The sequence below is a fragment of the Methylophaga sp. UBA2496 genome (assembly GCF_002341635.1).
Taxonomy (GTDB): domain Bacteria; phylum Pseudomonadota; class Gammaproteobacteria; order Nitrosococcales; family Methylophagaceae; genus Methylophaga.
Genome location: NZ_DDOK01000004.1, coordinates 115,344 through 173,014, shown reverse-complemented (window position 1 = coordinate 173,014; position 57,671 = coordinate 115,344). Strand labels below are relative to the sequence as shown.

Sequence of the window (57,671 nt, the reverse complement as noted above, 5' to 3'; positions counted from 1 at the left end):
ATGGCACTTATCATGAAAATGCATTATTCACCGGCTGGGAATTTCTTATTGGTGGTAAAAACACAAATATTGCCCCAGAGTTCGCTGAGTTGGAGCCAGGATCACATCACACGGTCTCGATGGGAGGTTCGGTTTATCAGGTTGAAGTGGGCGAATGGAATGGGAGTCCTGTTTATTTGACCTACGATATTACCGAATGGGAAGCACAGGAACATGCTGTATTACGTATGCTTCTCTATGGCCTTTTTCTGGTATTGATCGTGGCAATTGCCATGGGTTTGAGTGCTACACGGGCTATATTGGCACCGGTGCAGAATCTGTCGCGGCGACTCACCGATATTGAGCCGGGACAAACCGGCTTACGTATTGCTGATGATTATGTCGGCACGGAGATCGGTCAGATTGCATCTTCGTTTGATAAATATCAGGAACGTTTGGAGAAATTTGTCGAGAGGGAACGCTCGTTTACTGCTGCGGCTAGTCACGAGCTACGTACGCCGCTGACCGTGATGATGGGCGCCCTGGATGTACTCTCGGCCGATACTCATAGCCCGGCATCGCAGCGAGCGTTGGAACGTATAAACCGAGCCTGTACAGAAATGCTTGCCTTCATCGAAGCGACGCTTCTTTTATCACGCGAAGAAAGCAGCCAGATCTATCAGGACAGCTCAATAGACCTCGCGGCTCTGGTAGAGCAATGTCTGGAAGATTATGCCGGACAGATCGCTGACCAATCATTGTTGATTGAACGTAATTATTTGGGTTCACCACAATTATTTCTGCCCGTTAATCTGGTGCTGATAACCGTTAGCAATCTACTGCGAAATGCTATCGAGCATACTCAGGGAGGAATCATACGGATTCACATTAGCGACAATGAATTTTCGATCAGCGACACGGGTGAAGGTATCCCAGCTGACAAGCTAACTCAGGTGTTTGAACGTAGTTACAGTACCAAGGTTGGTGGAACAGGGCTGGGACTAAATCTCGTCAAAAGGATATGTGATCGATTGCACTGGACTATTAACTTAGATAGCACCCTTGGTCACGGAACAGTAGTCACAGTGGTTTTCCAACAAAAAGAAAAGGAAATCCCTAATCCACTTTAAGGTTTTTTTTCGGCAGGACAGCTTAAGAATCGCGTCCCAGAAGGATCTCAAACTCCAAAAAAATGACCAACCAAAGCCGTCAGTCCCATTGCCAATGCCCCCCAAAACACAACACGTGAGACGGCTTTTGTAACGGATGCTCCCCCAATCATTGCTGATAATGCGCCCAAAATCGCTAATGCTATTAAAGCACTGATGGAAACACTTATTATCAATCGATTACTTGAGACCAAAAGCACCACCATCAAGGGTAATAACGCGCCAACCGTAAAGGTAGCCGCGGATGAAAATGCTGCCTGGACTGGTTTTGCGGTGAAGTCTTCTGATATGCCAAGCTCATCTCGAGTATGAGCAACTAACGCATCTTTATCCATCAGTTGTTTTGCTACTTGTTGAGCAAGCGATTTATCCAGACCGCGATGAATGTAAATCGTGGTCAATTCTTCGTACTCATGAAGCGGATCAGTTGCTAACTCCATGCGTTCACGCTCAATATCGGCTTTTTCAGTATCAGCCTGAGAACTAACTGATACATATTCTCCTGCCGCCATGGACATGGCACCGGCAACCAAGCCTGCTACGCCAGTCATAAAGATGATCTCCGTTGATGCACCTGACGCAGCTACACCCACAATAAGGCTGGCTGTAGAAACAATGCCATCATTTGCCCCCATTACTGCGGCACGAAGCCAACCAACATGTTGCGTTTTATGAGCTTCAGTATGTTTTTTCATTATGATTTTCCGATTTTATTTTCAGGTGTGTGGTTATTAAATCAGCAGACTCTTTACGGATAACGTTATGTTTTAAAGAGGTTATTCAGCGAGATTGTTGATAGGAAAAATCACTACAGTATTCATTTTCTTGCTTTTTAATGTATCTAAATAAACTTAAGTTTCCCTTAAGCATGAAGACTGACAATGCCACTTCCTTTCCTTATCAGAGTGAGCATGTCATAGATGTCAAACCTGGATACCAATCAACTTGAATTTTCAGAAAAATATAATGAACTTCATGCCAAAGCCTACTTTTATAAGCATGCAGATGGTTTAGCAAGAAAATTGTCAAATTGGCGAGATCAGCAGATCGCCAGAAAAGCCTTAAAAATTGCGGGTGATCCACTTAGCGTGCTCGATGTACCTTGTGGAACAGGACGCTTTTGGAAGGTACTGACTGAAAACCCTGAAAGAATTGTCTTCGCCAGCGATAACAGTCAGAAGATGATTGATATCGGGTTACAGTATCGTGAAAAACAACTCTCAAAGAAAGTACATACCTTTAAAGCGTCTGCTTTTTCATTACCGGTAAGTGACGGTTATGTAGATAATATTTTCTGCATCCGTTTATTACACCATATTGGTCAATCCGAAGACCGTCTTAAGCTGTTAAAAGAATTTCATCGTGTCAGCAAATCAACTGTGATTGTTTCATTGTGGGTGGATGGAAATTTTAAAGCATGGCGGCGAAAAAAACTCGAGTCCAACAGGGCAAATCGAGATTATCAAAACCGATTTGTCATTCCAAAAAACATTATTGAAAAAGAATTTACGCAAGCGGGTTTTCGTATAAAAGCCCATCTGGATTTTCTGCCGAAATACGCGATGTGGCGGACTTATATTCTCGAAAAAGACGAGAACCTGTGATGCCAAATAACATGAGTCTATCAGGCTTTGCCGCAGGCCAGAACAGCGATACTTTCGATGCCTTTTGGCGTAATAACTCACCTTGGTTTGAAGCACCCAATATTCGTCGTGGAGGCTGGAGTGGTGTTGTGAAATGTGTGGTTGATAGCTTCGGTCAACCGCAAAAAGTCTTTATCAAAAGACAAGAAAATCATGTGACGAAAACGCTAATGCACCCGATTAAAGGCATTCCAACGTTTTTGCGTGAATACCGCAATATTCAATTACTTAATGCTAAAAACATCCCAACTTTGGATGTTTTATATTTTGAAACAAAAGCATCCAAAGCTGTTCTGGTTACCAAAGCGTTAGAAGGCTATGTCAGCCTGGATAAAATTGATTTTCAGCTGTTACCTTCGTGTGACAGAAAAGCTCTGCTAACAAGCACTGCCAAATTGATCCATCATCTGCACCAATACCACTATCAGCATAATTGTCTCTATCCAAAACATATTATGGTTCGTCAGCTAGCCAACGAATGGGATGTAAAACTTATCGATCTTGAGAAATTAAAATATCGGTTATTTAAAAAACGTGCTGCGATCCATGATTTAACAACCTTTATTCGGCATTTGAATGGTCTATGGAGTGCCAAGGATATAGTGGTGTTTTTCCAAGCTTATTTCGGCCAACCTAAAATATCGCTCCATTCAAAAAAAATTATTCATAAGATGTGCAAAAAAATCCATCGTAAAGCTCAAGCCAAACAACATGTCCAGTCAGTGTTTACCTCTTGATGACGGTAACAAAAACAGATTTGCCCCGTGCGGATGCGTTTTACAATAAACTTCTGATACTGGGTGCAAAGATAATGGTTTCTGCCTGATATCTTGTAATCAACATTATACTTTCAATAAATGGCGCTTTGGCGCCTTTTTCATGTTTATCTGATGAAGGTACTTTTATGAACCGCGTAGCGCTGATTTTTATTCTTTGTGGCTTATTCTTATCTGCAAATACATTCGCTGAAGTGGATACAGAAGTTCGGCCAGACTGGCAGACAATTTTTGATAACCATGCTGCACAAGGCACGATAGTTGTGTTGGATCAGCGCATGGGGAATTCAAAACTAATGGTGTTTAATGAGCCGAGATCTCAACAGCGTTTGCCACCGGCATCGACATTCAAAATTCCCCATGCTTTGTTTGCCCTTGATGCGGGTATCATCAAAGATGAATTTCAGATATTTCCATGGGATGGTGTGGAGCGTAGTTTTGCCCCGCATAATCAGGATCAGGATTTGCGTTCATCAATGCGCAATTCTGCTGTGTGGGTCTATGAGCAATTTGGTGAACAGATCGGTGAGGAAAAGGCGCGTGACTATCTGACCAGAATTGATTATGGCAATGCTGATCCAACTGGAGACACCAGTACTTACTGGATTGATGGTAATTTGCGAATTACCGCTGAAGAGCAGATCCAATTTCTCAACAAGCTTTATTTAAATGAATTGCCGTTTGATGAAGCTGACCAACGATTAGTTAAAGACCTTATGATTGTTGAAGCCGGACGAGAGTGGATACTTCGGGCAAAGACGGGGTGGGAAGGACAAATCGGCTGGTGGGTAGGCTGGGTTGAATGGCCAACCGGACCGGTGTTTTTTGCCTTGAACATTGATACACCAAACCGGCTTGAGGACTTATACAAACGCGAAGCAATCACTCGCAAAGTGCTGCAAATCATCGAAGCATTACCCCGAACTTAATTAAGCAGATAAATAATGTCGCCTGAACATAAAACAGATACTAACCTCAACAGTATCACAGACTTTTTTCTTGAATTAGATGCGCTTAAGCATGTGGAGCGGCGTAGTTTTATTACTGGTGGTAAACGCCGTGAAAACTCGGCAGAACATTCCTGGCATCTGGCAATGGCCTGCTGGTCAATCGCTAGTCATTTTAAGCTTCAGCTCAATATGGAAACGCTATTAAAGCTGGCTCTGGTACATGATTTGGGTGAAATTGATGCGGGCGATACCTTTTTGTATGCCAGGGATCGCAGTGCAGCCCACCATGCCGAACGCACTTGTCTACAAAGGTTAAGCGATCATCCGGGAAACAGCATTAACGGTCTGACTGATTTATGGGAAGAGCAGGAGTTGGGTAACAGCAGGGAGGCAATGTTACTTAAGGTTGTTGATCGAATACTGCCATTTTTATTGAATATTAATAATGATGGCAAACCGTGGAAGGAGCACAAAGTAAGAAAGTCGCAGGTCGCAGGAGCACATGCTTTTATTGCAGAGTTGTTTCCAGAGATTCATCAATGGATAACGCACAATATCGAACAGGCAGTGGCAAAAGGCTGGTTACTCGATCATTGACCAAGCATAATGAAGCAGATATGACTTATTTTTCGCTCACTATTCTCTTGTGAATAACCCATTTTGTTCAATGTGGCGAACGCGTAATGATTGAGTTTTCAGCACAATTCCATCTTCAGCTTTGGATTAAGGGAAACAAAACATGCTGAATGTGATCTACAGCAATTCGATGTCGCAACTGGCTGCACATCTGGCTGAGAGTCAACAACACGAACCCTTGCCACCACTTCAGGCTGAAACCGTGATGGTGCAGAGTAATGAGCTGGCCCGCTGGCTCAATCTGTATCTGGCTTCCAATCAATCGATTGCTGCGCATATTGAATTTCCGTTTCCATCGGCCTGGTTATGGAAGCTTTTCCGCCAGGTTTGGCCGGAAATTCCCCGCGAGTCGCCGTATTCAACCGATGCGATGAGCCTGAAAATCTTCGAACTGCTGCCAACGATCAGAAAACAGCCGGAATTTGAAGCGATCAGTCGTTATCTTGGCGAAACTGATGACGCTCGAAAAATGCTGGATCTGGCACAACGTATTGCCGATAGTTTTGACCAGTATCTGATGTATCGTCCGGACTGGATTGCCCAATGGGAAGCGGGTAAAACCAACAATTGGCAGGGCGCTTTATGGCAGTTGTTGACCCAGAATGATTCTGAACCAATGCACCGGGCGCGGCTGTTACAGAAGATGCAACAGGCGCTGAAAAACAAACAGTTTCCAAGCTCAATCTTACCGCCACGGATTGCCATTTTCGGTCTGACAGCCATGCCACCGATCTATTTGGATTTGCTGGCCGAAATCGCTGAATTTACTGACGTCTCGATTTATTTTCTGTCACCCAGCGAGGGCTATTGGGGCGATTTGCTGAATCAAAAATCTCAGGCCAAACAACGCCTGTTATTTGATGATGAAGATGACTTCGCTGATAATGGCCATCCTTTACTGGCCAGTCTGGGCAAGCTGGGTCAGACCTTCTTTGAACAATTACAGGCCCTTCCGCATGAAGCGGAAATGCTCTACCTGCAACCACAAGCCAGCGATTTACTGAGTCAGCTAAAGCAGGATATTTATCAGCTCGACAGTGATAACCAAAAGTTTACCGTTTCTGCCGATGACGACTCAGTGCAGATCCACAGTTGCCACAGCGCGATGCGTGAAGCGGAAGTGTTACACGATCAATTATTGGATCTGTTTGAAAAACATGCTGATTTGTCTCCGACCGATGTGGTGGTGATGACACCGGATATCGAAAAATATGCGCCGGTGATAGAAGCGGTGTTCAGCAGCCAGCCCGCCGAGCGCTTTATTCCATTCAGCATTGCCAGTCGCGGTGATGCCCAGCAGCAAACGCTTATTTCGGCCTTTACTGATTTGCTGGCTTTGCCACAATCACGATTTGATGCTGAAACCATTATGCGTCTGCTGGAATGTGCCGCTATCCAGCGTCAGTTCCGACTGGATCATACTGATCTCGACACCATCCGTGGCTGGTTACGTGAAACCCATATACGTTGGGGACTGGACGGTCAGGATAAACAAAAACTTGGCCTGGCAGCGTTGGATGCCAATACCTGGCGTGCCGGACTTGACCGCTTATTGCTGGGCTATGCCTTGCCACCGGCAGAACGTGATCAATGGCAGTTATTTAATAACCAACTGCCGATCAGCGGGATCTCCGGTGAACGTGCCCAGTTAATGGCACAACTGAATGCCTTTATTGATCAGCTCAGTCAATTACGCGATGTGTTAAACAGACCGCGTAGTCCAGCTGACTGGCAAATTGTGTTGGCGGATTGGCTTCGCAGGTTGTTTAAAATTGGTGACGAAAACGAACAGCTGCAATTGGATGCCGTTTTAAAAGGCATCAATTCATTGACCGAATCTGCCCAACAGGTCGGCTTTGAACAAACTTTATCGATTGATGTGGTGCGCGACTGGCTGGATTTGCATATTGAATTGCCCGGCGCCGAACATCAGTTTATGGGCCGTGGCCTCACATTCTGCGACATGGTGCCGATGCGCAGTATACCGTTTGACGTGGTTTGCCTGATTGGTATGAATGACAACAGCTATCCACGTCGCCAACCCAAACCAGGTTTTGATTTGCTTTCCAATGATTACCGGCGGGGTGATCGCTCACGTCGCGATGATGATCGTTATCTGTTTCTCGAGGCGATTCTGTCGGCTAACCGGCATCTGTATATCAGCTATGTCGGGGCCAGCATTCATGATAATGCGGTAATTCCACCTTCGGTGTTGGTCAGTGACTTTAACGATGTACTGAGCAGACGCTTTCAGACAGAGCAGGGTGGCGAGATCTGGGAGCAGTTACTCACACGGCATCCATTGCAGGCCCTCAGTCCACGATATTTTTCTGCTGAAGATAACAAACTGTTCAGCTTTAACGCCGATGCCTGTCCGCCACCACAAAAACAGGCTGAAACCGAAAGCTGGTTTACTCATAAACTGCCGGATGCCGATGACAGCTGGCGCTTTGTCAGTCTCAAGCAACTGATACAGTTTTTCAGTCATCCGGCAAAGTTTCTGGCACAACATCGTCTGGGCATTTTTTATGAGAATGAGGATGCCACGCTGGAAATTCGCGAGCCTTTTGCACTGGATGGACTGGAAGCCTGGTCAATGCGTCAGCAAATGCTCGATGGCCGTTTAGCGACAATAGACCAGAGTCAGATTCAGCCAGTAATCAACGCCAGCGGCGTATTACCGCATGGCCATTTTGGTGAACTGCTATTTGAACAGCAGCTTGAAACCGTTGATGCCTTTACTGATAAATTACAGCCATTGAGAACCGCCGAACCGATACCGCCACTGGCATTTGAGTTTGACTGTGAGGATTTTACGCTTACCGGCCAGCTTGAAGGGCTTTCAAAATCAGGACTTTTGCATTACCGGCTGGCGAAAATGAAAGCCAAGGATTTATTAGGGTTGTGGTGTTCACATCTGGTATTGAACTGCTTGCAACCGGAAGGCGTGGCCTTACAAAGTCAGCTGCAATGTGAAGATAATTATCTGATGTTGCAGCCAGTTGAAAATCCACAACAACTTCTGGCTGAGTTATTGGATATTTATTGGCAAGGTTTGCATCAACCCATCCCATTTTTACCAAAAACCAGTCTGGCTTATGCTGCAGCGGAGCTCAATGCTGGCAAGGCGGACTCGGAAAAAGAAGCTTATAAGGCATGGACGTCAGGTTTTACTGCAGGTGAAGATGCTGATCCTTACCATCAATTACTGTTTCAACAGTCGCCATTAACGGATGAGTTCCAGAGTTTGAGCTTGCGGGTTTATCAACCCATTTGGGATGCCATGGAAGGAGACAAACTATGAAGCAGTTTGATCTCGATACCACCCCGTTACATGACGTCAATCTGATTGAAGCCAGTGCTGGTACTGGCAAAACCTTTACGTTGGCCGGATTGTATCTGCGTCTGATTCTGGAACATCAGCTGAATGTCGATCAGATTCTGGTGGTGACCTATACCCGTGCGGCGACTCAGGAGTTACGCGATCGGTTACGCAAAAAACTCAGTGATGAACGCAAGCTGATTCTGGATAAACAACCAGAGCGCACTGCGGATTTAAAACGATTGGATGTAGCGATTCAAAGCTTTGATGAAGCGGCGATTTTTACCATTCACAGTTTTTGTCAGCAGGTATTGAAAGACTTTGCTTTTGAGTCCGGCAGTCCGTTTGAAATGGATTTGATTGGCGATGACCGTGAGTTATTACTTTCTGTTACCGATGATTTCTGGCGTAAAAATGTGGTGCAGGCCGATAACGATTTCAGCGCTTATTTATTAGCCAAAAAACAGACACCGGAAACGCTGCTGCAGTCGATTCGCAATCTGGTAGGCAAACCGTATCTGCAGATTCAGGATTTGCCTGAAGTGGATACTCACGCGGCAAAACAGGCTGCCAGCCAAAGCTTTGAGAATGTTAAACGACTCTGGCAACAACATCGTGATGATTATATTGCGATGCTGAACAATAAAAAGATCCTTAGCGGCAAAAAATATCGTGCCGATTGGGTCAAATCCTGGGTTCAAATGCTGGAAAACCTGCTCAATGAAACCAGTTTGCCTTCCATGGTGTTTGAGCAGTTTGACCGGTTTACCGTTAGTCGACTTGAAGAGGCTTTGGTTGACGGACAGGATTTACCCTATGCCGAGTTCTGGCAGGCTTGCCAGGATTTTCATCAGGCCTTTAGCGATTATCAGAATCAAAATGCACTGGCGCTGCAACATTTAAGATTGCAGTTGCTGACGTTTATCCGTGAGCATTTACCCCAGCAGAAAACCCAGCAGCAAGTGCAGTCTTATGATGATCTGTTAATTAATCTGTCGCAGGCTTTGCAGGGTCCACAAGGAGAGTGGCTGGTCACCAGATTGCGGGAACAGTTCAAAGCCGCGTTGATTGATGAGTTTCAGGATACCGATCCGGTGCAATACGATAATTTCCGCCGGGTATTTGCTGCCAGCGGTTTGCCGGTGTTTTTTGTTGGCGATCCCAAACAGGCGATTTACAGTTTCCGTGGCGCAGATATTTTCACCTATCTGCAGGCTAAACAGGATGCTCAGCAAACTTACACATTAGGCAAAAACTGGCGCTCATATATCTCGCTGGTTGAAGCAGTGAATAGCCTGTTTATGCAAAAGCCAGCGCCTTTTATCTACCAACAAATTCCGTTTGTCGAAGTGGATGCCTCACGTAATGAACAGCCAGCATTGCAAGTGGATGAAGGCGACCAAGCAGCTTTGCAGTTCTGTTATGTAGACAGTGATAAACCACTGACCAAAGAGGCGATGACTTCAGTCGCCGTTGAACACACGACCAATGAAATAGCCCGCTTATTAAATCTGGCTGCCAATAACAAAGCCCGGTTGCAGGATGAAGACACGAAACAAACCCGACCGTTAACCGGTGGTGATATTGCCGTGTTAGTGCCTAATCACCGGCAAGCCCAGTTAATTCAACAGGCCTTGCGATTACGGGGCATTAACAGTGTGCAGCAGGGCAAGGAAAATGTGTTTGCCTCCAAACAGGCGGCGGATATTTTTTGTTTATTGCTGGCGTTGGCGCAACCGGATCATCAGCAACGTCTCAGCACGTTATTAGCCGGACCCTTATTTCAATATTCTGCTGACGCGCTGTATGCCATTCAGCAGGACGAATTACGTTGGAATGAATTAATGGATCAGTTGCAGCTGTTGCAGCAACGTTGGCAGCAATCCGGTTTTATGGCGATGTTCCGTGCTTTATTGCAGCTTGATAATGGTCTGCAACGTTTGCTTAAACAGGCAGATGGTGAACGGCAATTGACCAACTTCCTGCATCTGGCCGAACTGATTCAGGCAGAGTCCGCCCGGCAGAATCATCATATCGAGTCAGTGATTCAGTGGTTTGCCAGACAGCAGGAAGCCAGTGCAGCAGAAGATGAAACCGCACAGTTACGTTTGGAAAGTGATGCGGCGCTGGTCAAAATCATGACCATTCATTCGAGTAAAGGACTGGAATATCCCATCGTGTTCTGTCCGTTCAGCTGGACTGCCAGAACCGCCAAAAACAAAACCGATATTGTGGAATTTCATGATCCGAAAAATCAGTATCAACCCAGTGTCGCATTGGCTGACCCTCTATTATCTGAAGCCCAGTTAGTTGCTGAAGAGGAACAGCAGGCAGAGTCTCTGCGCCTGTTGTATGTGGCCTTAACACGTGCCAGAGAGCGCTGCATTATTGTCTGGGGCAATGTTAAGGAGATACAGCAATCCGCGTTGTATCAGCTATTACACTCAGAAAACGCTGCCGGTATGCGAGAGGATTTACAGTCTTTATCAGCCAGAAGTGCAGGCAACATTGCCATGACCGATTATCAGCCGCAAACACCGCTGGTTTATCAGGGCGATCAATCCACAACAACGGTTTATCAAGCCAGAAGTTTTGAAGGCATGATCCATAAACCGTGGCGCATTGGCAGTTTTTCATTATTAAGCCGCGGTCATGTTTCTGAACAACCGGACTATGATGCCGAACTGGTCACAGCTGATATTGAAACGCTTAGTAAACGGAATGTGAAAGATCGTTTTGCCTTTGAGCGTGGCCGGCAGGCGGGTAATTTCCTGCATAAATGTCTGGAAAATATTGAGTTCGATACGGCAAACCCTCAGCAGATATCACAAACCGTTGAAAGATTATTGCCCCAGTTTGGCCTTGATATCCAATGGACAGAGGTTGTCAGTCAATGGCTGCAGGACGTATTGAAAACCCCACTGGATGCTGACAATAAGCTGCGCCTGTGTGATTTACCAGCCAGCCAGCGCATTAATGAAATGGCGTTTTATTTTCCGGTGGCCGGCTTGACTATGCCAGCGCTGAAAAAAGTCCTGCAGCAAACCGCCAGGGATTCGGTCTGGCAGAAACTGGCAAACGATCTGACTTTTCAGGATCTGACCGGTTTTATGAAAGGCTTTATTGATTTGGTGTTTGAGTCTGAAGGTCGCTTTTATATTGCCGATTACAAATCCAATCATTTGGGAGCTGACCCATCTCAATATCAAGGTGAAGCATTGCAAAATGCCATGCTCAGTCACAGTTATCCGTTGCAGTATCTGATTTACAGTCTGGCGCTGCACCGGCATTTAAAACAGCGTCTGCCGGATTATGATCCGGAGCTGCATTTTGGTGGTGTGTATTACCTGTTTTTACGCGGTATGCAACCGGAGTGGTCACAAACCGGGGTGTATTTTGATCGGCTGGATCGGCAGTTACTGGAAGCACTGGATAAGCTGATGGCAGGTGACGTATGAGTGCGTTGAAACTGCTGCGGGAAGCAGGCTTTTCTGAGCTCGCTTACCAGTTTGCGGCTTATATTTGTCGTCAACAGCAAACAGAAGATCCATTGGTGACTTTAACCGCAGGATTGCTCAGCGAAACTATCAGCGAAGGTCATGTGTGCCTGAATCTGCATGACTTTTATTCACTGACTCCGGCTATCCAGGAGGCGTTACCTGAGTCTTCACAATGGTTAAAACAGCTGAAAAACAGTGAGGTGGTGGGGCAGTCGGGGGAATTCAAACCGTTGATTCTGACCGCAGATGGCTTGCTGTATTTATATCGTTACTGGCAGTCTGAGCAGCAGGTGGCCAAGGCAATACAGCAACGACTGACAACAACAGATGTGCTTCCGGAAACAGCAAAGCTGCAGGTATTTATGGCAGATTGGCAGAATAATCTGCCTGATATTGACTGGCAGAAAGTGGCGGTATTAAGTGCTTTGCAACGCCAGTTGTGTGTCATTTCCGGTGGTCCCGGCACCGGTAAAACCACCGTGGTGTTAAAGGTGTTGCAGTGTCTGCAATTACTGGAGTCCACACCGCGTATTGCGTTGGCAGCGCCTACCGGTAAAGCCGCAGCACGTTTGCAGCAGGCCATCAGTCAACATACTGGCGAACAATACGCCGCCAAAACCCTGCATCGTTTACTGGGCATCAGTGCCCGTTTTGACCAAGGACGTTATTCAGCAGAAAGGCCATTACCGGTGGATGTATTGATTGTTGATGAAGCGTCGATGATTGATATCAATCTGATGGCGATTACCTTGAAAGCCTTACCGTTACATGCACGATTGATTTTATTGGGGGACAGCGATCAGTTAGCCTCAGTTGAATCCGGCGCAGTGCTCGCTAACTTATGTGCCGATCAGCCGAGCTTTTCTGCTGAGTTCAGCTCATGGGTAAAACACATCAGCCAGATTGATTTACCCCCTGCAAGCAACATAAATCCTTTGCAGGATAGTCTGGTCAAATTACAGCACAGCTATCGTTTTGCTGCGGGCGGGCAGGTTGGTCAATTAGCTTTGGCCGTCAATCAAGGCGATGCGGCTCAGGTCACGGATTTATTGATCAATCAAGCTCCTTCTGCTTTGCTTGAGCCCACCACAGAACATATCCATACGCAGTTAATAAGTGGCTATCAGTCTTACATCAGTGCGATTGAACAGCGTGCTGATACCGTCAGTTGTATTCAGGCATTTGAACAGTTTCGGGTGTTATGCGCAGTTAAACAGGGAGGCCAGTCGGTTTATGCAGTCAATCAGATGATGATGAATTTGCTGGCGAAACGGGGCTGGCGAACAGCACAGCCGTTTTATCCCGGCAGACCGATTATGATCACGCAGAATCATTATCGGCAGAATCTGTTTAATGGCGATATCGGGCTGATATTGCCCAATGTCGATGGCGAATTGCAGGCTTGTTTCCTGTTTGGTGAGGAATTACGTTGGTTGCCACTCAGCCGCTTACCGGCACATGAAACCGTCTTTGCGATGACGGTACATAAAAGTCAGGGATCAGAATTTGATCATATTGCTTTGTTGTTACCGGAAGAAGATTCAGTCGTATTGAGCCGGGAGCTGGTGTATACCGCGCTCACCAGAGCGCGGCAAACCGTGCAGATTTTGTCGACACAGCCTGTATTACAGCAGGCTGTGCAACGTCGACATCAGCGTGAAAGTGGTTTGGCGAAGTTACTTATGGAAAACAATTAATAGTCTTTTAAGGCTGCTTTAGCCTTGAGTTTTTCTTCATGCAGTTTCAGATCTTCAGTCAGCTCGGGTACGACGTGCTTATTTGCATCGGGACCATCTAACAAAGCACCGGCACGATCCGGTAACACTTTGTGTTCAGTGAAATTACCCAATTTGTCATAGCCTTCCGTCAGATGATCGAACATCTCTTTGTAGGGCGCTGCAATGGAGACAAATAAATTTGCAGTTTTCTCATGATAAGCATGTACTTCTTCCTGATAGGCATCCAGTTCAGCCTGAACCTGCGATAATTGACGTTCATGTGCCTGGGTCAGTTGCTTCAACTGTTCAGGGCTGCCAACAGGCTGGCGGCGCCCCACCAGAAACCCCACAATCCCTGCGATAACAACTGCAACAATGCCGATGGCCCATAATTCAATTGATGTCATGACAAATCCCTAATGATATCTTTGCAAAAAAGCTTATTATTAAACGTTACGGTGAGGCGGATAACCCGCTTTGATAGATACAGCATAGCTTGCATCATAATAGTCCGCAAACAGATAACGTGTTTGCAGGACAATAAAGTTGACCATATTTTGCTGTTGAATATCCCACCCAATAGAGACTGATGATAAGGAGAGCACATGGCGCAACCAATGTTTGTAGGACAGGCTGACCAAGCAGTTTTTTTACTGCCACAAATGGCCAATCGCCACGGACTGGTAGCGGGCGCAACCGGTACCGGTAAAACAGTGACCTTGCAGGGGCTTGCAGAAGGTTTCAGTAATATTGGTGTGCCGGTGTTTGCGGCGGATATCAAAGGTGACCTGTCCGGCATCAGTCAACCCGGTAAAACGCATCCTAAAATCACTGAGCGCGTTAATTTGATGCAGCTGGATGATTTTCAGTTTTCAGGTTTCCCGACAACGTTCTGGGATATGTTTGGAGAGCAGGGTCATCCGGTTCGCACCACCATATCGGATATGGGGCCTTTACTGTTGTCACGGCTGATGAATCTCAATGACACTCAGCAGGGTGTATTAACGCTGATTTTCCGTGTAGCCGATGACAACGGCTGGCTGGTGCTGGATCTGAAAGATTTACGTGCCATGCTGCAGTTTGTTGCAGAAAATGCCAGCGAATTTCAGACGTTATACGGCAATATTTCAGCGGCCAGTGTCGGAGCCATCCAACGTCGTCTTCTGGTACTGGAAGATCAGGGAGCAGACAAACTGTTTGCCGAACCGGTTCTGAATCTGGACGATCTGTTGCAAACCGATGCACAGGGCAAAGGCATCATCAATTTACTTGCTGCTGATAAATTAATGCAGTCTCCGCAGTTATACAGTACGTTTTTACTATGGCTGATGGCTGAGTTATTTGACCAGTTACCGGAAGTGGGTGATCCGGAGAAACCCAAACTGGTGTTGTTTTTCGATGAAGCGCATTTGTTATTTGATGATGCACCAAAGGCCCTGCTGGATAAGATTGAACAGGTCGTGCGTCTGATTCGCTCCAAAGGCGTTGGCGTTTATTTTGTGACCCAGAATCCGACCGATATTCCTGACAGCGTGCTGGGACAATTAGGTAATCGTATTCAACATGCACTTCGGGCTTATACCGCCAAAGATCAGAAAGCGGTTAAAGCCGCCGCTGAAACTTTTCGTGACAATCCAGCCTTTTCGACCACGGAAGTCATCACCGAAATGGGTGTGGGTGAAGCGCTGGTTTCCATGCTGGATGAAAAAGGTCGTCCACAGATTGTGCAGCGAACCATGATTAAACCACCACAGGGACAGATTGGCCCCATCACACCACAACAACGTCAGCAATTAATGCAAAGCTCTTTGGTGGCGGGTGTTTATGAAAAAATGCTGGATCGTGAATCAGCCCATGAAATTCTTGCCGAACGCGCTGAAAAAATGCAAAAGGCAGCACTGGCCGAACAAACTGAAGCGGCAAAAGAATCGGTCAAACCGGCTCGTAAAAGTAATCGCGAGTCAGTATTCGAAGCGTTTGCCAAAAGTGCGATGCGCTCGGTGGGCAGTCAGATTGGCAGACGTTTGGTGCGGGGAATATTCGGGTCGTTATTAAACGGAAAATGATTTTTTTTCAGTTTGGGGCAGTTAATTGGTTAAAAACGATTTTACTTTTTGTAGCGTTTTTTATTTGTAACTTTCGCCATAATTTTTTGGATCTGGGTGAAAGCTTTTCTTCCTGCTGATAAGTTCGGAAAAAAAATATTCGATCTTTCTCGGACCAGTTTCCAACAGAGTGGCGATACAGCGTAATCAGATCGCGATGAATGGCCCTGGTTTTAAACAGTTGCCATTTAAGTTTTTCCAGATCAATAAAACGAACCCGCCATTCACCATTCACGTATTTAACAAAAATATGCTTTGGATAAAGACAGTTATGCTGGAAATGATACTGATGCATCAGCCTTAAATTTTTGGCTACCTGGGTGAGTAAGGCTCGTTTCTGCAGACGATCCAGTTTCCGTGATGCGATATCCAAAGGTTGATAATCATTAAGCGCTTTAGTCACTAAGATGGCTTTCATACCTTGTTGTTCAAAGAACAATGGCTTGAGCGTCGGAATGTTCTTTTTGGTCAACCTCAGGATATTGCGATATTCCTTGGAGAACGTCGCTTCTCCCTTGAAGGGGTGAAGCCATGTTTTACTCAGGTGATTTTCCTGGCGCTTTATAAAAGCATCAACGGCACCGGTATTTGTATTGACAGCTTGCCTGATGACGCCACTCCAGCCACCCCGACGAATATTGGGGGCTTCAAACCAATTAGTGTAAAGATGCCAAAGTGATTCAAAATCAAGTACACCCTCACAGGATTGGTTTTCGGTCAGCCGTTCTGATTTTGCCTGCGTCATCATTATCAATAAGTTGAATAGATGGGGTGAGAATATTCCAAACCTTTATTGTTATTCAAGTTATTTGTAATATTTTTGTCATATTTGAACTTTTATCTCTGAACCATGCAATTATTTATGCAAATTTTTGCCTGAAGTAAGTCTGAACTTGGAAGTTTTTCAGCTACCCGTCCAGCAGCAAAATTTCAGTAAGTTTTCCTTTCCCGTAGAATAGACAATGAAACATAAACAGACCCCTGGACTCTAGATCAAAGGAACCAACATGATTGATCCGAAAAAACTTGATGAAATTGCCGACACCATTACCCGTGCCTTGCCACCCGGCTTGTTGCAGATGCGGGATGATGCCGAAAAGAACATTCGTGCTGCGATGACCTCCACGTTCAATAAACTGGACTTAGTCACCCGTGAAGAATTTGAAGTGCAATCGCAGGTTTTATTGCGTACTCGTGAAAAACTCGAAGCGTTGGAAAAACGTGTCGAAGAGCTGGAGCAGTTAACCAATAAATAAAAGCTTTACCATAACTAAATAAGGAAGTTAGAGAGAGATGAAAAAAACAGCTATTCTGATTCCATCAGCCCTGTTGATGTTAACCATGCCAATGATAGCAACTGTGCAGGCAGATACGTCTTCACAATCAGCGACCACCATCAGTCAAAACCAGCAGCAGAATTTGCAGGGACACTGGGTGGATACGTCCGGTCGTGGTGTTTTAACATTTGATAACGGCATCGCTTTTTTATCACCGACCGGTGAAGCTGATCCGCAAAATACTTATCAGGTGGAATTATCCGGCGATGGTCAGTTAACCATGACTCCGGCTGAAGGCAGCAAAGCCTCAAACAAAACCATCGAGACGCAGGTGGATTGGCAAAAACAAAGCTTCAGTTTCAATAACGGACTTTATAACTTTGTGCGTCCACCACAGATTAGCGAACAGGAACTGGACGGCTACTGGCATGAAGAAGCCGATATGCAGGGCGCAAAACATATTCGTGCCATGGAATATAAAAACAATGCTTCCAGCTATGATTATCACTGGTGGCGCGTGACGCCCGCGTTGGGTACTTTCCAGAAAGGTGTGGATCGTGATGTGTCATTAAAAATGCAGCATGGTTTTGTCTTTACCGATCCTAAATCAAGCAGCCCTTATGTGCATTACGCTATCAAAAAAGACGGCGATACGATTCATTATGTCGATCGTAACGGTGCCACCTGGTCAGAAACCAAAACCGACAGTCTGTATGTCTATGAAGTACCTAAAGGGTATAAAGAGATGAAAGACTGGATGACAGCCCGCTAACTCAGGCGTATATTCCTTCAAATTTTTACCAGAGAGAGCCGTATGTCTACATTCGAAAATGTCACGGTGACCCGTGAAGCCAATATCTATTTCGATGGCAAAGTAACCAGCCGCAAAGTGACATTTGAGGATGGCAGTTATAAGACCCTTGGCATCATGATGCCGGGCGAATATAAATTTGGTACCGAGAAAGCCGAGTTAATGGAAATTCTTGCCGGACAATTGCGCTACCGTCTGGATGGTGACACGGATTGGACGCCGATTACCTACGGTCAGTCATTTAATGTACCGGCCAATTCATCGTTTGATATTGAGATTACTGAGTTAGTCGATTATTGCTGCAGCTATCTCGATTAAGTTTTCACTTAATCTAAGTGATAAAAAACCGCCGTCTGTTATGGACTGGCGGTTTTTTTATGTCGACAGGTCAGTCACCTGTCATCAAATGGTCATCTAACCTTCATTTGCCAGTCATATTTAAACCTTAGCATTCCATTGTGAACCGCAATACTGCGGTGCTTAATATTGCGAAAGGTGATGATATGACGTCTAAAAAAACACCTCAGCCGATTCTCTCGATTGAGAATCTCGGGATTACCTATCCCGGTGGAATCGAAGCATTACGTTCAACCTCAGTTGAGTTTCAACGTGGCGAATTCAATGTGCTGCTCGGGCTCTCCGGTGCCGGAAAATCTTCATTATTACGCGCGCTTAATCATTTAGTGAAGCCCACTTCAGGCAAGGTAACTTCAGCCGAATTCGGTGTGCTGGATAGTCAGCGTACTTTACGTCGACATCGGCGTAAAACGGCCATGGTGTTTCAGCATCATCAACTGATCCTGCGTCACACCGCTTTGCAGAATGTACTGATGGGCCGTCTTGGATATCACTCTTTTTTGCGAAGCCTGTTGCCGATGCCTCACGCTGATTTGGAGCTGGCATTACATTGTCTGGATCGCGTCGGACTAGCCGACAAAGCCTTGTCTCGTGTCGATCAATTATCCGGTGGACAGCAACAACGTGTTGGTATTGCCAGGGCTTTGGCACAGCAGCCAACCATCATTCTGGCGGATGAACCGGTCGCCAGCCTGGATCCTTCTACCTCTGAAAAAGTCCTGTCCCAGTTAAAACAAATCTGTGCTGAAGATGGCATCACCACCATCGTTTCCTTGCATCAGCTGGAATATGCCAAACGCTTTGCAGACCGCATTATCGGCCTGGCGAATGCACAGGTTGTATTTGATGCCGCACCGGATCAATTGGACGACACACAACTGGCATTGATTTATCAGCAACCGTCTACGCTTAAAAACGATAAATCAGCCAAAGACAAACCCCGCTTATCTGCCCAACAAAACTTACCCACTAAAACTGCAACACAACTGGAGATTGCCTGATGAAACTGTTTAAACAATTACTGTTAGCCACATCCATGCTAGTGACAGCTATAGCACCAAGTATGGCTGCAGACGCTGATCCGGATACCCTGAAAGTCGCTTTACTTCCCGATGAAAATGCGTCAGAACTCATCAAGCGTAATCAACCTTTAAAAGATTATCTTGAAACGACGCTGAATAAAAAAGTAGAACTGATAGTCACCACCGATTATTCCTCAATGATTGAAGCCATGCGTTTTGGACGTATTGATTTGGCGTACTTTGGTCCGCTTTCTTATGTCATGGCCAAATCAAAAAGTGATATCGAGCCGTTCGCCGCGATGGTGATTGATGGTGTACCGACGTATCGATCAATCATTATTGCCAATGCCGACTCGGGCATTGAATCTTATGCCGATATCAAGGGTAAAAAAATGGCTTATGGCGATCGTGCTTCAACCTCCAGTCACTTGATACCTAAAACGGTATTAATTGAACAAGGCGGCATCGAAGCCGACACCGATTATGAACAGCATTTTGTCGGTACTCACGATGCGGTTGCCGTGAATGTCGCTAACGGTAATGCCGATGCCGGTGGTTTGTCTGAAGTGATTTTCAACTTCGTGGTGGAACGCAAGCTGATTGATCCGGCCAGGGTAAAAGTGTTGGGACACAGCAAACCTTATCCGCAGTACCCATGGGCAATGCGCTCTAATCTGAATGATGATTTGAAAGCTAACATCAGAGATGCGTTTGTCAGTCTGGATGATGAAGAAGTGCTGAAGAACTTTAAAGCCGAAGGGTTTGCACCGATTACCGACGCTGATTATGACGTGATTCGCGATATGGGCAAATTACTCAATCTTGATTTTTCCACGATGTAAGGACGTTTTATGAGTACGCAAGTCATTACACATCAAGATGCACTGAAACGTTACAGCCAGCGCTGGAAAAAACAAACTCTGCAGGTGATGGCCTTACTGGCCATCATTCTGCTGGCTGCCTGGTATGTGAATGTACTTAACTTTGAATTACTGGCAAATGGTCTGCCAGCGATTGGCACCCTGGCTGGTGAGTCGTTTCCCCCTGACTTTACCAATATCCGTAACTGGTTTTCCCCATTGTTAGATACGCTGGCAATGAGTATTGCCGGAACGGCAATAGCTGTGATGTTTTCGGTTCCGATGGCGTTTCTGGCCGCACGCAATACAGCGCCACATGGTTTGGTATTTCAGCTGTCACGTATTGTGTTAAATGCACTGCGATCGGTGCCTGAACTGATCATGGGGATTATTTTCGTGGCCGCAGTGGGGTTTGGTGCGTTGCCGGGTGTATTGGCATTGGCATTACATTCAATTGGTATGGTCGGTAAATTTTTTGCCGAAGCGATTGAACATGTGGATGAAGCTCCGGTTGAAGCCGCCCGTGCAGCCGGTGCATCGCCGATGCAGGTGTTATATCACGCGATTCTGCCACAGGTGATGCCGCAGTTTGCCGATGTGGCGATTTACCGCTGGGAATATAACTTCCGTGCTTCCACAGTCATGGGCATGGTCGGTGCCGGTGGTATCGGCTTTGAGCTGATGGGCTCATTACGCATCATGCAATATCAGGAAGTATTTGCGATCCTGCTGGTGATTCTGCTGATGGTCACATTAGTTGACGCGTTAAGCGGTGTGTTACGCAAAAAATTCAAGTAAGGGATGACAATGAAACCCAAACTGGTGATTACCCATAAAGTACACGATGAAGTGCTGCAAATGCTGGCGCCGCATTGTGATTTGATAACCAATCAGACGACTTTCAGTTTGTCCCGAAACGATACTATGCAACTGGCACATGATGCTGACGCACTGATGGTGTTTATGCCGGATAGAGTGGATGCAGACTTCCTGAAAGCCTGTCCGAATCTGAAAGTGATTGGTGCGGCATTAAAAGGCTATGACAACTTTGATGTCGATGCCTGCACTGCAAATGATGTCTGGCTGACCTTTGTACCGGATTTGCTGACAGTTCCTACTGCCGAACTGACCATCGGTCTGATGGTTGGCCTGATTCGACATATCCGGGCAGCAGACGAGCATGTTCGAAGCGGCTATTTTAAAGGCTGGCGCCCACAGTTTTACGGACTGGGTGTGGAAGGTTCAACCATTGCCATTATCGGCATGGGTGCCATTGGGCAGGCCATCGCCCAACGGCTTAATGGTTGGGACGCTAAGCTGGTTTATACCGATCAACAAGCTTTAGCTGCTGAAAAGCAGGCTGCATTAAATCTTGAGTTTATGACTCTGGATGAGGCGCTTGCTCAGGCTGATATTGTGATTATGGCATTGCCCTTAAATTCGCAAACTCAGCATCTGATGAATCAGCAGCGTTTACAGCAGATGCAGCCGGGATCGTTTCTGGTGAATCCATGTCGTGGATCGGTGGTTGATGAGGCTGCCATTTTACGATTGCTGGAGAGTGGTCACTTAGCCGGCTATGCCAGTGATGTGTTTGAAATGGAAGATTGGGCCCGTGACGATCGACCCAATGAGATCGATCCCAACTTCTTAGCACATCCCAATACGTTGTTTACGGCACATATCGGTTCGGCGGTAAGTGATGTTCGTCTGGCCATTGAAAAACGTGCTGCTGAAAATATTCTCAGGGTATTGCATGACGGGCAGCCATTGGATCCAGCCAATCAAATACGCATAGAAAGGAAACAATCATGCTCAATCTAGTCTGGCTGAAAAGTTTGATAGCGGTGATTGAACAACACAGTTTTCAGGCGGCTGCTATTGAATTGGGATTGGCGCAACCGACGGTAACTCAGCACATTCAAAAATTGGAAGACATGTTGTCAGTATCATTGATTCAACGTGGCCGAAGCGGATGTCAGCCAACCGAGCACGCATTGCGTCTGTTGCCTTATGCGGAGAGCATGTTACGCCTCCACGATCGGGCTTTGCAAGCGATGCTGACGACACCATCTGTAAAAGTAGGGGCCAGTTCCAACATCGGTATTTATCTGTTGCAACCCTATTTGCAGGATTACCTCAGCAGTCAATCACTGGAGCAGGAAAAACTGGATCTGCTGATTGATGCGAATCCAAGCATTGCCGAAAAACTGGAAAATGCTGAAATTGATATGGCATTGATGGAGTGGTGGTCACCTAAAGCCGGATTTGAATCGCATATCTGGAAAACCGAACCGTTGGTGTTGATTGCACCACCCACACATCCGTTGGCAAAGCTGCCGGTTATCACGAAATCCATGCTGGCAGGGTTGAATTTAATTGGCGGTGAATCCGGCAGTGGCACCGGTCGTTTACTGAAAAACTATCTGCATGAATTTCAGCAGATGCCCAGCATCACGATGCAGTTGGGCAGCACTGAGGCAGTCAAACAGGCGGTCAGAGCCGGTTTAGGCATCTCACTGGTATTTGCTTCTGCGGTAGTGGATGAAGTCAGACATGGAAGTTTAACGGCCATCCCTCTGGAGGATAATACGCTGCAAAAGTCTATTCAGCTGGTCTGGCGTCAACACCCGACCGTTCAGTATAAACGGCCGGGGTTTGTTGAACATTTACTGCAAAACGCGATGGTACAAAATACGCTGAGTTAATCCCAGTCATACACCAGATTCAGCCGATAGTTGGTATCCGTTGTTTCAGCATCTAATGCAGGTTGGCTGTTGTACTGGCTTCTCAGGCTTGCCCGTAACTTCCAGGCTTCGTCATTGGTAATCGGCATTTCAGCACCAAAATTAGTGACCAATAAATAGTTTTGGCCTGGGCTGCTGAAGGATGGATAGTAGGTCAAATCGTGAAACAGATTTAAACGGCTATTGAGGTTATAGTTGGTCTCATAGCCGAGAACACCGGTTGGATCTTTTTCGGTGGTGCCATCAGAGTAACTTTCAAAACGATAACCGACACCCGCAAAGCCTTTGAAGATTAAATCCGGTTCACGAATAAAAAATCGCCCCAGACTGGCTGTGGTAATCGCACGTAAATCCAGCTCTTCAAAATCATCAATCTCAAAATCAGCACTGCCACGGGCAAAATAGTTTTCACTGATATCACGTTCCAGTTTGATTCCGGCCAGTTTTTCATTTTCGGTCTGCTCGTCATCTTCCTTGGCGTAGTTGATTTCCAGATACATGCCCAGTCTTTCATTTGCTGTTTCCCGATGCAGTTCCCCTCGGCCAGTGACCGCCATTCTGTCAGTGTTACCACTGGCACCTTGTACACCAAATGCCAGACTTCCACTCCACGGATCCAGCAAGGCTTCACGTTCTGCCCGAAGTTGCTGCACTTCGGCTGTGTAAGTTTCTTCCAGTTCCGCTTTCTCCTGCGCCTGAGCGGTTTTGATTTGCTCAATTTCCTGCTGATATTGCTGTTCCATTGCCGCAGTTTGCGGTTGCACCGCATCGGTTTCCCACAGTGTATTAATGCGTTTCGGATCAATATCCACTGTGCCAAACGCTGTACCAGTCAATTGATGCTGGCCCTGTTCATTAACCGTCAGCTGACCCAGAACCCGGTCACTGCTATCCAGTTCAATCAGGTGTTTCTGATCGGTACTGATTTGCGTTACCCGACTGAAATCGACGGTGACTTCATCGGCAAAAGCGGTATCCATAATGACTTTGCCTTCAGAAATCTGTTTGATAGACCCTTTAAGAATACTGCCATCATCAAGCAGAATCTGATCCGCTGCGAGGCTGGTGGAAGTGAGAAGAAGAATGGTGGAAATAGCGCTGCTCAATCGACGTTGAAGCATGATTTCTCCGTGTTTTATTAAGGTCTTCCGTGAATCTATGCTGATTGTGTGATGGATAACCTTTGGTTCAAAAATGCTTTACCAAGGATGCGAAACGGCAACGATATAAAACGACTTTAGGAAAAATTAGCTAGACGATTTATTCGCGGTTTGGAAAAACGACTTTGAAAGACCATAAAAAATAAAACGTGAAAATAGTGTGAAGGTGAAAACAGGTTTAATTAATGTTTTAACTAAAAAACAATAAATTTGTATATAGTCTTGATGTATATATTGTATTATATATACAATAACTCTATACATTTTAGAGGGCAATTTATGGCTACAGGATCAGTATTCGAAAACAATAAAACTCAAGCAGTGAGGCTGCCTGCAGAAACACGATTCCCAGAAGGAATTAAACGAGTTACGGTTCGGGTGTTAGGTTCAGAAAGGGTGTTGTCGCCGGTCGATAATACGTGGGATAGCTTTTTCCTGGCACAACAGACTGTGACGGATGACTTTATGACTGAACGAGCAGACCAGCATCAAACTGAACGGGAATCGTTTGATGATTAAATATATGCTCGACACCAATATCGTGATTTATGTCATAAAGCGTAGGCCAATTGAAGTTTTAGATATTTTTAATCGGCATGCAGGACAAATGTGTATCAGCAGCATCACTATGGCTGAATTGCTGCATGGTGCAGAAAAAAGTGAACGAACTGAGCATAATCTAAAAGTGGTCGAAGACTTTGTTTCGCGTTTGGAAGTAATGGAATACGGTATTAAAGCGGCGTCACATTACGGCGATATTAGGGCTGAATTGGAAAGTAAAGGTACGCCCATAGGCGTGAACGATATACATATTGCGGGTCATGCTCGAAGCGAAGGACTGACCTTAGTCACTAACAATATCCGCGAATTTGAACGAGTTGAAGCATTGAGGTTGGAAAACTGGCTGATAACCAAATAAACATTTCGATAGAAACTGATAACCCGTTTTGATTAAGCCAGGATTGAACTTCATCCTCTGGCTTATATCCGCTAGAATCAATTTAAACTAATTTTCCAGGGAAGGAATATGAGTATTGCCACGGTTTACAGTCGTGCTTTGACCGGTATTTATGCTCAGGCAGTGACGGTTGAAGTGCATCTTTCCAATGGTCTGCCCAGTCTGTCGATTGTGGGTATGGCGGAAACGGCGGTCAAGGAAAGCAAGGATCGCGTTCGTTCGGCGTTGATAAACTCTCAGTTCAATTTTCCTCAGCAACGCATCACCATCAACCTGGCTCCAGCCGATTTACCCAAAGAGGGCGGGCGATTTGATTTACCGATTGCGTTGGGCATTCTGGCGGCTTCCAATCAAATTCCGGTGCAATCCTTAAGCAACATGGAGTTTATCGGTGAGTTGGGTCTGACCGGTGAATTACGTGCGGTTAGGGGTGTGTTACCTACTGCGTTAGCGACGTCTGACGCCAACCGACAATTAATGGTGCCGTTTGAGAATGCGGAAGAGGCGGCGCTTACTGAACAGGGTGAGAGTTTTGCTGCGAAGACTTTATTGGAAGTCTGTGCACATTTGCATGATCAATTACGTTTATCGCCCAATCTGAATAAACAACAGCAAAGTCAAAATAACTATGCTGATTTAGCCGATGTGCGTGGTCAGGCATCAGCAAGGCGGGCATTGGAAATTGCGGCTGCTGGCTCGCATAGCCTACTTTTCGCTGGACCTCCCGGTACGGGTAAAACTATGCTGGCCAGTCGTTTACCGGGCATTCTGCCGCCGATGAGTGAGCAGGAAGCGATTGAAACGGCAACCATTCATTCAATCTCTTCAGCTGGTTTTCAGGTGGAAAACTGGATGCAGCGCCCTTTTCGGGCACCGCATCACACAACTTCGGCGGTAGCTTTGGTTGGTGGTGGCAGTCAGCCTAAACCGGGTGAAATTTCTTTAGCAAACAACGGTGTCTTATTTCTTGATGAATTGCCGGAATATGACCGTAAAGTATTGGAAGTATTAAGAGAACCAATTGAATCCGGAAAAATAACGATATCCCGTGCTGCCAATCAGGCGGAATTTCCGTCTAAATTTCAATTGGTTGCCGCAATGAATCCCTGTCCGTGCGGTTATCTGGGGCAGGCAAGATGTCATTGCACAGAAGAGCAAGTCAGACGCTACCGTGGTAAGATCTCCGGCCCGTTATTGGATCGCATTGATATGTTGATGGAGGTGCCGGCAGTGGATAAAAAACTGTTGCGGCCTCAGCCTGATGATGTTCCTCCTGAGTCCAGTGAAAAGGTTCGTCAGCGGGTGATTCAGGCACGGCAGATTCAACTTGATCGTGCCAACAAAGCCAATGCGTCCCTGCAACATAAAGAACTAGAGGTTTTTTGCACCTTGTCAGATCAGGATTTTCAACTAGTAGAAAAAGCCATCAGTCGTTTTGGTCTGTCGGCCCGTGCCTATCATCGTATTTTAAAAGTGGCCCGTACCATTGCTGATTTGGCCGGTTCACCCGACATTCAAACAGTCCATTTAACAGAAGCCATCGGCTATCGACGCCTCGACACAGCGAATTAATATTTAGTGAAAGATCTCAATCCGCAACAGCGGGAAGCTGTGCGTTACATCGATGGACCGTTGTTAGTGTTAGCCGGTGCCGGCAGTGGCAAGACGCGGGTGATTACCCGCAAGATTGCCTATCTGATCGAGCAATGCGGTATGAAAGCCAGCAATATCGCCGCCGTAACCTTTACCAACAAAGCCGCTCGTGAGATGAAGGAGCGGGTTGCTGATTTGATGTCTACCCGACAAGCCTCAGCGCGAGGTTTGATGGTATCCACATTCCATACGCTTGGTTTGAATATCCTGCGGCGTGATGGAAAATCACTAGGCTATCGTCCCGGCTTTTCCATTTTTGATGCCCAGGATTCACTGGCGGTTTTTCGCGATCTGATGGGACGTGATTTTGCGGCTGACAGCGATCATGCACAGGAAGTGCAAAACCTGATTTCAAACTGGAAAAACCAATTAATTTTGCCCGAGCAGGCGGCCCAGATTGCCGACGGTGCTCAGGAAGAATTCGCTGCCAGGGTTTACCCACGTTATGTGCAGGCATTGCAGGCCTATAACGCCGTAGATTTTGATGATCTGATTTTAAAACCGGTGATTCTGTTCCGAGAACATCGTGATGTGTTACAAAAATGGCAGGCCAAAATTCACTATCTGCTGGTGGATGAATATCAGGATACCAACGGTTGTCAGTATGAACTGGTCAAGCAATTGGTCGGCATTCGTGAAAAGCTCACCGTGGTAGGGGACGATGATCAATCGGTGTATTCCTGGCGTGGCGCACGCCCAGAAAATCTGGTGCAACTGCAAACTGACTTTCCAAGATTAAAGCTGATTAAACTGGAACAGAATTATCGGTCGATGGGCCGTATCTTACGAGTCGCCAATACATTGATAAGTCATAACCCCCATATTTTTGAAAAGAAACTGTGGAGTGCGATGGGCGAGGGCGATGCGATTCGGGTGATTGGCTGTCGTGATGACGAACATGAATCAGAAAAAGTTATTTCCGAGCTGCTTTATCACAAGCTCAAACACCAGGCCAGTTTCAAGGACTATGCGATTCTGTATCGCAGTAATCATCAATCCCGTTCGCTGGAAAAAGTGTTACGTGAACATAACGTGCCGTATTTTCTGACCGGTGGCACCTCGTTTTTCTCGCGGGTTGAAGTCAAAGACATCATGGCCTATCTGCGCCTGCTGGCCAATCAGGATGATGATAATGCCTTTTTACGAGTCATTAACACGCCACGTCGAGGTATCGGTTCATCTACCTTACAGGCGCTTGGAGAATATGCTGCCAAACGGAACACCAGCATGTTTGGCGCCTGTTTTGAAATGGGACTGGCTGAAAGTCTGCCAGCTAAATCAGTGCAGAACCTGGAAGTCTTTACCCGCTGGCTGATTGATATTTCCGATCGTGCTGCCCGTGGCAATCTGCTGGATGCGATCAAGGATATGATCGAGGAGATCAATTACCGCGGCTGGCTGGAAGAAGTCAGTGGCGATCCGAATAAAGCCAATCGACGTATGGAAAATGTCGATGAACTGGTCAGCTGGATCGAGCGAATGATTGATCAGGACACCGAAGAAAAATCGATTGGCGATATTGCGGCACGTTTAACGTTGATGGATATCATGGACCGGCAGGCTGATGAAAATCAGGCCGATGCGGTGCATCTGATGACATTGCATGCGGCGAAAGGGCTGGAATTTCCGCATGTATTCATTGTCGGAATGGAAGAAGAAATCCTGCCGCATCGAACCAGTATTGAAGAGGATTCCATCGAGGAAGAACGGCGTCTGGCCTACGTTGGCATCACAAGGGCACAACGCAGTCTGGTGATGACGCTGGCCAATACCCGTAAACGTTACGGTGAAAAGGTGGACTGTGAAGAAAGTCGTTTTCTTCGCGAGTTACCGCCAGAAGATTTGATCTGGATGACCGAAAAAACCCAGGTTGATCCGGAAGAACGAAAAGAGCGTGGCAAAGCGCATTTATCCAATATTCGGGATATGCTTAAGTAATACCACTCGGATAAAACAAAACGGGTGCTAACCCACAATGGAAATCAGGTTGGAAAAATGATGAAAAATAAACTTTTGTGCTTGGCGATGTTGATACCCGGTTTGGCTAATGCTCAAGTGTTTCTCGAGCAGACTCAGGCGGAAAGTGGCAGTTATTACAAGGGCGTCCTGGCAGTAACCGCGGGTTGTGATGGATCGGGGACTACCCGCATCACGGTTGATATTCCGGAAGGTCTGCAATTTGTGCAACCCATGCCCAAAGCGGGCTGGCAGCTGGAAGTCGTCAAAAAGCCGGTTGAACGCCCATTCTTTAAGGATGGGGTTGAGATAACCGAAGCTGTTCGGCAGATTACCTGGTCAGGTAATACCTTAAGTGATATTCATTTTGATGAATTTATTTTCCGTGGGCGGATTGGTGTGGGTGCCACCAGCGTGCTGACTTTTCCGGTCACGCAGAAATGCGAATCAGGCGAATTACATTGGGATCAAATTGCCGAAGCAACCGTCGAAACCCGGGGACAAGTGCAGGGTCAATATCGTGAAATGGATTTTGAAGAAGATGAATTACATCAACAACATGATGAGATGGATCAGCAAACAGATCCATCAGGTGATCACAGTCAGCATAAAGCGCATCAGCATCAACACCAGCATGGCCAAACTAAGGGTGAATCTGAGCATTCCGTGGATCATAGTCAACATAAAAGCCATCAGCATCAACATGGTCAGGCTAAAGATGAAACCGATCACTCAGCCCATCAACACCACCATGATCCTCAGATGGATATGACTGAGGAAGATAGTGAAATGGATCATTCAGCTCATGCTGGCCACGGCGGCCATGGTCAATCCACTCTGCAATATCCAGCACCGTATGTGACCGTGGTGGATGGCACGGGTGATCATCATCACCATTAATGCTCTAGCAGCATAAAAAAGGCCTCGTTTTTAATACAAACGGGGCCTTTTTTTATGCATTCCTGTTGACTAGGTGCTCATGGCGGAGTGGGAGGCTGCGGCATAGGTGGAGCCTCTTCGGCCTCTTTCTGTTTATCATCATCCGGGTCATCTGCCGGCTGATAAGTGCCTTCGGAAGGATCAGGAACCTGAGGCGATTTTTCATCTTCAGACTTTTCAGAAGCGGCGATAATCGTCGAAATGCTAGCTGATCTTTCTTGATTTATTTGCTGTAGTGTCATGATGTGGATTCCTTAAGGTTATTAAAGAGGACATCTATCTTGCTGTAATAGCAGAGTGAAACGCTTTGATTAGTGGATTTTAGTCACAACAGATGCGGTTCAATAACCACGCGCTTGTATCTCAACAAGTAAATGCTTTTTCAATTAGACGTTACTACAAATCAATAGAGTTACAGTTAATCTGCATCAATATGGTCAATATCTGACAAGTTTATGAAAGTAGTGATACGGTAAACATTTCTATGTTTAGCGTATAAATTGAGAATAAAGACGTCCACCAAAGATTTGACCCATATCAACAGTTTGTATGTCTAACCCCAGTAAACTGTACTCTAGCTAAAAACAGTATTTGTCAGACAAGGATCACACGCATATGAAACTTCGATTTCTCGGTGGTACCAGCACAGTAACCGGTTCCCGTTACCTGCTTTCTGATGATAATCACCGATTGCTGGTGGATTGTGGCTTGTATCAAGGGGTGAAAACCTTGCGGCGACGGAACTGGGCACCGTTTCCGGTCGATCCTTCAACCATCAATGCCGTGGTACTGACGCATGCTCATATCGATCATTCCGGCTATCTGCCAGCACTGGTCAAAAACGGCTTTAAAGGCAAAATCTACTGCACCAAGGCCACCCATGAGTTATGTAATGTGCTGTTGCCCGATGCCGGTTATCTGCAGGAAGAAGATGCCAAATATGCTTTTCGCAAGAAGTTCTCAAAACACGAGAGCCCGGAACCATTATTTACCGAAAAAGATGCCAGAGAAGCGTTAAAACATTTCGAATCTCTGCATTACCACGAGACATTTGAGCCAGTAAAAGGCTTTGAAGTCAGCTTCACACCAGCTGGGCATATTCTGGGCTCATCCTGTGTGCATGTTCATCACAAAGGTTCAGATCGCACAGTAGTCTTTACAGGTGATGTGGGACGACAAAACGACATTATCATGCGTCCGCCGGAACCACTGCAGCACGCTGATGTACTGGTATGCGAGTCCACCTACGGCGACCGTCTCCATGGTGATTCAGATCCGGAAGCTGAACTCGCTGATATCATTACTAAAACTTCTGGCCGCGGCGGTATCACGCTGATGCCAGCCTTTGCCGTTGGCCGGGCACAAATGCTGCTTTATGTGGTGCATAAACTGATGGAAGAAGGCAGAATCCCCGAAATGCCGGTCTACCTGAACAGCCCGATGGCGATTAAGGCCACTGAGGCTTTCATCAAACACCACAAAGAACATAAGCTGGACCAAAGCCAGTGCGCGCTGATTGACGATCAAACTCAGTACATCCGTACCGTAGATGAATCTATCGAACTGGATGCCATGCGTTATCCCTGCGTGATTGTATCGGCAAGTGGTATGGCCTCCGGTGGTCGGGTATTACATCATCTTAAAACCTTATTACCGAATCCACGAAACAGTATTGTATTCGCAGGCTTCCAGGCCCCGGGCACTCGTGGGGATGCATTGGTAAATGGTGCTCAATCCGTCAAAATCCACGGTGCGTACTGGCCGGTAAAAGCCGAAATTCATAACCTGGATTCCATGTCCGCTCATGGTGACTACAACGAAATTTTGAGTTGGTTAGAGCAGGGCAACCTCAAGCCCGATAAGGTTTACGTCACCCACGGCGAAGTCGTTGCCAGCGACACCATGCGTAAATACATCACCGAAAAATTCGGCTGGGATGCTGAAGTGCCAGAACTGTTTGAGGAAGTGGATATTTGAAATAAGGTCATTCATCAAATCTGGCCCAATAAAACTGGCTCAGTTTTTAACTAAAACTGAGCCTTTTTTTGTCCGAGATTTGATAATCTCATCAGCCTTAAAAATTAACCACAGAGACACAGAGAATAATTTTGAATTGTTATTTCGCTCTTTATTGGCAGCTAAAGAAATCAGATGCAGAAATTCATATCTTCGATTAATCGTTAATATCTCAAATAAATCAAAGGTTTGTTTTAATTTTAAAAACCGTATAAATTGTGATACATCTCTCATTTTGAGGCCGATATGGATATTCAGCTCGCATCAACCTACTCCCAAGCCTGTTCAGGCAGAAAATTGATCCTGAATCTTTCACGATTAATGAATTCAGTAAAATCTTACCTGGAAAAAATTAGATATTTCAATTGGTTAATTCGTGTTGGTAGGGTTTGTCAAATTTATAAACCATCCACGCTAATAATTATTATGAGGTCGCAGATCTCATTAACAGACTGTTAGCCATGAAAAGCGGAATACCACGTCATGAAGTCTGGAGACAGGCATATCGCAAGCAAAGATACTGTCGTCACCTCACGCAACAAGAGTTGAATCAGCGAGTACGGGATGTATTTGTGAATAACTTGCGACTTACTCCGCAAGCAAAAATAGGTCTGCCACAGATGGATCTTGAAGGCGTAAGGGGTATGGAATTGTGGACGCATGTACTTGAAGAGATGGTGCTGCGTCATGGGCCATATCCAAACGGATTCACAAGAGATATTTTACATTCAGAGCCGTTCCCCGATTTTGTCGGTGATCTAGGAAAAAAATCCTCTCAGGTTCTTTCGTCAAGAGGACTTAAAGAGGGCCAGGTATTTATCAAATTTGGCGAAGCCAAGCACATGACAAGTTTGTACGAGCGAGGTGAATTACGCGTACAAGCAGCGAGTTACTACGCAACACCTGATCATAATGGCGCTGTTCGTGACGATGAACTCTTCTTGCCTCTCTCGCTCTCGCTAACTCGCGATGATGTTCTTAAATTCGTTCTTAACCCTCAAGATGTCCCTGAGGACTTAAAAGACCACCGGCTAGATATTAATTATGACGCGGGTACTGACTATTGGTTATATTGCTTGACTACAACTGTCGAGCCTAGATTGTTTGTTGATTTTCAAGCGGATGCTTGTGTAATTATTCATGACAAAAACCGATTCCGTGAATTACTGATTCAACAAAGCACAGCGGGCTTTTCCGACGCAACATTTCAGGAAGGCAATGCCGTCTATGTCGATCCACTGTTGCCAAAGGCTGCTGCAATAGATGTCCCGATGTCGAAGCACTTCAGGTACGAGTATCAGAAAGAGTACCGATTTATATGGAAGCCAAGGAAGCTGGCATCAGGTCTTCCCTATATCGATATCGCTGTTGGTAGTTTAGAAAGCATCGCTGAACTGGTGGTGCTATAGAGTGAAAAAATGGCTAACAAGGCAAATTAACACGGACCGCAAAAACCGCTGCGCGCTTTTTACTTCCAGTTATTTGCGGCGTTAGAAGCCAAAGGAAGATATGAGCATGAAAAAAGTCTCTTGGGGGCCGATAAGATCCTCGCTTACGGAAAACTTTTCCTTTGGTGATATAAAGCAAATCGTTGGGTATGCTGATATTGATATGTCAAGACTTGCACACTTGGAACAAAAAACACAGGGAGGCGCATCAAAGTCGCAATTGCTGAGTGCAATTGATATACAGATTGGCTCAATGGATGCTGAGTCAGTTGGTGTCGTTGCTTCAATTTGCTGTGAAGAGATGCTGCGGCGGAAACCAAGCCTAATATCAGAGTTAGAACGAGTTCTATCCAGGGTGGGCTGGAAGTTTTCGGGATCTGAGATATTGCCGATAGAAATATTTGATGTATCAGAGCTAAAGGACATACCTGATAACGCGCATGAGGATATTCTAAAAGCCGCAAGCAGATTGAGAGACGGTGATTTAAGTGGATCACTCTCAGCTTCTTGCGGAGCGCTAGATTCCGTTACCGGCTCAATATATCAAGAGTTTGGCCTTGGCGATCCGAATAAAGCATCATTCCAAGAAAGGATTAAGAAATCTATTGATGCCATTGGTGCCAAGGATCAGCTAATTAAAGAGCTTCAAGAAATTGGATGGAGTGAACCGGATTTTAAGCCATTGTTTTCTAGTTTGGAGGGCTCCCTGAACCAAGCGGCATTTGTAATGCAGAAATTGAGATCAAACATGGGTGACGTACATGGGACAAAGCCAGTAATTTCCGCGCTTGTCTATGATTCCATAAAATGGTCTCTGTTGTTGCTAAGAGTTTTGGTGACTCGTAATGGCTTCTAACAATTTGCTGCACACGGAAAAATTACTCGCTGCGCTCGCAATTTTCCAGTGAGCAAGGCGTTAGAAGATTCCAGATAAAGGCGCATAGATGGACATTGAAAGTGAATTAACGGGATTTCTGCAAAGCAACATCAAAGATGGACAAAATAAGACTAGAGACATCGAAATTATAAAGTTCTACTACGGGCTAGATGAATCGCCTTGGCCTACTTATGAAGAAACTGCGAGCCGGTTTGGTGGTGTCACCAGGCAAAGAATTGAACAATTAATAAAGTCTAAGTTTAAAGATAAAGTCAACAAAAACTCCATCCCTTCTCTAAGGGAATTCATAGATATATTAGAGTCTAGAGATTATTGGCTGGTCTCAGAATTTGAAGAGGAAATCTATACTTCAGGTCTAATGGGTAGGGAAAGCCATATAAAGGGGGGGCTCAACCTTATCAATGATGTCAAAATTGATTGTGAGTTCGAATTTTTCACGCCAGAGTTAAATCGAGCCACGAGGAATTCAATTTTAACTAGCAAAAATATATTCTTGATTAGGAAGTCTAGTGTCAAGAATATAGAAAAGATGCTTAAAAAAGCACAGGGCCTGCCGGGTCGTTGTGGCATTGCGAATTTGAAGTATCTATATGAAGAGCTTGGCGAATACTATTCGCTCGTTTCGTTGTTAATTGAGAACTCGCCTACGTCTTGGGTTAGAGTGAGTGACGATGATTACTGGTATATTTTTGAAAATCGAGATAACACCATTATTAATTACTGCGAAAAGGTTTTTGGTGTTATCGATTATTGTGATTCTGCAAAGCTTGCAGCGACATTTAGAAATGCCTTAGATGGGAGGACCTATAAGTATCCATACCCACCAGAAGAGATAATCGAGGAATACTTAAGAAGTTCTGTCTACATGATTAACATTGGTTCTGGTTTAAAGTTTGTAGGACAAACTACGGAGCTAAATGAAATTGAAAAAGACTTAATATCTTTCATTGATTCCGGTAGGGCTGTATCGTTTCCTGAGTTTCGAGATTATTTGTCAGAAAAAGGCTATGGAAGCGCCCATATACAAAAAACCACAAATTCCTCACCATTGGTGCATGTAGATAAGACAAATGGCCGGATGCATTATATTTATAGTCTTATCGGTGATCGGATTTTATCCGATGATGACATGCCAGTTATAGATGCATATGAATTTTACCTCCGAAGATTAAGAGCTCTTCTTGATGCTGGGACGGATGAGACAAGAGAACAAACAGCAAGAAAAGAGCAGTACATATTAAAAGAATGGTTATTTAAAGATAAAATCCATGAAAATTGTGCTATTTGCGGGCAAGAGTTCAATGTGAAAACTTTGGTTACTGCACATAAGAAACCTAGATCAGACTGTAATGATGCAGAGCGCTTAGATCCCTATATTGTGATGCCTGTGTGTTTGATGGGGTGCGATTATCTTTATGAAAATATGTATATCTATATCGATGGTGGTGGGATTGAGAGAGGTCTTTCTTTTCCGAACGCAAGGGCTGAATCTAGCTTTATTGAACACCTTGTTGGACGGGGAGTTGATAAAAAATGGCTTTTAGGTGATCAGTCTTACTTTCGTTCGCCTAACAAAGCATTGCAGCGGACAAGCCGCTGAATCCGCCGTTAGAAAAGGCTATTGAGCAATGATGCAACGTTATCAGTCACTCGACGATTTGTGGTGCGAATGGGGTTCAGCCACCACTGCAATCATGAAGCATATTGAAAGCAACGAACCAATAGATAATCAGACAGGCTGGAATTTCGTCCAAGCAATGGTTGTGAGCCATCACCAAGAAGGATATGTCGTCACTATTGTCCACACAGCCTATGATCCGAGTATCAGTGGATATGTTTTGCTTTCAGTTCAGGCTAAGGTATGTGATTCGGGTGAGATCAACGTTACTACAGTCAAAAGGGCGCTGGTAGATCAAGCAGTGCAGTGGTAAATGTGCCGTTCTTACCAGTGCATCAAATACGTTACGGGCCAATGACGCTCCACCGAATCAAGGGGGCAGCAAACTTGATATGAGACCAACGTTATTTGGATATGAAAAAAAACAATCATCCTATCTTCACCATGCCATTTGCAAAGGTTTATCCGCTGTATATTCAAAAGGCTGAACGCAAAAATCGAACGAAAGCGGAAGTTGATCAAATCATTTGCTGGCTGACTGGTTATGACCGAGCGAGCTTAAAACAGCAAATCGAATTGGAAAATGATTTTGAAACCTTTTTTGCCCAAGCCCCAGCCATTCATCCAAATAGCTCTTTGATTAAAGGCGTGGTATGTGGTGTTCGGGTTGAAGAAGTCGACGATCCATTGATGCAGAAAATCCGTTATCTGGACAAGCTGATTGATGAGCTGGCTAAAGGTAACTCAATGGAAAAGATTCTTCGGCAATAAAACCAGCTATCAATAAACTAGATACCTAATCAATTAAGTTGTTGGCTCAGGATGAGGCCGATGATCTTCTACCCATTGTTCGTCCATGCGTGGATCCATTTCTGCAAGCACATCGCCGGATGTGGCTGGAACGGCAACATAGACATTCATATGGTCTTCTGAGATACGCTCGCTCTGCAATGCGTAATATCCTAACGCCAAGGCAAACAATGTCAGTACGGTAAAGAATGCGATCGCGGAAAATCCCAGTACAAACCCTAACAATAACGGTGCGATGAATGACCCTAAGCCATACGAAAACAATAAGGTTCGGCTAATCTCGACCAGGTCTGTGTTTTCATCAAACACATCATTGGCACGCGCTACACTCAACGGATAAATGCTGAACAAACTGACACCAAGCAAAAAGCCCACTGTATAAAGCAACGTCACGCTTTCACGCCAGATCAAAGGCAAAACCAGCATTAATAGAAAAACACCCGCACCGAAAAATCCAGACCAGGCCAGCATTTTCCGGCGTCCTATTCGATCCGATAACATGCCCACAGGTAATTGCGACATTAGCCCACCCAGAATGGTAATTGCCATAAACAAGGAGACCACTTTGGGTTGGTCAAACACATTTAAAACATACAGCGGTAGCATGGTATAAAACGCGCCAATAAATACTCCGCCAATAAAACTCCCAACTAATGCCAACGGTGCTATCGATAACAGTTTTGGCATGCTGTATCGTTCAAAGGGTTTTAAAACCGGTTGTGAGACACGGGTGATGGCGACAAAAATTAGCGACCAGAGCACCAGAATGGAACCCAGAATGAAAATGGTATTGGCTGGCATTTCCAGCATAAGCAGCAGTTGTCCGAAGGCTAACGCCAGGAAGAAAACGATGGTGTAAATCGCCAGAATTTTGCCGCGGTCTTCGGTGGAGCTTTTTTCATTAAGCCAGCTTTCTAAGACGATCAACATGGCATAAAAGGCAAAACCGGATACCAAACGCAATGTGGCCCAAAACCAGGGATCGAACCATAAGGCGTGCCCCAAAAATGCCATGACCATAATTGCAGAAAAAGCCGAAAAACTACGTGCATGACCTACTGTGACAATCAGTTTTTGACTGAAAACAGCGGCCAACATTGCGCCCAGGAAAAATGCAGAATTGATTAAGCCGATGACGCCCTCAGTAAGGCCTTCCTGTTTCAGGAATATGCCGATGAATGTCATCAATAAGCCGTAACCCGTTGCCAATAGCGAAATCGAGAAGAACAACGATGAAATCGGTAATAGGGCTCTTTTAAAAAACATGGGGATTCCTGAAACGAAAATAGCTTGCTGCGTGTAAACACAGCAAGCCACTATTCTGATTATTTTCTACACAAATTCAAGGCAGGATACAGCAAACTGGATTTGGATGAATTATGTTCAGCCGCTAACCGTGATAAAACTCAACCTTTTGCTACAACCACTTATCCAGTTGAATACCACACGCTTGTTGGCCAAGTTTAAAAAAGCAAAAGGACAGATTTATTCTTTTTCATTTATGCAGAAAGCCCCGGCAGTGATGGCTGCCGGGGTGTGTTGAGATGTCAGAAGTCCAGCTGTGCTCCCAGTTTGATCGTGCGTGGTGCGCCCTGAGCGATGCTTGAGCTGCCTGCAGAGGTCAGCCAATAAGCTTTATCGGTCAGGTTTTCAACATTTAATCGTAATGTCAGCAATTGTTTGTTGAGGTCAATTTCATAGCGTGCGCCCAAATCAAACAACGTTACCGAGTCCACTTGCCACTGGTTGAAATTATCCAACGGTATGCTGCTGGTGTATTGCGCGCCACCCGTGAGTGTCAACCGGGTATTTGGAACCTGATATTCACTGTATAAACGGAACTGTCTGTCAGCGACGCCTTGTATCGATTCGCCTTCCAGACTCTCATCAGTAGTTTTTCGGTTGGTGGCATCCAGCCACATTGCACTGGCACCGACAAGCCATTGTTCATTGAGTTTGCCTCGGGTGGAGATCTCAAGTCCTTCGTAGCGGGCTTCACCATCCTGACTGAAGACATCATTCCCATCCGTGTAGGTGAGACCTTTTTGCAGCTGAAATACCGCCATATTGGCTGACCAGTTATCATGCTCTATCTTAACGCCGGTCTCGACCTGTTTGCTGATTAATGGTTCAAACACTTCGCCGGCATTGGCTGCAGTATTGGGTGCAGTGGCACCTTGTTCAAAGGCTTCTACGTAACTGGCGTAAATTGAAAGCCATTCGACTGGCCGATAAATAGCTGCGACCGAAGGTGTGATTTCACTTTCTTTGTAATCACCATATTTATCTTCAAGACTGCCGTAACGTGCGCCGAGAATAAAATCCCAGCTATCGCCCACATTCAGGGTATCCGAGATAAATGCTTCTTTCCGGGTGATTCTGGAATACTCGTTAAAGCTGGCATCACTTTTATCCAGATGGCTCACCGGACGGTCGAATTCAACCGGGGAAGATAAATTGCCCGACCCCAGCGGAATCGCCAGTGTGCCAATACCAGAGCTATTGGATGAAATGGTACGGGTATGCGATAAACCCAAAGCCACATTGTGGGTGACAGGGCCGGTTTCGATGATGCCACTCAGCACATTCTGTGTCTGATAGCTTTTGAACAGATTGTTGTAATTGTAGAGCGTAGCGGAATAGTTGCCATCGCCATCGACATACAAAATGGGCATCAGCGGATTACGATAGCTGGTGGAGTAACGGTACGACAGTTTATTGTTCCAGTTATCGTTAACCTGCCAGATTAAATCACTACCCGTGGTAATGTGTTCCGATTCATAGCGGGTCCAGTCCGGGACCAGGCGTTTATCACCGTCAATCGGGCTGACAATGTTGCTGACTGTGCGATCAGTAAATGAACCGTCCGAGTTGGGTGAAATAGAAAAATAGCCGCCATAGCTTTTACGCTCAGATACCAGTGCATCTGCCTGCCAGGTGAGATCCGGTGTGATACGTAAATCAACTGCGACAGAAGCCGATTTACGATAGGCCTTAGCGTCATCGACATAGGTGTCACCGCCTTCTTTAACGACATTGACGCGATAACCAAACATATCCTCTGGACCGACACGCCCACCGATATCGCCATGGGCCATGAGCAACCCACTATCCATTAATTGGGTGGATACACTGGCCTTGAATTCGTCAGTCGGGCGTTTAAGCACATAATTGATAATGCCGCCTGGCGCTGCGAAACCATAAAGGAAACCACCGGCACCTTTGAGGATCTCAACCCGCTCAAGATGTTCCAGCGGCAGGTCTTTGGCACGGCTGCGGAAATTCATTCCGTCAAGTTTCTGTCCGGTATCAAAATCCGGGCTGATACCACGAATGGAAAAAGCATTATTTTCTGTGATCAGATTATTGCCTGATAAGCTGATAGCCGCATCAAATTTGGTTAACTCGCCCAGTGAACGTGCCTGCAGATTGGCTATGTAATCTTCAGAGTAGGTTTCAATGGTAAACGGTGTATTTTGCTTTGACAGGTTTCCCAGCGCACCAGCGAAAACATCGCCAACCCGATAGGCATTGGCGGCAGAACCATTCATTCCCAGCCCCTGAACCTTCATCGTAGATAACGTAACACTTTGACCTTGTTCATTGATTTCCTGCAAAGCGTAACTATTGTCGCCCTGAGCTACGGCCACCAGACCGCTGTCGGTGAGAATCCGGCCAAGGGCATTTTCAACTGTATAAGTGCCTTGCAAACCTTCACTGCTTTTGCCACTGGCTAACTCTGATGCACCGACAAGATAGATGCCGGCCTGTGCCGATAAACGGGCCAGTACCTGACTCAGTGATCCGGCAGGGATATTAAACTGTTGCGTGGCTTGAGCCGCAGCCTGACTTGTTTCTGCCTGTGCAGCAGGAAGCCATCCCAGTGTCCCCATGCTGGAAACAGCAACAATATGTATTGAAAGCGCCAGGGGTTTGAGCCGGTTTTTAGCTGGTTGTTTGTGGTGGTGTTGTTTCACCATTCGTATTACCTCATCTATTTTTGTGTTTACACAGATAGAAACGGGTGAGGTGTCCAAATCCGGAACCATTATTTGAAAAATAATTGAAATAATTGCAAGATGTTGATTTTATTTATAATTTAACTTCGGCTTGGTTCCAGTTTAATCCACCCTGGAAAAACCTGACGCACCTGGATGGGTAAAACTCTGGTCAGCATAACCAGTACGCGATCCGTATCACTGAGCGGGAAACTGCCATAGACTTTCAGCTGAGCAATCTCATCAGAGATATTGATATAGCGGTGTTGATAACGATTGAGTTCGGCAATCAGCTCTTTCAGCGTCATATCTTCAGCCACTAAAAGACCTTGTCGCCAGGCTTGTCGGGCTGTGATGACAGGTTGTTTTGGCTGAATCTGGTGGGTACTGAAACGGGTTGTTTCACCCTGCTGAAGTTTTGCTTGCTGATCATTATGAGTCTGAACGGATACCGCACCTTGATAGACAGCGAGTTCGATATCTTTCTGATGGTTCAATACATTAAATTGTGTGCCAAGAGCGGTTAACCGGCCATGCGTTGTGTCCACGATGAAGGAACGGTTGAGGTCTTTTGCTGTTTCAATATAGATCTCGCCATGAAGTAACTGAATACGTCTTTGCTGTTCAGAGAAGTCCACATTGATCGCGGTAGCCGTGTTCAGCCAGATTTGGCTGCCATCTGCCAGGGTGATATTTCGCTGTTGGCCGACACCTGTGTGATAATCAGTCGCCAGAGCCATGACGCTGTTGGGGAGCCATTTTTTATTCCAGCTGAGTTGGCCGAGAAAACCAATGACAGCAATACTCATCATGCCACTCAGAAGACGCCGCCGTTGGCGTAGTCGTTGGTTGGCACTGTATAGATTGTCTGCGGTGGCATGCGGATCCGGGGTTTGTTGCAACGCTTCGAAATTGTGGCTGATTTTTTCCACGAACCCCCAGGCCTTTTTATTCTCAGGCTTGGCATCAAGCCATTTACGCCAACTGGACTTATGTTCATCACTGGCTTGGCCATCACGAAGTATGGCATACCATTCAGCAGCCTCTTCAAGTGTTTTGTGAGAGGGCTCAGCCATATAAACGTGGCTCGGAAATGAGCTCACGGGTGGTTTGGGATGCCTGTAATGTCAGACAGGCCAACATGGCCTTTGCCACGTATTTACGCACCATGCGATCTGAAACACCCAATTGAATCGCTGTTTCAGCATCCGTCATCTGGCAGACCACGGCTAACAGAAAGGCTTTGGCTGCTTTGGTCGGTAACTCACTTAACATCAGGTTAATTTCTTCCAGAGCTTCCAGCACTGCCGCCTGGCGTTCTGCTGATGGGGCTGTTTCTTCGGGATAACTTGAGAGCGTATCGTGCCAGGCTTTTTCAATTTCCTTTCGACGCCAGAGATCAATACAGAGATTTTTCGCGGTAGCACATAAAAAATTGCGAGCATGTTCATTGCTGGAAAAGTGACGTGACGCAGGCAAACCGAGCAGACGAAGAAATGTATCCTGGGTCAGATCGGCGGCTTCTGCACTGTTACCTAATCGTTGATATAGCCAGGATTTCAGCCAGTTATGATGTTCGCTGTACAGCACCTGCACGTTAAAGTGGCTGACAGAGTGGGCACTGCTCACAAAAGGCTCCTGAATGTTATTTGGTAATGAGAATCAATAGCATTCTATTGCTTTAAGTCAAACCTCGCAAGCGAGCTTTTGCGGTAAGCTGATTCAAGAGTTGGGTTATCGTGGCTTATGCGTTGTGGAAGGATAGGGAGCAAAAAGTAAGAGGGATAAAATAGGGATGGGTTGAACCGGGCGGCAGTTACTTATGGTGATCGTCTTTAGTCACTAGAAACTCGAGCCCGGCACCGATATCTTCTTCACCGCAAGCAGCCATGTCATCAGGGCTGGCAGCCTGTGCTTCTTTATGTGTCAGAATCAAATCACGACGTTCTTTAAACGGGTCATTATTTTCATCACTTGATTTGTTGCTGACATCAACTGAGTTTTCAGGGATTATCTGGCTGTCGTCAGTACTGGCAATGGGGACGTTAAGATTCTTTGTCTGAGAACGTTTGGATTTATTCATGGTGTTTTACCTTTAGCGCCTCTGTGATTAAGACTATGGGTAAACCGGATTTAATTTGGATTATAAACCCAATAGACAAGACTGCATAACAGGTTCAGCTCAACGCCTGGCTTTCTGTAACCACTTATCCAGCTGATTGCCAAAGGCCTGCCGGTCGCGTTGATTAAAGGCTGGCGGGCCACCCATTTGTTCGCCGCTGCTGCGCATGGTTTCCATAAAGTTACGCATGGTGAGGCGGGCACTGATGGTATCGGTGGTGTAGAGTTCGCCTCTGGGGTTGAGGGCTAAGGCCCCTTTTTCAATCGCCTCGGCGGCGAGGGGAATATCTGCGGTGATGACCAAATCACCTTTCATCAGACGTTCGACAATTTCATTATCGGCTACATCATAACCGGATTGCACTTGCTGGAATTTGAGAAACGGTGAGGGCGGTAAACGTAAACTGTGATTGGCAATAAAAGTGGTGTGAGTCTCTGTGCGGGTGGCAGCGCGGTAGAGAATTTCTTTAATCACTACCGGACAGGCATCGGCATCGACCCAGATTTGGGGCTTGCGTATTTCCGACACGTTAATCTTCAAGCTGGCGGGTACGTTCCACCTGTTTGACTTTAATATGAATGGCCGCTTTAGCCATCAGATGGGCACTTACCGGGGCAGTGATAAACAGGAATAAAGTCACCAGAATTTCATGCAGACTGACTCCATCTGTTTTCAGACTGAAATGAATCGCTGAGGCAATCAGAATCGCTCCAACGCCCAGGGTACTGGCTTTGGTCGGGCCATGTAAGCGCATATAAAAATCAGGTAGTTTGAATAAACCAATCGAACCGACCAGCGTAAAAAACGCCCCGACTATAATCAAAATCGCTAATATCCACTCAAGCATAATCGTCTCTATTCCATTATGTCGCCGCGCAGCAAATATTTGCTCAGCGCCAGCGTTCCCATAAAACCCATGACAGCGATCAATAATGCTGCTTCAAAATACAGGGCACTCTGCAGGTTAATTCCCAGCAGAATCAGCAGGGCAATGGTATTGATATACAAAGTATCCAACGCCAGGATTCTGTCCGGCACACTGGGACCGATAATCAGCCGGATAAAACTCAGCAGGATCGCAATCGCGACCATAACAAATGCGATTGATAAGGCCAGATTCAGCATGCGACAAATATCTCCAGCAATGGCTTCTCAAATTTTCGATGAATTTCAGCTTTGATCTCGGCTACATCATCAATATGCAAAGCATGAATCAGTAAATACCGACGATCTTTACTGAGATCACAACTGACTGTGCCCGGTGTTAATGAAATAGTATTGGCTAACAGGCTGATGCCCACCGGACTGGTTAATTGCAGTTCATAGTGCAGGAAGCCGGGGTTAAGCCTTTTTTGCGGACCGAGAATCAATTTAGCGACCACCGCGTTAGCGACCAGAATTTCATACAGGACTTTCAGAATATAAAGCACCAACATCCATGGATGACGGATGATGATTTGTTCCGGCCAGTAACTTGACGTCAACCAGGGTATAAAAATCGCCAGAGCAGCACCCAGCACAATATGACCCGGATCCATGCTGTTATTCAGTAATAACCAGATAGCCCATAAAATCAGGGTGAGTAAAGGATGGGGAAATACGCGCCGAAACATCATTTGCCGGTTTCTCCATGAGAAAGCGTGTCTAATACTGCATTAATATAAGCCTGTTGATCGTACAACTGTGCAGCGATTTGAGCACTCATATTGTTCAATGGCTTAGCGAATATCACCATTAACGGGCTGACCAGCATCAGCATCACCACAGCAATAAACGCTGATTTATTCAAAGGTGAAGTCTGTTGCGATTTATCCTTCTGCACACTGTAAAACAGTAAAGAACCTGAACGACATACCGCGATGATCATGATTAATCCGCCAATCAATACCACACTTAAAATAGCGGCAAACCAGGGGTGAGCCAGAGCGGAATTCAGAATCATCACTTTACCGAAAAAGCCTGAGAGCGGTGGCATACCGGTTAAGGCAATCCCCAGCAGCATAAACACCGAACCAACTAACACTGGACGATCAACCGGAATGGCTTTGGTAAACGAATCGGCATAGATACCGCGTCCTCTCAGAATCACGTCGGCGATTAAAAACATAGCTGCACCGAGCAGAGTCGAGTGAATAAGATAATAGAATGTTGCGGTTAATGCGGCTTCGCTATTAATGCCGATAGCAATCATCAACGTCGCCACCGACGCTAATATCAAATAGGCGACCTGACGGCGTAATGCTCTGGCTGCCAGTACACCTAATGCGGCTAATGTCAGGGTGATTAAACCCAGTAACAATACCCATTGAATATGCACAAACGCTAAATCGCCAGCGGCTTCACCAAACACAGTCCCGTGAACACGGATAATCGAATACAAACCGACTTTGGTCATGATGGCAAACAAAGCAGCCACCGGGGCTGAGGTGTAGGCATAGGCACCGGGCAACCACAGATAAAGTGGAAACATCGCTGCTTTAATACCGAAGACGACCAGAAGTAAAACGGCCGCTGTGGCGACAATGCCCTGATCTTCTGCAGAGACGTTTTGCACCGCAATGGCCATATCGGCAATATTCAGCGTGCCTAGAATGCCGTAAAGCGTACCGACAGCGAACAGGAACAGCGTCGATCCCACCAGATTGATGACCACATAATGCAGACCGGCGCGGGTACGCAGACGTCCACCGCCGTGAAGTAATAAACCGTAAGAGGCGAGCAGTAATACTTCGAAGAAGACAAACAGATTAAATACGTCGCCGGTCATAAACGCACCGTTCAGACCGAACAGCTGTAACTGGAACAAAACATGGAAATGCTGTCCCTGCTTATCGGTATCGGTGCGTATGGCATACCATAATGCGGCTAAAGCCAGTAGGGAGGTCAGTAGCAGCATCATTGCCGATAATCGATCCAGCACAATGACGATACCAAACGGCGCCTGCCAGTTACCGAGTAAAACCACTTGCATGACATCAGTGCTTGCCAGTTTAAAGCTGACCAGACTGACGCCAACCAGCAAGCTGATTAATATCAGGCTTAAAATGCGTTGTGTCTGAATACCGGCTGGACGTGCCATCAACAGCAAGATGCCACCAATCAATGGTAATAACACCGGCAGAATAGTAAACGGACTCATGATGTACTCCGTTCAGAATCAGATTTTGCTGAGTTGTGCTTGGTGGCTTTAAGTTCATCGTCGGATCGGTGCAGCCCGTCGACATGATCATTGCCTAATTCGCTACGGGCTTTTAATGCCAATACGATAAGAAATGCGGTCATACCGAAGGCAATCACGATAGCGGTTAATACCAGGGCTTGTGGTAAAGGATCGGTGTATCCAGCGGCGGCCGGATCGATCACGGCCGGAAAGCCGATTTGCAAACGCCCCATGGTAAATAAAAAAACATTTACTGCGTAAGCGAGCATGGTTAATCCCAGTACTACCGGGAAGGTTCTGGCTCTTAGCGTAAGATACACGCCGCAACCGGTCATCACGGCTATGACGCTGGCAATTAGCCATTCCATTAGTTAACTTCCTCATGTTTGACGTGATGCGAAGCGTGACTGAGTTTGCCCAGTTCGACCAGAATCATTACCGTGGCCCCCACGACGACCAGGAATACACCTAAATCAAAGGCAATGGCGCTGGCCACTTCAAATTTACCGACAACCGGCCAGGTTAAATAAGTAAAGGCGGTTGTCAGGAACGGATAACCGATCAACATAGAGACAACACCGGTCAGTGTGGCAACCAGCAAGCCAATCCAGATCACCCGATGCATATCTATCCGCAGGCGTTCATTGGTCCAGTCGATACCGTTGGCAAGATATTGCGAGATAAGAGCAACCGAAGCGATCAGGCCGGCAATAAATCCACCGCCCGGAAGGTTGTGACCGCGCAGGAAGATAAACACTGCCACCATCAGCATCAGTGGAAACAGTAAGCGGGTAAGGGTCTGCATAATCGGTGGATGCGGATCATGACTCCAGACCAGACCATCAACATCTTTTGCTGGAGCCGCAAGCTTCAGGCCTTCCAGCATGGCAAAGACACATATACCTGCCAATGCCAGCACGACGATTTCTCCTAAAGTATCAAAGCCACGGAAATCGACCAGAATCACATTGACCACATTTGTGCCGCCACCACCGGGTTTGGCGTTATCAATAAAGAAGCCGGATATCGGTGAATAATCACGACTTAGTACGGCCATAGTCAAAAAGAATACCGACACTGCAGCCGCTACAGAAATCACGCCATCCCGCGTGAAACGAATATAGCTACGCTCCTGTGGCGTGTGTTGTGGCAAAAAGAATAAGGCTAATAACAACAGGACAATGGTGACCACTTCAACGGATAACTGGGTCAGCGCCAAATCCGGTGCTGAAAACTTCACAAAGCCTAAAGCCACCACCAGACCGACAACCCCGATAGCAATCAGCGAAACCAGCCGTTTATGGTGAAGCATTACTGTCAGGATACTGGCAATAATCAGTACTGCCGACATTAAAAAGGTAATGACATCGGCTTCCATCAAAACCCGATCGCCAAGTAAAGGTGAGTTGAACTGGAAGAAGGTGATGATACTCAGCATCAATGCGCCACCAATAACCCAGGTCACGGCGGGTTGTAAGGTGGTTTGATCAAATGCATCAGTAATTTTTTTCGATAGACGAATGATTTTCCACAGTACCCAGTCAAAAACCGCTTTACCGTCGAGGCCATGCAGACATCTGTCGTGCCAGGCAAATAAGCGATGGCGCATGCTGTAAACGGCCACACCTAATACCAAAGCAATGAAACTCATCATTAACGGCAGGTTGAATCCATGCCAGATAGCCAGACTGAATTCAGGCGCTGCCGTTTGCAGACTTGAAGCTACGGCAACGGTCAGTATTGGGCTGATCAAAAACATGGGCGCAACGCCGACCAGTAAACATAACACCACCAGAATATCGACCGGAATTTTCATAAACCTGGGGGGCTCATGGGGTGTTTTTGGCAAATCAATCGGTTCGCCGTTGAAGAAAACATCATGAATAAACCGTAGTGAATAAGCGACTGAGAAAATGGCGGCCAAGGTCACTAATACCGGAATGGTCCAGGCGGCTAATGTGGTTCCCGATGCACTGATGGCCTGTTCAAAAAACATCTCTTTGCTGAGGAATCCATTTAACAGCGGTACACCGGCCATCGCAGCAGCAGCAATCATCGCCAGCATCGCAGTATGCGGCATCATTTTGAACAGACCATTGAGTTTACGCATATCACGGGTGCCGGATTCATGATCAATAATGCCGGCAACCATAAACAGTGAACCTTTGAAAGTAGCATGATTGATGATATGGAAAATCGCGGCAACCAGTGCCAGCTCACTGCTGAAGCCGAACAAAAGGGTAATGAGGCCAAGATGACTCAAGGTCGAATAAGCCAGCAGACCCTTTAAATCATGTTTGAATAAAGCGACGTAGGCACCGAGGAGCAGCGTGATCATCCCTGCTGTGCCTACCATCCACATCCATTCTGGTGTACCGGAGAGCGCCGGGAAAAATCGTGCCAGTAAAAAAATACCGGCTTTCACCATAGTGGCGGAATGCAGATAGGCCGAAACCGGAGTTGGAGCTGCCATGGCATGGGGCAACCAGAAATGAAACGGAAACTGGGCCGATTTGGTGAATACACCAAGCAGAATCAACACTAAAGTTGGCAGATATAAATCATGCCCTTTGATTAACTCCCCGGAAGCCAGTACATCGCTTAATTGATAACTGCCAACAATGTGCCCGAGTAATAACACACCACCTAGCAATGCCAGACCACCAGCACCTGTTACGGCAAGTGCCATGCGGGCACCCTGGCGTGCATCCTGACGATGCTGCCAGTAGCTGATCAGCAGAAACGAGGTGATTGAGGTGAGTTCCCAGAACACCACCAGTTGTAACAGATTTTCGGATAATACAATGCCCAGCATAGAGCCCATGAACATCAACATATAGGCGTAAAAACGCCCCATGGAATCTTTTGCCGACAGGTAATATCGGGCATAAAAGATGATCAGCAGACCAATCAGCAGGATCAGTAAGGCAAACAGCAGAGCCAGACCATCCAGACGAAAAGCGAGATTAAACCCAATTGAAGGCAGCCAGGACCATTGTTGAATGAGGGTTTCGCCAGCAAAGATAAACTGCATGGAGGGAAACAAGATGGCCAGCGTCAGCAAGGTTGTTAACCCAGCAATCCAGGCAGAGGCTAATCGGTTGTACCGCGTGGCCCAAGCGGCAAAAGGCGCTGCAGCAAAAGGCAATAAGGCAACTATTGGAAGATTAAAACTGAGTAAGCTCATGGCGGCTGGTGTGATCCCTGTCAATGCTAGACGATAATCGGTTCAGCATAAGGCTTAATGACTACAAAAATTCTTTTGCTATGTATCTCAACAAGTTAAGCCGGAAATGACCGGCTTAACTTGTTGGCTATGAAATGATTAATTCAGTCGGCAGATGAAATCATATAATCGACAGCCGCTTTGACTTCATCATCGCTCAATTTTGGATTACCACCCCGAGCAGGCATCATGTTAAAGCCGTTAATTGCATGTTCGTAAAGGGTATCCATGCCTTTTTCGATGCGTGGAGCCCAGTCGGCAGCATTGCCGATTTTCGGTGAGTTCATCATGCCAGTGCCATGACAAACAGCACAAACCTGTGTTGTTACTTGCTTGCCAACGCTATTTTCATCAGCGCTGCCTGCAGTATCTTCAGTTTCATCAGCAACAGGAGCCTCTGCAATCTGTTCTTCACCAATGTTTTCCCGTGCTACTGGCTTTAATCTTTCAGCAATCGCTTCAGCATCCATGGGTTCAGGCTCGACGACTCCATCAGCAATAGCCAGCATATTGGACAAAATCAGGTTAGCGATGACGAACAGTACTGCGACAACAATTAAACTGCCGATCAGGTACTTAGGTGAATTAGATGATTGCATGGTTTACCTCTGACTCCATAATAGTGGTACTAATTATACGGGCATATGCTCAGCCGCGCTACGCATCAGACAGCGGCCCGAGCGTGATTTTTCCGATTGTTTTTCCATGGCTGACTAAATCATGAGCCTGTTCAAGTGTTTGAGGTGTCAGATTGTCAAAATGTTGTAGCGATACTGGATATAACTGGTTTAAATCAGCCATTTCAGCAATACGTTTAAGAATCAGTCCTTGTTGGCTGATATCTGTCGTTTTTAAATGGGGACGGGTGAACATGAATTCCCAGACCAGCCCGGCACTTTTGGTTTTCAGCAGATTCAAATCCACAGGTTGCTGAAAGCTGACCACCAGGGCTATCAGGCCTTGTGGCGCAATCAGTTCAACCATTTGCGGATAGTAATAATCACTGTCATTCAGACACAGAATATAATCCGGCGCTGGCAGGTTTGCTTGCTGATAATTGTGGGTTAAGGAGCCTTGATGGCTGACCACGGCATCAGCCCCCAGTATTTCACACCATTCTGTGGTTTCCGGGCGCGAAGCGGTCGCTATGACCCTGAGATGGGTGAGCTGTTTAGCCAGCTGAATTGCCATTGACCCCACACCACCTGCAGCACCGATAATTAACAGGGTTTTACCCAGATCCTTCTCCACATTAATTCTGAGTCGATCAAACAGACTTTCCCATGCGGTCAGACTGGTTAACGGTAAGGCGGCTGATTGATGTATCTCAAGTGATTGCGGCGCTTTGGCAATAATGCGTGAATCCACCAGTTGGTGAGAGGCAAAACAGCCATCACGGCCAACATCTCCGGCGTAGAAAACTTTATCTCCGGCCTGAAAATCATGACATTTTTCGCCTACTTCTACGATGGTGCCTGCGGCATCCCAACCAAGAATCTTGCCAGTCGATTCAGCATCAATGGTTGATTTAACTTTCAGATCGACCGGATTTACGGCGACGGCTTCCACGGCAACTAATACATCATGACCGGTTGGTTTCGGCGTCGGTTGATGGATCAGTTGAGACATAGGCTGAGCATGCTGAAACTGTAATGCCTGCATGTTTACTTCTCCGCTAAATGTTTAAGGGCTCTGAGATAGGCGGTTTCTGAGGGTGGTTGTTGTTGCTGCTGAGCCAGCCAAAGTTGCTCTGCCAGACAATCAATCATTAAATGCTCTGCAGCGTGTGGGTCAGCCGTTTTAGCCATTAATTTTTGATGAGCGATCACAATACCAGCCGGGCGATCGGTGGAAATCTGTTCATGCACCGCGATATGCAGGCCCATATGCAGATAGGGATTGGTCTCACCGTTTTCCACAAAATACTCCTGGCCTGATTGAATCGGGGAGGAGAGTAACTGGTGGTATTCAGGATGCAAAACAATGACATCTGCAATCATTTGTTCCAAAGCACTGAGTATTTGACCGGATTGCATTTTTTGCCAGACATCATGATATTGCTGGCGCAGTGCATCACGATCCTGACTGAAAACTGCCATCAGGCGGTTTTCCTGGAGGTGGCTTGCATGCGACGAAATTCATCGCACAGGTCGGTCACAATACATTGATCGCAATGCGGTTTTCTGGCGGTACAAACGTAACGGCCATGCAGGATCAGCCAGTGATGTGCATCCAGTTTGAATTCGTTGGGGATCACTTTCATCAAGCGATCTTCGACTTCACGGACATTTTTACCTTTAGCCAGACCGGTGCGATTCGCCAGGCGGAAAATATGCGTATCCACCGCCATAACGGGGTGCTTGAAAACGGTATTGAGAATAACATTGGCGGTTTTACGACCGACACCAGGCAGGGCTTCCAGCGCTTCCCGATTATCTGGAACTTGACCATTATGTTTGTCGATTAGCTGCTGGCAGGTTTTGATAACGTTTTCGGCTTTGCTGTTAAACAGGCCGATGGTTTTGATATAGCTTTTCAGTCCAGCAATACCTAAATCGAGAATCGCCTGTGGTGTATTCGCCACCGGATACAGCTTGTCGGTGGCTTTGTTAACACCGACATCAGTTGCCTGAGCGGAGAGAATCACGGCGATCAGTAATTCAAACGGTGAGTTGTAATTCAACTCGGTTGTTGGCGCCGGATTGTGAGCGCGCAGTCTGCTGAAAAACTGTTGCCGCTGCGTTTGATTCATCGTTAACCTGTCGTGGTTTGCGGTGTCAGCGCTTCAACTTCCACTTTCACTGCACGATTGGCAACACGGGCATCGATGACATTTTTCAGTGCCACGATGAGTCCCAGACCGATAAAGGCACCCGGTGGCAAAATGGCGATAAGAAAACCACGGTAATCATCAATTACAGTGATTTCCAGACCACGCGCAGCTTCACCGAACATCAGATGTGCCTGGCTCAGCAAGGTGCCCTGACCAATTAATTCACGCATTCCGCCCAGCAGGACCAGCACGGCGGTAAAACCAATACCCATCATCAGACCATCCAATAACGAAGGGGTGACCGGATTTCGCGCTGCAAAGGCTTCAGCACGGGCAATGATTGAACAGTTGGTGACGATTAACGGAATGAAGATGCCAAGGATCAGATACAGTTCATGAAACCAGGCATTCATTGATAATTCGATAGCGGTCACAATCGAAGCAATGATCAATACAAATACCGGTAACCGCGCTTCATCAGGAATCTGATGGCGCAACATGGAAATAATGCCGTTTGACGCAACCAGAGTCAGAATAGTCGCCAGCCCCAGCCCAAGCCCATTAATCAGGGTATTAGTGACCGCCAGTAAAGGACACAAACCTAACAATTGCACTAACGCGGGATTATTTTTCCACAGACCTTCTTTAATAATCTGATTGTAGATTGTCATGTGTTTTCCTCTGCAGGGATAAACAGCTTATCCTGATTGGCTTCAAAAAATTCCAATGTGCGTTTGATGGCATTGACCACTGCTCGTGCAGTAATCGTTGCCCCGGTAAATTGATCAAAATCACCGCCATCTTTTTTAACTTTCCAGCGTGATTTGTCCGGTGATGATAGCGACAGACCAGCAAATTGCAGGATCCAGTCATCGCGCTGAGCATCAATCTTATCACCAAGCCCCGGTGTTTCTTTATGGCTGATAACCCGCACACCTGACAGACTGCCATCGGCATAAACAGCTATCAGAATTTTGATACTGCCACTGTAACCATCTGGTGCCACACTGGTTAATACGGCCGCCACCGGTTCATTATTTTTTCTTGCACGGAACACCGTTGTGGGTTCTTCAGTCCCTAATTGCGGGGTAGGTGGCAGTACAATTGTGTCATTCAGAATAGCATTGTCATAAGCCTGTTTGGGCACCAGAGTATTTATGGCTTCCAGTAACGCCAGACGTTCATTTTCTTTAATCTGAGCGCGAGTACTTTCTTCAGTAAAGGCCACCAAAGTGGTCGCTACAATCGCAAACAGCGCCAGCATCAGGCCAACCCGAAAAGCTGGTTGATTCCATAATGCTTTCATCGTGCTGCACCACCATAGATCCGTGGTTGCGTGTAATAATCAATCAATGGCACCAACATATTCATCAGAATAACGGCAAATGCCACGCCATCCGGATAGCCACCCCAGATACGAATCACATAGGTCAGAATTCCGACTCCGGCACCAAACACGATACGGCCTTTTAATGTAGTGGAACCTGAGACCGGATCAGTGGCAATGAAGAATGCCCCCAGCATGGTGCCGCCACTTAACAAATGAAACAGTGGTGAACCGGAAACAGTCGGATCAATCAGGGTGGTGATACTGCTGATTATCAGCAACGCCAGAAGCATCGCGACCGGCACATGCCAGCTGATAATTTTACGATAAATCAGCCAGATACCACCCAGGGCAAACCAGATATTGATCCACTCCCAGCCCAGGCCACCGGCCATGCCGAACAGTGGCTGGCTACTGATAAACTCTGGATGTTGCTGCAGTACAATTTGCGTTTTCATGACATCAAGCGGAGTTGCACCGGAATAGGCATCAATACCCAGACCATTAAACTGACCGGTGAAAATCAATTGCAGTGCGCTCATCCAACCCATCGGCTGCTCCGCCATTGATTGCACAGGCAACCAGGTCGTCATTTCCAGAGGAAAAGAAATCAATAGCAAAACATAACCGACCATGGCGGGATTGAACGGGTTATAGCCCAGACCACCATACAAATGCTTGGCAAACACGATGGCAAAGGTCACCCCGATAACGGTCATCCACCAGGGAGAGAGAGGGGGGATTGCTAAAGCCAGCAATACGGCTGTAACGGCAGCACTGCCATCACTCAGAAAAGGCTTTAATGGACGGTCACGCAGTTTCAGCATCACTGCTTCAGTGATTAATGCCACTAACACGGCCAGCGCTACATTAATCAAAACTCCCGGACCAAAAAAGTAAGTCATGGCGATGACTGCCGGGATTAATGCAATAATCACTTGCAGCATTTGCAATGTGACGCGGTTTGCGCCAGCAAGAAACGGTGGGCTCAGCCGAAAAATAGGCATCAGGCTTTTTCCTCAGTGACCGAATCTGCAGATTCTGATGTTTTGGTGGATTCTTCTTCCTTGGCTTTTGCCGCTTTGGAGGCTGCCAATGCTGCCTTACGCTGGCGCTGACGTTCTTCTTTTTCCTGCTGCTCACGCTCGAGGCGCGCCAGACGGCTTTCATGGCGTTCACGCGCAAGATCGGATTTATGCCGCTCACGTTCCTGATTCATGATTTCTGTTTTGGCAAAACGAAAATAGGAAACCAGCGGAATTTTGCTGGGGCAAACATAATCGCAGCAACCACATTCGATACAATCAAATAAGTTGTAATCACGGGTTTGGTCAAAATCCTTGGCACGTGAATACCAGTAAAGCTGTTGAGGCAATAAACTGGCAGGACAGACATCGGCACAATCACCACAACGAATACACGGTAATGGCTGTGCCGGTGGCGCGACATCGTCTACTCCTACCAGAATACAGTTGGCGGTTTTGGTGATTGGTAAATCGTCACCGGCCAGGCTGTACCCCATCATCGGACCACCCTGAATAAAGGGTTCATCAGGTTGACGCCTTGTCTCACAAAACTCCAGTAAGTCTTTGATCGGCGTGCCAAACAAGGTTTCAAAGTTACCGGCATGCGTCACATCGGTACCCGTAACCGTGACCACCCTTGATATTAATGGCTCACCATGCAAAATGGCCCGGCCCACGGCATAGGCGGTGCCCGGGTTGTGACAGACAATGCCGATGTCAATCGGTAATTTATTAGTGGGTACCTGTTTGCCGGTGACAACCTGGATTAACTGTTTTTCACCACCGGTTGGATAACGTGTCGGTACCACCACAATCTCGGTCTGTGTCAGATGAGTTCTGGCAGAGAGCGCGAAGCGCATCGCCGCAATGGCTTCAGGTTTGTTATCTTCAATTGCCAGAATGCAACGCGCGGCCCGCAAAGCAAATAACATGATCTCAACACCATCAAGAATGCCTTCTGCGCGTTCGCGCATCAGCATGTCATCACAGGTGATATAGGGTTCGCACTCAGCACCGTTAATTAACAGGGTTTCAACAGTGTGATGAACACCCGGATTGAGTTTGATAAAGCTGGGAAAACCTGCGCCACCTAAACCGACAATGCCGGCGTCACGAATGATTTGGCGTAATTCATGGGCTGAATGCTGACGGAAATCCGCTATCTGCTGGCGCTCAGCCCATTGATCTTCACCATCGGTTTCGATGGTAATGCAGGGGGCTGAAAGACCGGATGGATGAGGTATTGCATGATCACCGATAGCGGTTATCACTCCGGAACTTGGGGCGTGCAGGCATACCGATACATGACCTTCGGCACGTGCAATACGTTGTCCCTTAAGTACTTTTTCACCAACATCAACAATCGGTACTGCTGCAGCACCGATATGTTGCTGTAAAGGCAACACCAATTGTTTGCTGAGCGGTGTTTTTCGAATCGGTCCCTGAGTGGAACGTTTTTTATGCCCTGGCAGTTTGAGGCCGCCGGGGAAATCACTTAACGGCGCACTCATGATCCGGTTCTCCGTTGCAAATCAACATGTGACGGATCCGGCCAGCGCCACGTATGCGGATTCGGCTGTGTTTCGACCATATCAATACAATCTACCGGACAAGGTTCAACGCATAATTCACAGCCAGTACATTCATCAGCAATGACGGTATGCATATGTTTGGCGGCGCCGAGAATGGCATCTACCGGACAGGCTTGAATACACAACGTGCAACCAATGCAACGGTCTTCATCAATGACGGCCAGCATTTTAGGTTTTTCAACGCCGCATTCTTCATCCAGCGGTTTGGGTTCTACATCAAGTAAATCGGCCAAAGCCTGAATAGTGGTTTCGCCGCCGGGGGGGCAACGGTTAATATCGACTTCTCCGGCCGCAATGGCTTCTGCATAAGGTCGGCAACCGGCAAAACTGCATTGGCCGCATTGTGTCTGCGGCAGTATTTTATCGATTTGATCGACAATCGGATCACCCTCGACTTTGAAACGGATGGAAGCAAATCCGAGCACAAGTCCGAGAATCAACGCGAGCAGCGTGATGGCGATAATGGCTGTTAACATAACTTAGACCTTAACCAACCCGGCAAAGCCCATAAAGGCCATCGACATCAGTCCGGCAGTTATCAAGCCAATCGCAGCGCCCTGAAAGGGAACTGGCACATCAGCCGCCGCCAGGCGCTCACGCATTCCGGCAAAAATGATTAACACCATCGAGAAGCCAACAGCAGCACCAAAACCGTATAAAGCTGATTCAAGAAAGCCGTGTTTTTCCTGCACGTTCAATAAGGCAACACCCAGTACAGCACAGTTGGTGGTGATTAATGGCAGAAAAATGCCAAGCACCTGATAAAGCAAAGGACTGGTCTTATGCACCACCATTTCGGTGAATTGTACGACCACGGCAATGACAAAAATAAAGCTGATGGTGCGCAGGAATTCCAGGCCCAGTGGAGACAGCAGGTATTCGTTGATCAGATAGCTGCTGATAGAAGATAAGGTCAATACAAAGGTAGTTGCCAGCGCCATGCCCATGGCTGTTTCCAGCTTGCGAGAAACACCCATGAATGGACACAGGCCGAGGAATTTCACCAGCACAATGTTGTTCACCAGAATGGTGCTTATCAAAATTAGGGCATAGTCAGCCATGTAATAACCTACTGATTTTCTCAGGAATTCAGTTAAATTAGCGCTTAAAACTGATCCAAATACAAATTATGAACCGAATATTATAGCTTAATAACGCTTTTTATGTAGCGTTGCGATAGAGGTTAAGGCTTGGTGGTGAAGGTCTTAGGGCCTGTTGAGTTTATATCACCACCGCTACTGGATGTTCATTTCGTTTAACTGGGTCTCGTATCATTGCAACGAGTTGGCAATCTGACTATGGGAATGGTCGGAAATTCCATAACGCTTTATCAGACGGTGGACGAAGTCTCGCGGCGCTGTCTGACGGCTGCAGCCAAGTCACGTAATAACGGTTCGCTGTTTTCCCAGGCCATGCATGCGTCAGTGATACTTTGACCGTAAACCAGTTCTTTATCGGCTTCGACATTCTGTCTGCCAGCAACCAGATTACTTTCCAGCATCAAACCGATAATGCGTTTGTCACCTGCAGCAATTTGCTCAGCCAACAGACGGCCAACCACTTCCTGTTGCAAGTGATCCTTGCCACTGTTGGCATGACTGCAATCCACCATAATACGAACGGATTGGCCGCTACGACCAATGACTTCAGCCGCTTCATCAATACTGGTTTTATCGTAATTAGGCTTTTTGCCTCCACGCAGAATCACATGACAATCCGGATTACCGGTGGTGGAAAAAATTGCAGAATGCCCATTTTTGGTCAGTGACATGAAATGATGCGGTTTAGAAGCAGACAGGCAGGCATCGACGGCAATCTGCAAACCACCATCAGTTGCGTTTTTGAAACCGACCGGGCAGGACAAACCGGACGCCAGTTCACGATGCGCCTGACTTTCTGTGGTGCGTGCACCGATTGCGCCCCAGGAGATTAAATCGGCGATGTATTGCGGACTGATCAGGTCCAGATATTCAGTTGCTGCCGGAACCCCCATTTCAGCGAGATCCAGCAACAATTTTCTGGCAATATGCAGCCCGTCATTGATTTTGAAACTACCGTCCAGGTAGGGGTCATTAATCAAACCCTTCCAGCCGACGACCGAACGCGGTTTTTCAAAATAG

General features: G+C 46.5%; 56 protein-coding genes (2 of these 56 cut by a window edge). 28 read left to right on the top strand and 28 right to left on the bottom strand.

What is annotated here, in order from left to right; all coding sequences use genetic code 11:
* Positions 1-1,109 carry the 3' portion of a sensor histidine kinase gene (locus B2W60_RS03980; RefSeq protein WP_292362511.1) on the top strand. It extends 175 nt beyond the left edge of the window, so the window shows 1,109 of its 1,284 coding nt (coding positions 176-1,284); its start codon lies beyond the left edge, outside the window; the stop codon is at positions 1,107-1,109.
* Positions 1,110-1,156: 47 nt separating this feature from the next.
* Here B2W60_RS03980 and B2W60_RS03975 read toward each other — a convergent pair whose 3' ends face one another.
* Positions 1,157-1,843, bottom strand: coding sequence for a VIT1/CCC1 transporter family protein (locus tag B2W60_RS03975; RefSeq protein ID WP_292362512.1), 687 nt, complete (start codon positions 1,841-1,843; stop codon positions 1,157-1,159).
* Between the two features lie 225 nt (positions 1,844-2,068).
* Between B2W60_RS03975 and B2W60_RS03970 the strand changes: the two genes are divergently transcribed.
* From B2W60_RS03970 to recD, 7 genes are all read left to right on the top strand, one after another.
* On the top strand, positions 2,069-2,752 hold the full coding sequence (locus B2W60_RS03970; protein WP_136552874.1) for a class I SAM-dependent methyltransferase: 684 nt from the start codon (positions 2,069-2,071) through the stop codon (positions 2,750-2,752).
* A complete protein-coding gene (locus B2W60_RS03965; protein WP_136552982.1) occupies positions 2,752-3,528 on the top strand; it encodes a lipopolysaccharide kinase InaA family protein in 777 nt (258 codons plus the stop codon). Before B2W60_RS03970 ends, B2W60_RS03965 begins: the two co-directional genes overlap by 1 nt.
* A 167-nt stretch (positions 3,529-3,695) precedes the next feature.
* Positions 3,696-4,496: a class D beta-lactamase gene (gene blaOXA / locus B2W60_RS03960; protein ID WP_292362513.1), complete on the top strand. Its 801-nt coding sequence runs from the start codon at positions 3,696-3,698 to the stop codon at positions 4,494-4,496.
* Positions 4,497-4,511: 15 nt separating this feature from the next.
* Complete coding sequence (locus B2W60_RS03955; RefSeq protein WP_292362514.1) at positions 4,512-5,114, top strand: HD domain-containing protein; 603 nt, start codon at positions 4,512-4,514, stop codon at positions 5,112-5,114.
* Positions 5,115-5,256: 142 nt separating this feature from the next.
* Positions 5,257-8,457 carry an exodeoxyribonuclease V subunit gamma gene (gene recC / locus B2W60_RS03950; protein ID WP_292362515.1) on the top strand — a complete coding sequence of 1,067 codons (3,201 nt, stop codon included), beginning with the start codon at positions 5,257-5,259 and terminating at the stop codon, positions 8,455-8,457.
* On the top strand, positions 8,454-11,933 hold the full coding sequence (gene recB, locus B2W60_RS03945; RefSeq protein WP_292362516.1) for an exodeoxyribonuclease V subunit beta: 3,480 nt from the start codon (positions 8,454-8,456) through the stop codon (positions 11,931-11,933). Before recC ends, recB begins: the two co-directional genes overlap by 4 nt.
* Positions 11,930-13,672, top strand: coding sequence for an exodeoxyribonuclease V subunit alpha (recD, locus tag B2W60_RS03940; RefSeq protein WP_292362517.1), 1,743 nt, complete (start codon positions 11,930-11,932; stop codon positions 13,670-13,672). The genes recB and recD overlap by 4 nt, the downstream gene beginning before the upstream one ends.
* Here the strand turns inward: recD and B2W60_RS03935 are convergent.
* A complete protein-coding gene (locus B2W60_RS03935; protein ID WP_136552886.1) occupies positions 13,669-14,100 on the bottom strand; it encodes a YhcB family protein in 432 nt (143 codons plus the stop codon). The genes recD and B2W60_RS03935 overlap by 4 nt on opposite strands.
* A 198-nt stretch (positions 14,101-14,298) precedes the next feature.
* Between B2W60_RS03935 and B2W60_RS03930 the strand changes: the two genes are divergently transcribed.
* Positions 14,299-15,759, top strand: coding sequence for a helicase HerA-like C-terminal domain-containing protein (locus B2W60_RS03930; RefSeq protein WP_292362518.1), 1,461 nt, complete (start codon positions 14,299-14,301; stop codon positions 15,757-15,759).
* A 7-nt stretch (positions 15,760-15,766) separates the two neighbouring features.
* Here B2W60_RS03930 and B2W60_RS03925 read toward each other — a convergent pair whose 3' ends face one another.
* Positions 15,767-16,543 carry a lipopolysaccharide kinase InaA family protein gene (locus tag B2W60_RS03925; protein ID WP_136552984.1) on the bottom strand — a complete coding sequence of 259 codons (777 nt, stop codon included), beginning with the start codon at positions 16,541-16,543 and terminating at the stop codon, positions 15,767-15,769.
* Between the two features lie 262 nt (positions 16,544-16,805).
* Here B2W60_RS03925 and ubiK point away from each other — a divergent pair, with 262 nt between their 5' ends.
* The 8 genes from ubiK (at position 16,806) to B2W60_RS03885 (ending at position 22,833) form a co-directional block, all read left to right on the top strand.
* A complete protein-coding gene (gene ubiK / locus B2W60_RS03920; RefSeq protein WP_136552890.1) occupies positions 16,806-17,054 on the top strand; it encodes a ubiquinone biosynthesis accessory factor UbiK in 249 nt (82 codons plus the stop codon).
* 37 nt (positions 17,055-17,091) lie between these two features.
* Entirely contained in the window at positions 17,092-17,847 is a 756-nt protein-coding gene (locus B2W60_RS03915) for a hypothetical protein (protein ID WP_136552891.1), read from the top strand.
* A 42-nt stretch (positions 17,848-17,889) separates the two neighbouring features.
* A complete protein-coding gene (locus B2W60_RS03910; protein WP_069296893.1) occupies positions 17,890-18,204 on the top strand; it encodes a pyrimidine/purine nucleoside phosphorylase in 315 nt (104 codons plus the stop codon).
* A gap of 185 nt (positions 18,205-18,389) precedes the next feature.
* Positions 18,390-19,244 carry a phosphonate ABC transporter ATP-binding protein gene (gene phnC / locus B2W60_RS03905; protein WP_292362519.1) on the top strand — a complete coding sequence of 285 codons (855 nt, stop codon included), beginning with the start codon at positions 18,390-18,392 and terminating at the stop codon, positions 19,242-19,244.
* The gene (gene phnD / locus B2W60_RS03900; protein ID WP_292362520.1) at positions 19,244-20,107 is read left to right on the top strand and encodes a phosphate/phosphite/phosphonate ABC transporter substrate-binding protein; all 864 of its coding nucleotides are present in this window, start codon (positions 19,244-19,246) and stop codon (positions 20,105-20,107) included. The genes phnC and phnD overlap by 1 nt, the downstream gene beginning before the upstream one ends.
* 9 nt (positions 20,108-20,116) lie before the next feature.
* Entirely contained in the window at positions 20,117-20,923 is an 807-nt protein-coding gene (gene phnE / locus B2W60_RS03895; protein ID WP_292362521.1) for a phosphonate ABC transporter, permease protein PhnE, read from the top strand.
* A gap of 9 nt (positions 20,924-20,932) precedes the next feature.
* Positions 20,933-21,949: a phosphonate dehydrogenase gene (locus B2W60_RS03890; RefSeq protein WP_292362522.1), complete on the top strand. Its 1,017-nt coding sequence runs from the start codon at positions 20,933-20,935 to the stop codon at positions 21,947-21,949.
* Positions 21,937-22,833, top strand: coding sequence for a LysR family transcriptional regulator (locus B2W60_RS03885; RefSeq protein WP_292362523.1), 897 nt, complete (start codon positions 21,937-21,939; stop codon positions 22,831-22,833). The genes B2W60_RS03890 and B2W60_RS03885 overlap by 13 nt, the downstream gene beginning before the upstream one ends.
* Here the strand turns inward: B2W60_RS03885 and B2W60_RS03880 are convergent.
* Positions 22,830-23,993, bottom strand: a complete 1,164-nt coding sequence (locus tag B2W60_RS03880) for a DUF481 domain-containing protein (RefSeq protein WP_292362524.1) — start codon at positions 23,991-23,993, stop codon at positions 22,830-22,832. The genes B2W60_RS03885 and B2W60_RS03880 overlap by 4 nt on opposite strands.
* A gap of 318 nt (positions 23,994-24,311) precedes the next feature.
* Between B2W60_RS03880 and vapB the strand changes: the two genes are divergently transcribed.
* The 5 genes from vapB (at position 24,312) to B2W60_RS03855 (ending at position 29,499) form a co-directional block, all read left to right on the top strand.
* Positions 24,312-24,551 carry a type II toxin-antitoxin system VapB family antitoxin gene (gene vapB / locus B2W60_RS03875; protein WP_292362525.1) on the top strand — a complete coding sequence of 80 codons (240 nt, stop codon included), beginning with the start codon at positions 24,312-24,314 and terminating at the stop codon, positions 24,549-24,551.
* A complete protein-coding gene (gene vapC / locus B2W60_RS03870) occupies positions 24,544-24,951 on the top strand; it encodes a type II toxin-antitoxin system tRNA(fMet)-specific endonuclease VapC (RefSeq protein WP_292362526.1) in 408 nt (135 codons plus the stop codon). The genes vapB and vapC overlap by 8 nt, the downstream gene beginning before the upstream one ends.
* A gap of 108 nt (positions 24,952-25,059) precedes the next feature.
* The gene (locus B2W60_RS03865) at positions 25,060-26,562 is read left to right on the top strand and encodes a YifB family Mg chelatase-like AAA ATPase (protein ID WP_292362527.1); all 1,503 of its coding nucleotides are present in this window, start codon (positions 25,060-25,062) and stop codon (positions 26,560-26,562) included.
* 6 nt (positions 26,563-26,568) lie between these two features.
* Positions 26,569-28,581, top strand: coding sequence for a DNA helicase Rep (gene rep / locus B2W60_RS03860; protein WP_292362528.1), 2,013 nt, complete (start codon positions 26,569-26,571; stop codon positions 28,579-28,581).
* Positions 28,582-28,641: 60 nt separating this feature from the next.
* A complete protein-coding gene (locus tag B2W60_RS03855) occupies positions 28,642-29,499 on the top strand; it encodes a YcnI family protein (protein ID WP_292362529.1) in 858 nt (285 codons plus the stop codon).
* 77 nt (positions 29,500-29,576) lie between these two features.
* On the opposite strand, the gene B2W60_RS03850 is transcribed toward B2W60_RS03855, so the two are convergent.
* Positions 29,577-29,780 carry a hypothetical protein gene (locus B2W60_RS03850; RefSeq protein ID WP_292362530.1) on the bottom strand — a complete coding sequence of 68 codons (204 nt, stop codon included), beginning with the start codon at positions 29,778-29,780 and terminating at the stop codon, positions 29,577-29,579.
* Positions 29,781-30,153: 373 nt separating this feature from the next.
* Between B2W60_RS03850 and B2W60_RS03845 the strand changes: the two genes are divergently transcribed.
* The 6 genes from B2W60_RS03845 to B2W60_RS03820 all read left to right on the top strand — a co-directional run bounded on the left by B2W60_RS03845 (position 30,154) and on the right by B2W60_RS03820 (position 36,289).
* A complete protein-coding gene (locus B2W60_RS03845; RefSeq protein ID WP_292362531.1) occupies positions 30,154-31,515 on the top strand; it encodes an MBL fold metallo-hydrolase RNA specificity domain-containing protein in 1,362 nt (453 codons plus the stop codon).
* Between the two features lie 611 nt (positions 31,516-32,126).
* Positions 32,127-32,963: a hypothetical protein gene (locus B2W60_RS03840; RefSeq protein ID WP_292362532.1), complete on the top strand. Its 837-nt coding sequence runs from the start codon at positions 32,127-32,129 to the stop codon at positions 32,961-32,963.
* 106 nt (positions 32,964-33,069) lie between these two features.
* Entirely contained in the window at positions 33,070-33,858 is a 789-nt protein-coding gene (locus B2W60_RS03835) for a hypothetical protein (RefSeq protein WP_292362533.1), read from the top strand.
* Between the two features lie 88 nt (positions 33,859-33,946).
* A complete protein-coding gene (locus B2W60_RS03830; protein ID WP_292362534.1) occupies positions 33,947-35,500 on the top strand; it encodes a hypothetical protein in 1,554 nt (517 codons plus the stop codon).
* Between the two features lie 28 nt (positions 35,501-35,528).
* Positions 35,529-35,831 carry a hypothetical protein gene (locus tag B2W60_RS03825; protein WP_292362535.1) on the top strand — a complete coding sequence of 101 codons (303 nt, stop codon included), beginning with the start codon at positions 35,529-35,531 and terminating at the stop codon, positions 35,829-35,831.
* Between the two features lie 101 nt (positions 35,832-35,932).
* On the top strand, positions 35,933-36,289 hold the full coding sequence (locus B2W60_RS03820) for a DUF2200 domain-containing protein (RefSeq protein WP_292362536.1): 357 nt from the start codon (positions 35,933-35,935) through the stop codon (positions 36,287-36,289).
* A gap of 33 nt (positions 36,290-36,322) precedes the next feature.
* Here B2W60_RS03820 and B2W60_RS03815 read toward each other — a convergent pair whose 3' ends face one another.
* From B2W60_RS03815 to B2W60_RS03705, 23 genes are all read right to left on the bottom strand, one after another.
* Complete coding sequence (locus B2W60_RS03815; RefSeq protein WP_292362537.1) at positions 36,323-37,594, bottom strand: MFS transporter; 1,272 nt, start codon at positions 37,592-37,594, stop codon at positions 36,323-36,325.
* 281 nt (positions 37,595-37,875) lie between these two features.
* Positions 37,876-40,308 carry a TonB-dependent siderophore receptor gene (locus B2W60_RS03810; RefSeq protein ID WP_292362538.1) on the bottom strand — a complete coding sequence of 811 codons (2,433 nt, stop codon included), beginning with the start codon at positions 40,306-40,308 and terminating at the stop codon, positions 37,876-37,878.
* Positions 40,309-40,427: 119 nt separating this feature from the next.
* On the bottom strand, positions 40,428-41,402 hold the full coding sequence (locus tag B2W60_RS03805; RefSeq protein ID WP_292362539.1) for a FecR family protein: 975 nt from the start codon (positions 41,400-41,402) through the stop codon (positions 40,428-40,430).
* Positions 41,395-41,955 carry a sigma-70 family RNA polymerase sigma factor gene (locus B2W60_RS03800; protein ID WP_292362540.1) on the bottom strand — a complete coding sequence of 187 codons (561 nt, stop codon included), beginning with the start codon at positions 41,953-41,955 and terminating at the stop codon, positions 41,395-41,397. The genes B2W60_RS03805 and B2W60_RS03800 overlap by 8 nt, the downstream gene beginning before the upstream one ends.
* A 187-nt stretch (positions 41,956-42,142) precedes the next feature.
* Positions 42,143-42,409 (bottom strand): hypothetical protein, encoded by a 267-nt coding sequence (locus B2W60_RS03795; protein ID WP_292362541.1) that lies wholly within the window; start codon positions 42,407-42,409, stop codon positions 42,143-42,145.
* Positions 42,410-42,508: 99 nt separating this feature from the next.
* Complete coding sequence (locus tag B2W60_RS03790; protein ID WP_414673269.1) at positions 42,509-42,967, bottom strand: YaiI/YqxD family protein; 459 nt, start codon at positions 42,965-42,967, stop codon at positions 42,509-42,511.
* 10 nt (positions 42,968-42,977) lie between these two features.
* On the bottom strand, positions 42,978-43,295 hold the full coding sequence (locus B2W60_RS03785) for a Na+/H+ antiporter subunit G (protein WP_292362542.1): 318 nt from the start codon (positions 43,293-43,295) through the stop codon (positions 42,978-42,980).
* 8 nt (positions 43,296-43,303) lie between these two features.
* Entirely contained in the window at positions 43,304-43,573 is a 270-nt protein-coding gene (locus B2W60_RS03780) for a K+/H+ antiporter subunit F (RefSeq protein ID WP_069295891.1), read from the bottom strand.
* Positions 43,567-44,064: a Na+/H+ antiporter subunit E gene (locus B2W60_RS03775; protein ID WP_292362543.1), complete on the bottom strand. Its 498-nt coding sequence runs from the start codon at positions 44,062-44,064 to the stop codon at positions 43,567-43,569. Before B2W60_RS03775 ends, B2W60_RS03780 begins: the two co-directional genes overlap by 7 nt.
* On the bottom strand, positions 44,061-45,587 hold the full coding sequence (locus B2W60_RS03770) for a monovalent cation/H+ antiporter subunit D (RefSeq protein ID WP_292362544.1): 1,527 nt from the start codon (positions 45,585-45,587) through the stop codon (positions 44,061-44,063). The genes B2W60_RS03775 and B2W60_RS03770 overlap by 4 nt, the downstream gene beginning before the upstream one ends.
* Entirely contained in the window at positions 45,584-45,976 is a 393-nt protein-coding gene (locus B2W60_RS03765) for a Na+/H+ antiporter subunit C (RefSeq protein WP_292362545.1), read from the bottom strand. The genes B2W60_RS03770 and B2W60_RS03765 overlap by 4 nt, the downstream gene beginning before the upstream one ends.
* Complete coding sequence (locus tag B2W60_RS03760) at positions 45,976-48,795, bottom strand: monovalent cation/H+ antiporter subunit A (RefSeq protein WP_292362546.1); 2,820 nt, start codon at positions 48,793-48,795, stop codon at positions 45,976-45,978. Before B2W60_RS03760 ends, B2W60_RS03765 begins: the two co-directional genes overlap by 1 nt.
* Positions 48,796-48,938: 143 nt before the next feature.
* The gene (locus B2W60_RS03755; protein ID WP_292362547.1) at positions 48,939-49,433 is read right to left on the bottom strand and encodes a c-type cytochrome; all 495 of its coding nucleotides are present in this window, start codon (positions 49,431-49,433) and stop codon (positions 48,939-48,941) included.
* Positions 49,434-49,491: 58 nt separating this feature from the next.
* On the bottom strand, positions 49,492-50,496 hold the full coding sequence (locus B2W60_RS03750) for a zinc-binding alcohol dehydrogenase family protein (protein WP_292362548.1): 1,005 nt from the start codon (positions 50,494-50,496) through the stop codon (positions 49,492-49,494).
* Positions 50,497-50,498: 2 nt separating this feature from the next.
* Positions 50,499-50,933 (bottom strand): DUF1841 family protein, encoded by a 435-nt coding sequence (locus B2W60_RS03745; RefSeq protein WP_292362549.1) that lies wholly within the window; start codon positions 50,931-50,933, stop codon positions 50,499-50,501.
* Positions 50,933-51,586, bottom strand: coding sequence for an endonuclease III (gene nth / locus B2W60_RS03740; RefSeq protein WP_292362550.1), 654 nt, complete (start codon positions 51,584-51,586; stop codon positions 50,933-50,935). The genes B2W60_RS03745 and nth overlap by 1 nt, the downstream gene beginning before the upstream one ends.
* 2 nt (positions 51,587-51,588) lie before the next feature.
* The gene (locus tag B2W60_RS03735) at positions 51,589-52,278 is read right to left on the bottom strand and encodes an electron transport complex subunit E (RefSeq protein ID WP_292362551.1); all 690 of its coding nucleotides are present in this window, start codon (positions 52,276-52,278) and stop codon (positions 51,589-51,591) included.
* Positions 52,275-52,913 (bottom strand): electron transport complex subunit RsxG, encoded by a 639-nt coding sequence (gene rsxG / locus B2W60_RS03730; protein WP_292362552.1) that lies wholly within the window; start codon positions 52,911-52,913, stop codon positions 52,275-52,277. The genes B2W60_RS03735 and rsxG overlap by 4 nt, the downstream gene beginning before the upstream one ends.
* The gene (gene rsxD / locus B2W60_RS03725; protein ID WP_292362553.1) at positions 52,910-53,941 is read right to left on the bottom strand and encodes an electron transport complex subunit RsxD; all 1,032 of its coding nucleotides are present in this window, start codon (positions 53,939-53,941) and stop codon (positions 52,910-52,912) included. Before rsxD ends, rsxG begins: the two co-directional genes overlap by 4 nt.
* Complete coding sequence (gene rsxC / locus B2W60_RS03720) at positions 53,941-55,470, bottom strand: electron transport complex subunit RsxC (RefSeq protein ID WP_292362554.1); 1,530 nt, start codon at positions 55,468-55,470, stop codon at positions 53,941-53,943. Before rsxC ends, rsxD begins: the two co-directional genes overlap by 1 nt.
* A complete protein-coding gene (gene rsxB / locus B2W60_RS03715) occupies positions 55,467-56,027 on the bottom strand; it encodes an electron transport complex subunit RsxB (RefSeq protein ID WP_292362555.1) in 561 nt (186 codons plus the stop codon). Before rsxB ends, rsxC begins: the two co-directional genes overlap by 4 nt.
* A gap of 3 nt (positions 56,028-56,030) precedes the next feature.
* Positions 56,031-56,612, bottom strand: coding sequence for an electron transport complex subunit RsxA (rsxA, locus tag B2W60_RS03710; RefSeq protein ID WP_292362556.1), 582 nt, complete (start codon positions 56,610-56,612; stop codon positions 56,031-56,033).
* 269 nt (positions 56,613-56,881) lie between these two features.
* Positions 56,882-57,671: the 3' portion of a 3-deoxy-7-phosphoheptulonate synthase gene (locus tag B2W60_RS03705; RefSeq protein ID WP_292362557.1), read on the bottom strand. It continues 278 nt past the right edge of the window; only the last 790 of its 1,068 coding nucleotides appear in the window; the start codon falls outside the window, past its right edge; its stop codon occupies positions 56,882-56,884.

Bases quoted from the DNA above. Each gene is read 5' to 3' on its own strand.
- B2W60_RS03745 (WP_292362549.1), bottom strand. From the start codon at position 50,933: ATGGCAGTTTTCAGTCAGGATCGTGATGCACTGCGCCAGCAATATCAT.
- B2W60_RS03735 (WP_292362551.1), bottom strand. From the start codon at position 52,278: ATGACAATCTACAATCAGATTATTAAAGAAGGTCTGTGGAAAAATAAT.
- blaOXA (WP_292362513.1), top strand. From the start codon at position 3,696: ATGAACCGCGTAGCGCTGATTTTTATTCTTTGTGGCTTATTCTTATCT.
- B2W60_RS03780 (WP_069295891.1), bottom strand. From the start codon at position 43,573: ATGCTGAATCTGGCCTTATCAATCGCATTTGTTATGGTCGCGATTGCG.
- recB (WP_292362516.1), top strand. From the start codon at position 8,454: ATGAAGCAGTTTGATCTCGATACCACCCCGTTACATGACGTCAATCTG.
- recC (WP_292362515.1), top strand. From the start codon at position 5,257: ATGCTGAATGTGATCTACAGCAATTCGATGTCGCAACTGGCTGCACAT.
- B2W60_RS03915 (WP_136552891.1), top strand. From the start codon at position 17,092: ATGAAAAAAACAGCTATTCTGATTCCATCAGCCCTGTTGATGTTAACC.
- B2W60_RS03975 (WP_292362512.1), bottom strand. From the start codon at position 1,843: ATGAAAAAACATACTGAAGCTCATAAAACGCAACATGTTGGTTGGCTT.
- B2W60_RS03880 (WP_292362524.1), bottom strand. From the start codon at position 23,993: ATGCTTCAACGTCGATTGAGCAGCGCTATTTCCACCATTCTTCTTCTC.
- B2W60_RS03775 (WP_292362543.1), bottom strand. From the start codon at position 44,064: ATGATGTTTCGGCGCGTATTTCCCCATCCTTTACTCACCCTGATTTTA.
- B2W60_RS03835 (WP_292362533.1), top strand. From the start codon at position 33,070: ATGAAAAAAGTCTCTTGGGGGCCGATAAGATCCTCGCTTACGGAAAAC.
- B2W60_RS03865 (WP_292362527.1), top strand. From the start codon at position 25,060: ATGAGTATTGCCACGGTTTACAGTCGTGCTTTGACCGGTATTTATGCT.
- B2W60_RS03750 (WP_292362548.1), bottom strand. From the start codon at position 50,496: ATGCAGGCATTACAGTTTCAGCATGCTCAGCCTATGTCTCAACTGATC.
- phnE (WP_292362521.1), top strand. From the start codon at position 20,117: ATGAGTACGCAAGTCATTACACATCAAGATGCACTGAAACGTTACAGC.
- B2W60_RS03815 (WP_292362537.1), bottom strand. From the start codon at position 37,594: ATGTTTTTTAAAAGAGCCCTATTACCGATTTCATCGTTGTTCTTCTCG.
- B2W60_RS03910 (WP_069296893.1), top strand. From the start codon at position 17,890: ATGTCTACATTCGAAAATGTCACGGTGACCCGTGAAGCCAATATCTAT.
- B2W60_RS03885 (WP_292362523.1), top strand. From the start codon at position 21,937: ATGCTCAATCTAGTCTGGCTGAAAAGTTTGATAGCGGTGATTGAACAA.
- B2W60_RS03765 (WP_292362545.1), bottom strand. From the start codon at position 45,976: ATGGAATGGCTAATTGCCAGCGTCATAGCCGTGATGACCGGTTGCGGC.
- B2W60_RS03760 (WP_292362546.1), bottom strand. From the start codon at position 48,795: ATGAGCTTACTCAGTTTTAATCTTCCAATAGTTGCCTTATTGCCTTTT.
- B2W60_RS03855 (WP_292362529.1), top strand. From the start codon at position 28,642: ATGAAAAATAAACTTTTGTGCTTGGCGATGTTGATACCCGGTTTGGCT.
- B2W60_RS03925 (WP_136552984.1), bottom strand. From the start codon at position 16,543: ATGACGCAGGCAAAATCAGAACGGCTGACCGAAAACCAATCCTGTGAG.
- B2W60_RS03810 (WP_292362538.1), bottom strand. From the start codon at position 40,308: ATGGTGAAACAACACCACCACAAACAACCAGCTAAAAACCGGCTCAAA.
- B2W60_RS03755 (WP_292362547.1), bottom strand. From the start codon at position 49,433: ATGCAATCATCTAATTCACCTAAGTACCTGATCGGCAGTTTAATTGTT.
- vapB (WP_292362525.1), top strand. From the start codon at position 24,312: ATGGCTACAGGATCAGTATTCGAAAACAATAAAACTCAAGCAGTGAGG.
- B2W60_RS03935 (WP_136552886.1), bottom strand. From the start codon at position 14,100: ATGACATCAATTGAATTATGGGCCATCGGCATTGTTGCAGTTGTTATC.
- B2W60_RS03795 (WP_292362541.1), bottom strand. From the start codon at position 42,409: ATGAATAAATCCAAACGTTCTCAGACAAAGAATCTTAACGTCCCCATT.
- B2W60_RS03805 (WP_292362539.1), bottom strand. From the start codon at position 41,402: ATGGCTGAGCCCTCTCACAAAACACTTGAAGAGGCTGCTGAATGGTAT.
- recD (WP_292362517.1), top strand. From the start codon at position 11,930: ATGAGTGCGTTGAAACTGCTGCGGGAAGCAGGCTTTTCTGAGCTCGCT.
- B2W60_RS03825 (WP_292362535.1), top strand. From the start codon at position 35,529: ATGATGCAACGTTATCAGTCACTCGACGATTTGTGGTGCGAATGGGGT.
- nth (WP_292362550.1), bottom strand. From the start codon at position 51,586: ATGAATCAAACGCAGCGGCAACAGTTTTTCAGCAGACTGCGCGCTCAC.
- B2W60_RS03820 (WP_292362536.1), top strand. From the start codon at position 35,933: ATGAAAAAAAACAATCATCCTATCTTCACCATGCCATTTGCAAAGGTT.
- ubiK (WP_136552890.1), top strand. From the start codon at position 16,806: ATGATTGATCCGAAAAAACTTGATGAAATTGCCGACACCATTACCCGT.
- phnC (WP_292362519.1), top strand. From the start codon at position 18,390: ATGACGTCTAAAAAAACACCTCAGCCGATTCTCTCGATTGAGAATCTC.
- B2W60_RS03955 (WP_292362514.1), top strand. From the start codon at position 4,512: ATGTCGCCTGAACATAAAACAGATACTAACCTCAACAGTATCACAGAC.
- vapC (WP_292362526.1), top strand. From the start codon at position 24,544: ATGATTAAATATATGCTCGACACCAATATCGTGATTTATGTCATAAAG.
- B2W60_RS03850 (WP_292362530.1), bottom strand. From the start codon at position 29,780: ATGACACTACAGCAAATAAATCAAGAAAGATCAGCTAGCATTTCGACG.
- B2W60_RS03770 (WP_292362544.1), bottom strand. From the start codon at position 45,587: ATGAGTCCGTTTACTATTCTGCCGGTGTTATTACCATTGATTGGTGGC.
- B2W60_RS03785 (WP_292362542.1), bottom strand. From the start codon at position 43,295: ATGCTTGAGTGGATATTAGCGATTTTGATTATAGTCGGGGCGTTTTTT.
- rsxG (WP_292362552.1), bottom strand. From the start codon at position 52,913: ATGAAAGCATTATGGAATCAACCAGCTTTTCGGGTTGGCCTGATGCTG.
- rsxC (WP_292362554.1), bottom strand. From the start codon at position 55,470: ATGAGTGCGCCGTTAAGTGATTTCCCCGGCGGCCTCAAACTGCCAGGG.
- B2W60_RS03965 (WP_136552982.1), top strand. From the start codon at position 2,752: ATGCCAAATAACATGAGTCTATCAGGCTTTGCCGCAGGCCAGAACAGC.
- rsxA (WP_292362556.1), bottom strand. From the start codon at position 56,612: ATGGCTGACTATGCCCTAATTTTGATAAGCACCATTCTGGTGAACAAC.
- rsxB (WP_292362555.1), bottom strand. From the start codon at position 56,027: ATGTTAACAGCCATTATCGCCATCACGCTGCTCGCGTTGATTCTCGGA.
- B2W60_RS03890 (WP_292362522.1), top strand. From the start codon at position 20,933: ATGAAACCCAAACTGGTGATTACCCATAAAGTACACGATGAAGTGCTG.
- B2W60_RS03845 (WP_292362531.1), top strand. From the start codon at position 30,154: ATGAAACTTCGATTTCTCGGTGGTACCAGCACAGTAACCGGTTCCCGT.
- B2W60_RS03970 (WP_136552874.1), top strand. From the start codon at position 2,069: ATGTCAAACCTGGATACCAATCAACTTGAATTTTCAGAAAAATATAAT.
- B2W60_RS03930 (WP_292362518.1), top strand. From the start codon at position 14,299: ATGGCGCAACCAATGTTTGTAGGACAGGCTGACCAAGCAGTTTTTTTA.
- rsxD (WP_292362553.1), bottom strand. From the start codon at position 53,941: ATGCCTATTTTTCGGCTGAGCCCACCGTTTCTTGCTGGCGCAAACCGC.
- phnD (WP_292362520.1), top strand. From the start codon at position 19,244: ATGAAACTGTTTAAACAATTACTGTTAGCCACATCCATGCTAGTGACA.
- B2W60_RS03830 (WP_292362534.1), top strand. From the start codon at position 33,947: ATGGACATTGAAAGTGAATTAACGGGATTTCTGCAAAGCAACATCAAA.